This window comes from Colwellia sp. KS18-150 (genome assembly GCF_057551365.1).
In genome coordinates this window covers 57672-115342 of sequence record NZ_BAAJMC010000009.1, presented here as the reverse complement: position 1 = coordinate 115342, position 57671 = coordinate 57672, and the positions used below count along the sequence as shown (strand labels likewise).

The following is a 57671-nucleotide window of genomic DNA, read 5'->3' as shown; positions in this document are numbered from 1 at the left end:
TCATACTTTAAAAGATAACCTTTTACAGTTAACTAAAACTCATAATATTGAACAGTTCGCCTTGTTTGATCAATTTCCTTACACTGACCATATCGAAACAGGGGTTGTTTTAACACGAAAGTAGCTCTTTAATTAACTGCGCGGTTGACGTCGAGACTTATGCCCTGTTTTTCTTCTGTCACTCAAATCTGCTGCGCCTCTAGCAATAAAACGTAGTTGTTGGATCGTTTGTTTTGATAACTGTTCTCGTTCATGTTTATCGTCAATATCTAATGCATCTGAGCCGGCACTAAATACAATAGTGACGGCAGCATTCGCTTGCATATAAGCGACTTCTGCGTCTAGATCATTGGCTTGTAGTAAATAGTCACAAAGCTCCATAGTAAAATAACGAATTTCTCTTATAACAGCGGCTCTAAATGCTGCAGAAGTACCTGAGCGCTCACGTAATAATAAGCGGAATACATTGCCGTTACTTTCGATTAATTCCATAAAAGTTTCAACGGAAATCTGTATAACTGATCCCCCTTTAGCGATTCGTTGTCTAGCCTGACGCATTAACTGCCTTAACGTTAAACCCGCCTCATCTACTAAGGTAAGACCTAACTCATCCATATCAGTAAAATGTCGATAAAAAGATGTCGGCGCTAAGCCCGCCTCTTTAGCCACTTCTCGAAGACTTAAACTAGAAAAACTGCGCTCAGCACTTAATTGACTTAAAGCTGCATCAACTAAAAGTCTACGGGTTTTCTCTTTTTGCTGTGCTCTAACTCCACTCATGCTTAAAACTCATTTAATACTATAATGTCTATAATACTGGAATCCTTCATTAATGTCAGGATACTCAATTAAATTTAAAAAATAAAATTGAATTTCCTTGACTGGTCTGACGATCTAGCTAAACTATAATCATAGCGTACACGTGTAAGCTAAAATTATTTTGATAAAACTCTGAGATCTGAAATGAAAAAACCACCAATTATCTGGCTCAATGTAACTATTTTCATTGCCACATTTTTAGTCGCTATGGTTGCAGTACCATATCGCGCGTTCACTACTGGATTCGACAGCACTGAAATTATCTTTGCATTAATTTGCTTTATATATTGTGGTATGTCTATTACTGCTGGCTACCATAGATTATGGTCGCATAAAACTTATCAAGCCCATTGGAGTTTACGATTAATTTTTGCGCTAGGTGGTGCTTTTGCACTACAAAATAGTATCTTACATTGGTCATCAGATCACCGTATTCACCATAAGCATGTAGATGATAACGATGTAGATCCCTATTCTGCCAAAATGGGCTTTTGGTATTCACATATCGGTTGGATGTGCCGTGAATATCAAGCGCATAGATACCACGATTATAAAAATGTTCGAGATTTACAAAAAGACTCAATAGTGATGTGGCAACATAAACATTATTTATTGCTGTGTTTGATTATGAACTTTGGTATTCCAATCGCTTTCGGTCTTTGGCACGGCAACCTAATAAATAGCCTTTTATTGGTAGGCTTCTTCCGGTTAGTTGCCAGTCATCATACGACTTTCTTTATTAATTCATTAGCTCATATATGGGGTAAGCAGACCTATACCGATAAGAATACTGCTCGAGATAATGGCTTCTTAGCGTTTCTAACATTTGGAGAGGGCTATCATAATTATCATCATATTTTTGAAAATGATTACCGTAATGGTATTCGTTGGTGGCAATTTGATCCGACTAAATGGTTAATAAAGAGTTGTAACTGGTTAGGCTTAACGTCTAAGTTACGTACATCTCCAGAAGATAAAGTAGAGAAAATGCGCCTCGCTATGACGTTAAAACGTAGTAAAGATAAGGCTATAAAATTACCTAATGCGGAGCAGGCACTGCAACAACTACAGCAAGAATATGATTTATTAATCAGTAAGCTAAATGATTATTATCAACTACGTAAAACCTTGCTATTAGAAAAGCGCGGACAAGTCATGGCTGATGTAGAAAAGTCTGAATTAATGAAACAGTATAATGAATTGAAAACTAAAGTCATTGAACAACGGAAAAGCTGGCAAATTTTAACCGAAAAACTTGCATAAAAATCAAGGTAATAAAGCAAAGACTTATTACCTTTCTCCTCAAATCCTGCTAAAATTTTTTCATTAGTAGGAATTTGAGGCCACTCTTTTGAACAAATCTAAAAAACAGCACATTGAAAACTTCGATTTTGACGTCATCATATTAGGCACAGGCCCTGGTGGTGAGGGTGCTTCGATGGAATTAGCGAAAAAAGAAAAAAAGATAGCTATTATCGAACGCTATAAAGATGTTGGTGGAGGCTGTACACATTGGGGAACTATTCCTTCTAAAGCATTACGACAAAGTGTAAGTCGTTTAATTGAGTATAATTCGAACCCTTTATTTAGAGGTCACGATAAAGCTAAGCATTTAACTTGCTCAGATATTCTAAGCCACGCATCTTCAGTAATTCGCAAACAAGTACAACTTCGTAGCGGCTTCTATGATAGAAATCGTGTTCAGTTAATTACTGGTGAAGCCTCTTTCATTGACAGCAATACTATCCAAGTTTTAAAAAATGATGGCTCTATAGAGAAAATTACCGCAAAGAAGATTGTAATCGCGACTGGCTCACATCCTTATAGACCCGATGATATCGACTTTAACCACCCTCGAGTTTACGATTCCGATACCATATTATCTTTAAAACATGAGCCACGCTCCATCATAATATACGGTGCAGGTGTTATAGGTAGTGAATATGCGTGTATATTTAAGGGGCTTGGCGTTAAAGTAGATTTAATTAATACGCGTGATCGTCTGTTATCATTTTTAGATGACGAAATGTCAGACTCGTTAAGTTACCACTTATGGAACAATGGTGTGGTTATTAGACATGGAGAACAAATTGAGCGTGTTGAAACCAGTGACCAAGCGGTTGTTGTGCATTTAGAGTCAGGGAAAAAAATGCGTGCTGATTGCTTACTCTTTGCTAATGGCCGAACGGGTAATACCGTTGATTTAAACCTTGTTAATGCTGGCTTAGAAGCAGATGGCCGTGGCCAACTTAAAGTAAATGATCAGTATCAAACTGATGTAGAAAATATTTACGCGGTAGGTGATGTTATCGGCTATCCAAGTTTAGCAAGCGCTGCTTATGATCAAGGAAGACTTGCTGCATCAGCCATGATAGATCACAAGAGTAGTGCAAAACTCATTGCTGATATCCCTACTGGAATCTATACCATTCCTGAAATCAGCTCAGTAGGCAAAACAGAGCAAGAGTTAACAGAAGCCAAAATTCCTTATGAGGTAGGCCGAGCGCAGTTTAAACATTTAGCGAGAGCTCAAATATCTAACAGTTTAGTCGGCTCTTTAAAAATTCTTTTTCACCGTGAGAGTAAAGAGATTTTAGGGATTCACTGTTTTGGTGAAAATGCTGCTGAAATTATTCACATTGGGCAAGCGATAATGCAACAAACCAATGGCGGCAATACAATTGAATACTTTATCAATACTACATTTAATTATCCTACTATGGCGGAAGCATTTAGGGTTGCAGCATTAAATGGATTGAATAGATTATTTTAATAAAAACAGCAGAGGGTTGAATCGCGATGAAAAAATTGATAGTAATATTATTTAGTTTAACCTTCTCAGCTAACCTCTTTGCTGTTGAAAGTTATAGCATATATTTGGTAAGGCATGCTGAAAAGCAAAAAGAAGGTACTGATCCCAGTTTAACACCTTGCGGGAAAGCTAGAGCAAAACAACTCGCGGTATTATTGTCACAAGTAAATATTAGTCAAGTATATAGCACCAGTTATCAACGCACTCAACAAACTGCAAGCCCACTCGCTAAAGCTGAAAATATTGCTGTTCAAAACTATAACCCTAAATATTTAGAGCAATTGTCGATTCAATTACAACAAAGAAAGCAGAATAGTCTAGTTGTGGGGCATAGTAATACGACTCCGCAACTAGTGGAGCTATTATCTAAGCAACAAATGCCACCATTAACCGAGCAAGACTACCAACAGCTATATCAAATACAATTTACTGGTCAAGAATCAATAGTCACTATTATCACTCAACCACTGAGTTGTCTTTAATGCCTAATGTTCATTTGGTAATAACTTACTGCCTAATTTAATCAATTTAATATTAGAAATTTTAAACAGTGTCCCCCACTGTTTTGTTGTTGCCATATCTGTTACTTCCTGACCTTGGACTTCCAATATGGTATCAGCAATTTTATATTCTTTTGCTAGGTTCATTGGCAAAAGCTTTTTACCTTCATTGGTAATTAAGCCATAAAAACCTCCCTCAAAGTCGAGGTATACAACTTTTACCTGAATCATTTCAGATGCTTCTGTCTTCATATTATTCTGCTCCTGATGAGCACATGAACTTGTAATAACTAATAATGTCGACAACAAAGCAATACATGCTTTATTAATCAGATTGTTTAACATAATAAATCTCCACTGATATACCGCTAACGGCTACATTAGCCATTGCCTTACTCAGCTTACATTAATAAAAAAGGTCATAATAAATTAATATCATGACCTTATCATTAGTGCAAACTTGATGTATTTAACTTAACTTTGCATATAATTTTTTGGCATAGGCAAAGCGGCAACACCCGAGTCAATAGCAGCTTGGGCTACAGCTTGAGCTACGACAGCACACAAACGAGAATCCATAGGCTTTGGAATGATATAATCTTTACCAAAACTTAGACTCTTTTCACCACTAGCTAATAAAACCTCATTCGGTACTTCTTCCTTTGCTAGTGCTCTAATCGCATGAACTGCAGCCACTTTCATTTCATCATTAATGGTACGGGCTCTAACATCTAACGCTCCACGGAAAATAAATGGGAAACACAAAACATTATTAACTTGATTAGGGTAATCTGAACGACCTGTGGCCATAATTAGATCGTCTCGAGCAGCAAGAGCGATTTCCGGCTTGATCTCTGGATCAGGATTTGAACAAGCAAATATTACTGGGTTATCCGCCATTAGTTTTACTTGTTCTGCCGAAAGTAAATTTGGGCCAGAAACCCCAACGAAAACATCAGCACCAGCAATTGCATCGTCTAAAGTGCGTTTGTCGGTATTATTAGCAAATAACTTTTTATACTCATTTAGATCATCACGACGAGTATGCACAATCCCTTTTGAATCAAGCATATAGATTTTTTCACGTTGAGCACCACACTTGATTAGCAACTCCATACAAGCAATCGCCGCAGCTCCTGCACCTAAACAAACAATGTTCACCTGCTTTATATCTTTTCCTTGAATATCTAGGGCGTTCATCATACCTGCGGCTGTTACGATTGCCGTACCATGTTGATCATCATGAAATACCGGAATCTTACAACGTTCTATCAAAGCTTTTTCAATAGCGAAACATTCTGGAGCCTTAATATCCTCAAGGTTGATACCGCCAAAACTATCAGCAATATTAGCGACAGTATTAACAAATTCTTCAATAGTTTTATGTTTCACTTCAATATCAAACGAATCAATATTAGCAAAACGTTTGAATAATAATGACTTACCTTCCATCACTGGCTTTGAGGCCATAGGCCCTAAGTTTCCCAGACCTAGAATAGCTGTACCGTTGCTTATTACAGCGACAGTATTACCTTTAGCAGTATATTTATATACATCGTCAGGGTTGTTGGCGATTTCACGACAAGGCTCTGCGACACCTGGGCTATACGCAAGTGATAAGTCTTCGCTAGTTTCAGCTGCTGTAGTTAACGCTACACTTATCTTTCCTGGTGTAGGTTGAGCATGGTAATCAAGTGCTTGTTGACGAAAATCTGACATAGTTACTTCCTAAAGATCTAAAATGGGCTATACACAACTAATATTGATATAACAAATGATGAATATTGATGTTACCTATGGGTGTAGTGTATTTCATTGCTTATCATCATTTCAAGCCTGTTTGACTATATTAAATCGCTGTAAGCTATATTAAACATATACTTTTACATTTGCTAAATCACATTATTTCGCTAAATACTCACTATTTATCCAAGGTAATTCTTATAAAATAGTCATCTTATATACTTATTAGCCTATAACCAATCAAGGTACAATTATCTCGAAATTAATTTAATATCAATACAAATGTAGTCCAACTTGTATTATTTTACTAAAAATTACTAACAAAAAAGCCGCTCTATTAAAGCGGCTTTGAGTTATAAGTTTCTAATAAAGCAATCTCTATGAGACCATTTGAAAACTGTCAGATTGCTCAACAATATACTTTTGATGAAATTTTGCAGACAAAACCCCTTTACGTCGAGCTAGGGCTACCTGTAATTTTTTTGCCGCGCTTGCAATAGCTGCATAAAGTTTTTTATCTGAGGCCTTCACACTTATATTCGTACCTTCATAATTCGTCGTTATTTCTACTTTTTGCTGATTTGGCTCAACGGTAATAGTGGAGTTGAGTGCCATAATACTCGGATAATGCTTAGAAATTTTAGAGAATTTATTTTCTATAGACTTTTTAATGCCTTCAGTAATCTCAACATGGTGACCGGAAATAAGTATTTTCATAATGTACCTCTATAGTTACTTGCTACTTCGTTGTATTCATCTCTATATTGGTATTTAGTGGGATAACTAGCAAGATGATATTTGCAAAGCTTTGCAACTATTTGTAATTCATCATTTCAAAATATTTCAGGCTTAGAAAAACAAAAACCAACCCTAAGGTTGGTTTTTAATGACAATAATAATTGAGTAATTAAACGAAAGGATTCACTTTAATAATCGTTTCATTACGGTCTGGACCTGTTGAGATAATATCAACTGGGATTCCTGTCACTTCTTCAATGCGCTTTATATAAGCAAGTGCATTAGCTGGTAATGATTCTACTGACGTCGCACCAACAGTGTTTTCACTCCAACCTGGCAATGTTTCATATACAGGTGTTATTTTCTCATAACCCTCTGCAGCAGTTGGTGGTACAGTAATGATATCACCTGCTTCGGTTTTGTAACCCGTACAGATTTTCAGTATTTCTAACCCATCAAGTACATCAAGCTTCGTTAAACAAAAACCTGTAATGCTGTTAACTTGAATAGCGCGATGCATTGCAACAGCATCAAACCAACCACAACGACGCTCACGCCCTGTAGTTGCGCCAAATTCATGACCAACCGTACCTAAATGATTACCGATTTCATCATCTAATTCAGTAGGAAATGGACCCGAGCCAACACGTGTTGTATAAGCCTTAGTAATACCAAGAATATAATCTAAATGGCGAGGGCCTACACCACAACCTGTAGCAACGCCACCAGCTGTTGTATTTGAGGAAGTAACGTAAGGGTATGTGCCATGATCGATATCAAGTAAAGTACCTTGCGCGCCTTCAAACATGATTGAATCACCTTGCTTGCGTGCTTGGTCTAATATTTCTGAGATATCTGCAGTCATGTTCTTAATGATATCAGCAACTGCTAACGCATCAGCAAGTACTTCTTCATAGTTGACTGGCTCAGCTTTGTAATAGTTAACTAATGAGAAATTGTGGTATTCAACAATTTCTTTTAATTTTGCTGCAAAAGACTCTGCACAAAACAAATCACCCACACGTAAGCCACGACGAGCAACTTTATCTTCATAGGCTGGACCAATACCACGACCAGTTGTTCCAATTGCTTTTGAACCTCTAGCAATTTCACGCGCAGCATCTAAAGCGTTATGATAAGGAAGAATTAACGGACATGCGTCGCTGATTAATAAGCGTTCACGTACTGGAACATCTTTATCTTCAAGCATCTTGATTTCTGTCATCAAAGCTTTAGGGCATAGTACTACGCCATTACCAATGAGACATTTTACGTTGTCACGTAACACACCAGATGGAATTAGATGAAGAACGGTTTTCTCACCATCAATCACTAAAGTGTGGCCTGCATTGTGTCCGCCTTGATAACGAACTACATATTTTGCTTTATCGGTTAGTAAGTCAACGATCTTACCTTTACCTTCGTCACCCCATTGGGTTCCTAGAACAACTACGTTTTTGCCCATGTTTAGTTTACTGTTTCGTAAAAAAATTAGGCGGGGATTCTACCAAAAATACAAAATTAGTCCAAGTACTATATGGTGTTTTTTTATCCTTATAAGCTATTTATTATTAAGCTCTGCCACATACAATTACCTACACCATTAATAAAACAATACCTAACAACAACATAGTCAAACCAATAGTACGTAAATTTTGCACTGGCTCTTTAGCTACTCTTAATAAATAATTTCGCCATCGATTAGGAAATAGTGCTGGCCCTGCACCTTCAATGATTAGCACCAGCCCAAATACAGTTAACAATATCTCTATCAAAAGCAATTACCTTGGTTAAATTATAATGATGACATAACATAAAATATTTAGCAGAAAATAGTTGGCTAAGGCTTAAGGTTACATCGATATAAGTTTGAATTGAGAAATAGTGAGCTCAATAAAACAAAAAAGCCAGCATAAATGCTGGCTTTACTATGTCAAATATATGATAGATATTTCAACAAATGATTATTTTTTGTTTTTACTATCATCTTTCAAATATTGAAAGAAATCACTATCAGGCTTAATAACCATTATATCATTCTTGCTACTAAAGCTTTTTTCATACGCTTCTAAACTACGATAAAAACTATAAAACTCAGAGTCTTTCTCATAAGCATCAGCATAAACTTTAGCTGCGGTAGCATCACCTTCACCACGAACTTCATAAGCATTCTTTTGGGCTTCAGCTAACATAACAGTCACTTTAGCATCAATAGTCGCTCGGATAATCTCCGCTTGCTCTTGACCTTGTGATCTATGCTCTTTTGCTACAGCAGTACGCTCTGCGCGCATACGGTCATAAATAGAGTTACTTACCTCTGTTGGTAAGTTGATCGCTTTAATACGAACATCAACAACTTCAATACCTAGATCTTCACGACTACTTTCAGCGCTTTCTAATGCTTTTTGCATAATAGCATCACGATCACCAGAAACGATTTCTTTAATGGTTCTATTACCAAATTCGGTACGTAGGCCATTATTTACTTTTTGTTTCAATAATGCTCGAGCATTATCAACAGAGCCTGATGTACGTAAGTAATACGTTGAAAAATCAACAATACGCCACTTAACGAAAGAATCTACCATCAAATCTTTCTTCTCTGAAGTCACAAAACGATCTGGCGCTTCATCAAGTGTTTGAATACGTGCATCAAGTTTACGAACTGATTCAATAAAAGGAATCTTAAAGTGTAAACCAGGTTCAAAAACCATCATTTTATCTGTCGCAGAATCACGTTTTATTTTTGAAAACTGAAACACAATTCCACGCTGGCCTTCATAAATGACAAATACTGAAGAGACAACTAAAACGAACAATAAGGTTAATATTGCAATGGAAAAATTCTTCATAACTTAGTTTCTCCCACTGTTAAATCTGTCTGAACGACCAGAATTTGTTGGCGATGAATTAACTTCCGGCTTCTGTTGCGATGCTGGAGTATACCCTTGAGCAGGCGTACGATTACTCGTCGATTGCTGTTGTATAATTTTATCTAATGGTAAGTACATCATGTTATTACCACCTTCAACATCCACCATAACTTTACTGGTGTTGCTGTACACTTTTTCCATTGTCGCAAGATATAATCGTTGACGAGTAACTTCTGGTGCCGCTTGATATTCAGGAAGAATCTTTTCAAATCTAGCCACTTCACCCTGTGCATCTAACACTGTTTGCTCTTTGTAAGCAAAAGCTTCTTGCTCCATACGTTTCACACGACCACGAGCTCGAGGTTCAATACCTCTAGCATAGGCTTCTGCCTCTCGTAAAAAACGCACTTCATCTTCTTGTGCTGCAATAGCATCATCGAAAGCATCTTTTACTTCGTTAGGTGGGCGAGCATCTTTAAAGTTAACATCGACAATGATTAAACCAAGATTATAAGGTTCAATTATTTTATCAAGCTCTTGCCAAACTGATTGACGAATTTGCTCACGACCACTAGTTAGAATGTCATCCATTTTGGCATGACCAACAACGTAGCGTAAGGCACTGTCTAAAGACTGGTTTAAGCTATCAACCGCATCAGTAACACTAAAAACAAAGTTTCTAGAGTCCACGACACGGTATTGAATTTGCATTTCAACACGCACGACATTCTCATCTTGTGTCAACATGAAACCCGATGCTTGCATTTCACGAGTACTTTGCATGTCAATAGGAATGATACGGTCGATAAAAGTCCACTTCCAGCGAAGACCAGGCTCTACTGTGCCCGAGTATTGACCAAAGCGAAGTACTAGGCCTTTTTCAGCCTCTTTAATAGTATAAAAACCACTAAATGCATAAACAACTAATGCAATGATAAGTACTAAACTAATACCAATACTAGAAAAGCTTTTACCTGAAGATGATCCGCCTGATGTACCGCCACCATTTTTTCCACCGAAGATACCGGTCACTTTTTTACCTAAATCATTCAGTAATTCATCTAAATCTGGTGGACCTTGGTTTTTGCCACCTTTATTTTTCCAGGGGTCTTTATCATTATTCCCCGGTTCATTCCAAGCCATGCTTTTCTCCGCTAGGTTTACATTTAATGATTGTACTCTTCGAAAGCTGATTTCTTCATATTAATCACAAACCTTGATTTACTTGTTTGTATTAAACATTTAGAAGTACTATTCGAAGCATAATTTTAAAATTAACATTAGTTTATGCTAAAACTGTTGCTTTTATAAGACTCTATATAGGGTTAAACACATTAATTTACAATATATTGCTCTATTTCATTACTGCCGTGTTTGATTAATCTATGCCATTCTCTTTTAGGGAGTTTAATATCAAGGTGGCAATGTCCTAATTCATCGTAGTGTTCATCATTAATACAATTTAATTTGTATAAACTACCGCGGAGTTTCCCTTCACTCGGAGGTATAGACAATTTGTATTCAACAATTTGGTTATCTAAACGCTCTGATAAAGCAGTGAATAGTAATTCTACTCCAATGTTTGCCTGAGCTGATAACCAAACTCGAATAGGCATACCTTGTTCATCACGATCAATGCGCGGTTCTACTTCATCTAGATTATCAATCTTGTTGCAAATAACCAATTGCGGCACATCATCTGCTTCAATTTCTTTCAGAACATATTCAACTTGTTCAATATTTTCACTACGCCTATCGTCAGAAATATCCACAACGTGTAAAAGTAACTCTGCTTCACGGGTTTCAGTTAGAGTCGCCTTAAATGCAGCTACTAAATCATGAGGAAGATGACGAATAAAACCTACGGTATCAGCAAGTATAGCTCCACCAACCCCTTCAAGTTCAATTCGACGAAGTGTCGGGTCAAGGGTTGCAAAAAGTTGATCAGCAGCATAAACCTGAGATTCTGTCAGTAAATTAAACAAGGTTGATTTACCCGCATTGGTATAGCCAACTAATGATAATGTTGGTAATTCTGCACGCACTCTGGATCGTCGTCCTTGCTGTCTTTGTCTCTCAACTTTTTCTAAACGTTTACGAATATTCACCATTCGCTCACGCAATAAACGTCTATCTGTTTCTAATTGCGTCTCACCTGGACCACGTAAGCCAATACCACCTTTTTGTCGTTCAAGATGAGTCCAACCTCTAATAAGCCGGCTGCTGATATGGCGTAACTGTGCCAGCTCTACTTGTAACTTACCTTCATGAGTACGAGCTCGCTGAGCAAAAATATCTAGAATAAGTGTTGTTCTATCAACGACACGACACTCACATAAGGCTTCGATATTTTTTTCTTGCGAAGGTGACAGGCTATGATTAAACAAAATTACATTAGCCTCAAACAGCTTTACTGCTTCGGCTATTTCTTCTGCTTTACCTGAGCCAACAAAAAACTTTGGATGTGGTGTGCTACGCTTGCCTGAAACAACCGTTAATTCATTAACGCCTGCTGAAGAAACTAACATTTTAAATTCTGTTAAATCTTCTCGCGTACTTTCATCGGGAAAATCTAAGTGAACAAGCACTGCTTGTTCACCCGCTTGGTAACGATCAAACAACTGCGTTAACCCTTAATGATAAAAATTGTCGAAATAACAATCGACCTACAACTAAAATGTAGGTTATCGCAATTAAAACGAAACATAACAATATTAGCTAAGTATTACTCTTCAGAATCTGATTGATTCGGCATTGGAGCTGTGTTTACAGCTCTTGCAGGCACAACCGTAGAGATGGCATGCTTGTACACCATTTGGCTAACAGTATTCTTAAGTAAAATAACAAATTGATCGAAGGACTCGACTTGACCTTGAAGTTTTATACCGTTAACTAAATAAATTGCAACGGGAATGCGATCACGACGTAAAGCATTCAAAAATGGGTCCTGTAAAGATTGTCCTTTTGCCATCATATGGCTCCTTTTTTTTTATTATTAATAAAAAGTAATTAACCAAAAAATGGTTAATGAAAAATGATAAAAACTAAATTCTCTGCTCAATCCTAAGCGTCTAACCAACTAATTATACATCAATATTTCGATATTGCTTAATCATAAAAGATATTAATGTTATTTATAGCGTGCTTATTGGCATTTGCCAACTAAAGCGAGCACTTGTGCTAAATTAGTTTCATCCTCTGTGGTTAACCAGTGAAGGTTATCCCAATTTCTTAACCAGGTAAGTTGTCGCTTAGCTAGCTGTCTTGTGGCGCAAACACCACGAAATATCATTTCGTCACGATCAAATTCATCATTAAGATACTGCCACATTTGTCGGTACCCAACACAGCGTATTGATGGTAAATCTTCGTGTAAGTCGCCACGGTTTTTCAGTTTAACGACTTCTTGTTCAAAGCCCTGCGACATCATTTGCTCATACCGCAATGCTATTCTGTCATGTAACGTACTTCGCTCTTGAGGAGTAATAGCAAATTGTAATACATCCCCTTTAAGCTTATCACCTTTAACTTTTGTTAATTGTGACATAGTGTTTCCACTTAGCTTAAACACCTCTAATGCTCGCGTAATACGCTGTGGATCATTAGGATGTATCCGCTTCGCCGCTTCTGAATCAACTTCTGCAAGCTGATCATGCATAGCTTGCCAGCCACTTTCTTGTGCTTCTAACTCAATCTTAGCGCGAATATTAGCATCGGCCGCTGGTAACGGTGAGATTCCTTCAATTAAGCTCTTGAAGTACATCATAGTTCCGCCAACGAGTAACGGTATACGATTATTAGCTCTAATATTGGCAATTTCAGCCAAAGCATCCTGACAAAAGTCTGCAGCTGAATAACTTTGTGTTGCATCTCTTAAGTTAATTAATCGATGTGGGTATTGCGCTAACTCATCTTTTGTAGGTTTGGCAGTACCAATATCCATATCTCGATAGATGAGTGCTGAATCAACACTAACAATGTCACAAGGTAATGCATCATGCAGCGCCATTGCCAAAGCAGTTTTACCTGATGCTGTTGGTCCCATTAAACAAATAACAGGAGGTTGCTTTACTTGTGCATTTTCTGACACTGAATAACTCAATTTAATTAACGATTAATATGACTAAAAGACTCTAATTGCTTAATTTGAGATGTAAGGTCTATCGGTTCACATTTCAAGAGTAACGACTGAATTATTTCTTCAGATAAGTTGTTTTTAGCCTTTATCCACAATGCCTGCGCTTGCTCTTCGTTATAGTTTTGTTCCGCAAGTACCTGTGCAATAACTAAAATAATACTATCTTGGTTAATTTCGACCTTATCAATTGTATTTATCTGTATAAGCTTATCAATAATTAAACTAAAGCTACTATTAACATCGTTTTCTCTAAGTAAAGCTGGATACTGTCTTATTTGAATTTGTTTTTTACTTTTCATTTCAATAATAATGCCTGATTGTTGCAATAGTACTTGTTGCGAAATAGCCATATTCATTTGTGACTCTGACAGTGTTACTAATAAGGGGAGTAATAGCGGTTGACTAATCAAACCGATCTCTCCTTGTAGCCAATGCCGTTTCACTTTTCCACTTTCAACTTCGATTGCTAAACGTGTTAAAGACATTAAACATAAAGAATTTTCCCGCTTAAAAATTCCGTATCTATTTTGCTCTACGGCTAGAAAGAAATCATTGGATTTGAGGTTGTTTTGTAAGCCAGTATCTTGTGTTTTTTCCTCAGTACCTTGATGGCTTTGCAACGCAGGGGTCATTAGTTGCTGATAATTGTTCGCTGCCACAATACTTGGATATTGCTCATTTACTTGGTTAACTGAACTATTACTTGAGTAGCTTTTCTTAGGGGTATAATTTGTATCACTAACTTGTTGTAAGGGTTTAATATAATCTGGGCGTTCATTTACTTTATCCCCCACTGCATTGACAGATTGATCTACGGGGTAATTTGACTGTGGAATAAATGCATCAACATTATTATCCATTAATGCTTGATGACAAACAGAGTAAATAAAGTCATGTACATATCGACTTTGATGGAAACGTACTTCATGTTTAGCCGGATGAACGTTTACATCAACTTCACGATAATCAAGAGTTAAAAAGAGTACAAATGCTGGGTAAGTATCTGGAGGTAATAAGTCCGCATAAGCTTGTCGTATCGCATGATTAATTAACTTGTCACGCATCATTCGGCCATTAACATAGCTATAACAAAGATCGTTTTGATTACGTGAAAAGCTTGGTGTGGCTAGCCAACCAGAAAAATGCATATCATCATGTTGGCAATCAACGAGCACTGCATTATCAACAAATTTCTGACCACAAACCATAGCAACACGCTTTGCAGTTTGAGCCTGCGTATTAGCGGCGCGATATTGGCGGATCATTTTACCATTATGAGTAAGACTAAAGTTTACATCAAAGTGTGCTAACGCAATGCGCCTGATGACTTCATCAATATGGTTAAACTCGGTTTTTTCAGTCCGTAAAAATTTTCGTCTTGCTGGCGTATTAAAAAATAAATCTAATACTTCAATAGTCGTACCATCAGGGTGTGCTGCTGGTTTGACTGTCACAGCCATATCACGTCCCTCAGCCATGGCTTGCCATGCTGTTTCTTGTGATTTGGGTTTAGATGTTAAAGTGAGCCTTGCTACCGAACTGATACTCGCTAATGCTTCCCCACGAAAACCTAAGCTATCAATCGCTTCTAAATCACTTAACTCTTTAATTTTGCTCGTGGCATGGCGACTTAGTGCTAAAGTTAATTCATCTTTTGCAATACCACAGCCATTATCGCTAATACGAATTTTTTTGACACCACCTTTATCAACATCAAGGTGGATACTAGTAGCCCCTGCATCCAGCGAGTTTTCAACAAGCTCTTTAATCACAGAGGCAGGTCTTTCAACCACTTCGCCAGCCGCAATTTGGTTAGCTAAACGTGCCGGAAGAATTGAAATTGTCATAGTTTCTCTTATTTACTCACGCTAATACCTAATAAAGTATTAGCCAGCGCGAGGAATTTTTAAGGTTTGACCAATACGTAATTGATTGGTTTTTAGTTTATTCACAGATTTTATTTCTGCAATAGTGGTTTTGTATCGTTGCGCTAAAACGGATAAGGACTCACCACTGCGAACTTTGTGATTTTTCATCGTAATTGATGCTAACAAAGTCCCTTTTGGGGTGTTTTCAAGGAAATAATTATCTACTGCTTTAAAAATAGCATTCGCGAGTTTTTGTTGATGATTTCTGCTATTAAGGTTCTTTTCTTCTCTAGGATTAGAAATAAACCCTGTTTCAATAAGCACTGATGGTATGTCAGATGATTTTAACACTGCCAAGCTTAATCCTTCAGGTTTTTTCTTATGTAACTTGGTAACTTTTTTTAATTGACGGACGACATGTAAAGCAAATTCGTAGCTACTGGACATAGTATGTTCTTTTTTCATGTCAGCTAAGGTAAATGCTAAATTTTTATCTTTTGTTTTCTTGATTGTTTCACCAGCACCACCTAATAGCTCAGACTCATCCTGTCTATTGGCGATCCAGCGGGTAAATTCAGAATTTGCTCGACTTGAAGATTGTACCAATACAGAAGCACCGTAAGGTTTAGGCGACACGAAGGCATCTGCATGTATTGAAACCAGTAAATCTGCTTTGTGTTTACGCGCTAACTCAGTTTTTCTACTGTGTTTAACATAGTAATCACCCGTTCTGATCATGGCAGATTTAAAGCCTTTCTTCTGGTCAACTAATTTAGCTAGTTTTTTTGCAATAGCTAAGGTTACACGCTTTTCGTAGGTGCCTTGAGGGCCAATAGAGCCAGGGTCTTCACCACCATGACCTGCAACAATGGCAATAACTATATCTCGCTTAGTATCAGGCGCTGTTTTTTTAGTCGGTTGAACACTTTTCTTTTTGTCGTACAAATCAACAACGAGTCGATTTCCATATTGGCCTGCAGGCGCTAAAGGAAATACGGTCAATTGATACGATTGCTCTAACTCTAAGACGAGTCTGGTACTAGATTTGGATTTAGCTTTACTGGTGCGAAATAGCTTTATACGAGGATCATTTTTCGCTAACGTTTTCAACGCTGCATTATTTTTTGTATCTGTGAAGTCGATAACTAAACGATTAGGTTTAGCTAAGCTAAAGTATTTATAATCTGGTTTCTTTTTGAGATCGAAAACAATACGAGTATTTTCAGGTGCTGGCCAAACACGTATGCCTTCAATGCTATTAGTTGCTTGCGCGGCTAGGCTGTTTTTTACCGTCAGTGATGCTATAGCTATAATCAGCCACAACAAACCAGTAAAAAACAATGATAACAACCGCATAACTAACCTTTAGTACTACTTTGTACACATAAACTTAAGGGTGAATTACAGAAAACTGTGCTAAAACAGTCTCTCCTCTTGGTGAGCAAGCCTCTAAGTTAATCACCCTTTGCTCATCCTGATAAACTATATTAATGATTATATCGGCATTAGCCAAGAGACCATTGCCTTTTTCTGGCCATTCGATAAAACAACAGCAATTATTAGCAAAATAATCTCTAATTCCCATGTATTCTAATTCTTCAGCATCGGCTAGTCGATATAAGTCAAAATGATATACTTGCCATGGTGGTAGCTCGTACGGTTCAACCAAGGTATAGGTCGGACTTTTAACATTACCCTTGTGCCCCATACCACGAACAAACCCACGTGTTAACGTGGTTTTACCTGCCCCTAGATCACCGTGTAAATAGACCACTAACGCTTGTTTAGATTGATGCTGTTCATCTTGCCACTGCAATACTTTAGCTAAACCGTCACCTATCGCTACAGTCGCATCTTCATCAGCTAATAAATATTCTAATTGTTTCATGTACTCTCAAAGTGTTAATTAAACCTGATTAGTCAATTGCTGTAGCGGCTTAAATAAATCGCTCGCTAACATACCACGTTGACCTTGTTCATTAGCAATAATATCACCCGCCGCGCCATGAATATAGACAGCTAAACAAACTGCAGCAAAATAATGCTCTGCTTGTAATATATAAGCTGCGACTATGCCAGATAAAACATCCCCCATTCCGCCAGAAGCCATGCCTGCATTGCCAGTACTATTTATCATCACTTGCTCTCCATCGCTAATCAAACTGCCCGCACCTTTTAGCACGCAAATACCTCCATATTTATTAGCGATAGCTTTAACGGCGTTAAATCGATTTCTCTCAATATTTTCTACTGTGCAGTTTAACAATTTGGCAGCTTCTTTCGGATGTGGTGTTAAGACCCAGTGCTTATAATAGTGGGGGGCATTTGCCAATAGAGTCAGCGCATCGGCATCAATCACCATTGCCTTTGAATAGTCTGGTAACTCTGTTTGTGCCATCACTAAATTAAATAGTTTTTGTGACCATGGCCTCTGCCCTAGCCCAGGGCCCAATAAAAGTACTTTCGATTTATTCATACTCATTGAAGACTCTAACGTTTGAGCATTACTTGGCGCGAACATTAATTCCGGCCTGCCATGAAATACCAAACTATGATTTTCTGGATAACAGCACACAGCAACTAATCCGGCACCGGCTCTAAGTGCTGCTTCACTCGCTAAGCGTATAGCACCAGGGTAACCGAGATCGCCACCGATGGAGAGTATCTGACCGACACTACCCTTGTGGCATGTTTGCCATCGTTTTTTTAAAGGCGAGCTATGATTGAGAGATAAGATTTGCTTTTGGAGCAAGACATTACTGGTTATTTGTTGTTCAAAAGATAGTCCCAATGCTAAATCTGCCAATATAAGCGTACCAACAAAATTAGCCGCTTGACCGGTAAACCCTCCTTGCTTGTAAACAATAAAAGTTACTGTTACATCAGCAATAACAGCACTTTTATTAGTGACAAAACCTGTCGTTGCACATAGGCCCGAAGGGATATCCACACTTAATACGTCTGCCTTATTTTGGTTAATGCTATTAACCCAATTCTCTGCCTCATCAGCTAAATTGCCATGAAAGCCTATACCAAAGAGTGCATCAACAATAACATCACCTTTAAAGTCATTAATCTGCCCGACAATATTATCGATAAATACTGGTTTTAAGCCACAGGTAATCATGGCTTGGTAAGCCGTTTGTGCATCTTTTATGATAAGTTTTGCTGGGCAAGCAAGAATAACGCGTACTTTTAATCCAGCTTGATGTGCTAAACGAGCAATAATAAAGCCATCACCACCATTATTACCTTTACCAGATAAAATCAAGATTGACTGAGCTTTAGGCCAATGCGATTTCAGTTGTGTAAATGCTGCTGCGCCTGCACGCTCCATCAATTGATACATAGAAACACTGTTATTTATTGCAACCTTAGCTTCATTTGCTAAGACTTGTTGCGCATCATAAACCTGATGGCAATTATGTTTTGCCAAAGACAGATGTGATAAACTCATCGCTCAATGCTTTCCCTTTTGGTTAATGTTAACTGACGACTTAAATGACAACGACTATAAAAAACCAATCTACTATTAACTATCCTGACTTGGTTGAAAAAATCAAGTGCTGGGGCAAAGAATTAGGGTTTTCTCAGTTAGGGATAACAGACATAGATCTGTCTGCTTATGAAGGTGGCTTGAAATCTTGGTTAGCTAAAGGCTATCACGGCAATATGGATTATATGGCTAAGCACGGCATGATGCGTGCTCGACCAGCTGAGCTAGAGCCTGGTACGGTACGGGTAATTAGTGTCAGATTAGATTATTTGCCCACCGAAGCTAAATGCGCCACTATTTTAAAAGCAAAAGACCATGCCTATATTAGTCGTTATGCCCTAGGTCGTGATTATCACAAATTAATGCGTAAACGATTGCAACAATTAGGAAAAAAAATTGCAGAGCATTGTCAGCACTTTAATTTTCGCCCTTTTGTGGATTCTGCCCCTGTTTTAGAGCGCCCTCTTGCTGAAAAAGCGGGTTTGGGTTGGATAGGAAAACACAGTTTATTGTTAAATAAAGAGGCTGGTTCTTGGTTCTTTTTAGGGGAGTTATTAATTGATATTCCGCTGCCTGTAACAACTCAAGCTAACGAATCACCAACCAATCATTGCGGTAGTTGTGTGGCTTGCATTAAAATTTGCCCAACTAAAGCGATTGTCGAACCTTATGTGGTTGATGCTCGCCGCTGTATTTCTTACTTTACCATTGAATCTCCTGACCCTATTCCAGTAGAGCTTAGGCCACTAATGGGTAATAGAATTTATGGCTGTGATGACTGTCAGCTTATTTGCCCTTGGAATAAATACGCAAAATTAAGCCTTGAAGCCGATTTCCAACCTAGGTTAACACTTGATAACGTTTCACTCTTAGAGTTATTTAATTGGCAAGAGCAAGAATTCCTAGATAAATTGCAGGGTTCACCTATTCGTAGAATAGGCTTTCAAAGTTGGCAACGTAATATAGCCGTTGCCTTAGGCAATGCGCCTTATCATGTTGATGTAGTAGTGGCACTTAAAGATAAGCTTAATAGTGCCAGTGAATTAGTCGCTGAGCACATACACTGGGCACTTGAACAACAAATGCATAAACAAGAAAATGATCATCAGCAAAACAATGCCAGCGCTCGCTTAAATGCTCGGTTAATACGCGCTATTGAAAAAGGCCTACCCAGAGATGCATAACCAAAACTATATTGTTTCAGCGTAGCTATCTACTGCCTGTAAGACTTGCTCTGTTTCCTTCAGTAAAGCCTCTATTTGTTTTGTCTTATTAAAGGGCTTTTTCGTATTCAATAATTCAAACCATTTCAAGCAAACTACCTGCACGCCTTCGGCAGCCAATATTTGACCATTAAGCTGTAGCTTCTCTATTGATACCTTGGCATTAGCAAGGTTTTCACTATTAATAGCGCTTGATAAATTTGTCAGATGTAAGTGATTATCTTGAGTGTAATCATCGAGCATGAACAAGGCTAACTCTACTGTTCCTTGATGTTTTAAGTAGCGAGAAAAGTTAAAGCTGGCATTTACATTAGCCTCAGCACTTAAGCAAGCACTCACTTCATTAATGATAAATTTATACTCAAGTTTGTTCTCATCAGCTAAAATGCTTTCTGAAAATTGAGCTTCTTTTTGTGAAGCTTTCTCTTTACTCAACGCGTCTAATTGACGATCATTCGGCGCTAATACCAGCCAAGGAGACAGTTTATCCTCAAGCTCAGCTAGTGAGCTTGAAACCGTTAACTCACCACAATACCATTGGTTAAATAACTCTTTTTGTTTAGATGATTTTGAGGCTGGAAGCTTAATTGACGATGATAGACTAAACATGCCGACATTTTCAGCTGGCTGAAGTGACATATCTAACCACGACGTTTGAGTAAACTCACTAAAGAGTAAGCAGTAACGTCCCGTATCCCAATGCTTATTTTGGCTTTGCTCATCACAAACAAACTGAACCTGCAAACCTAACCATAACAACAAACGGTGCATATTTTGGTAATGCTGCGGTGAATTCACTGCCAATAAAACAGTGGCTTGGCTAGCGTGATAAGCTTGATGCTGAAACTGACTTGGCGGTAAATGTAAATTATTCTCTTGCTCTGACTTTAAGGTACTCTTAATATTTTCTATTAAGGAGCCCTTACATAATGGCTGCTCAAATTGCGTATATAAACCAAACTTCTGAACACTTAATGTTGTTGATTGCAAGATCATCAGTTTTGGTCGCATTGATTGAGGTAAACTAACAAGCAGTTGTTCAATAGCATTTAATTGTTTACATGCCACATCACTACCCACAATAACTAAATCTATTTTATGGCGACGCAAATTATTCACACTAAGCAGTTGCGAAAAACTATCCATTCTCGCAATGGCTTCAAATTTTCCGGCACAACTAAGTACTAGCTTTTCAATAATTGATGTGACAACTTTGTTACCCGTTAATAACATTGTTTTTGTATCAGCTAACACAGTGCTATCTTCTTGTTCTTGCTGTATTAATTGACTATTTTGATTCGCAATAGCTAATGGCAGTTCAAAACTTAATTGATAGCCATCATCAATAACATTACTGGCAATATTGTCCCCATGAAATTGCTTAAATAATGTATTAAAAACCTCAACATGTGTGGGTTTGATATTATTATGCTCCACCTGGGTAAGATCTGTAATCATACTCGGTAATTCGGTCAGGTTATCGCGGTTCACTTTAATGACGAAACTAACCACTTGCTGCCCAGCATTTTTATCTTGAAGTTGTAGATGTAAATGAAATATCGCGTCTTTGCATTGATACAAACTTATTTCTACAAGTAGTTTGAATAGGTGCTGAAATATTTGGTTGTCGATGTTTACTTGCTCGAAAATATGCTCATCATGGCTAATATACAGTTGATTATTATTTTTAAGCTGCTCTTGCTGCTTATTAAATATAATGCTGTATAAGGTTTCAACTAGGTTAACATCCTCTAAACTAAGTACCGCATTATCAGATTGTAAATAGCTTGCTAGTTCAAACTGCTCTATTGAGTCATAAAGCTTTAGCAGAGGGGTAGTTATTGACTGACCTTCATTATTTTTTTGAGTTAAGTGCCGCTGAGCTTGAACAATTTGTGATTTCAAAACTTTTTTCAAGTGACTATAGCGTGTTAATTCATGGCTATTTAATGTCGCAACTTGTTTAGATTGTTCTAGCTGCTCCTCATCAGAGTGCTCAGTAACTTGAATTAGTTTTTGTTTTTGCTCCTCGATAAAAATCTCTTTATCTTTAATTTTAGCTAATAAAGTCTGGTACTCTTGTTCGCTATGCTCCGGTTTTTCAAGCAGTTGTATTTGCTTTAATATTTCATCCGTTTCTAGGCAATTGGCTTGAAGCTTGTTCTCATCATCACCTTGTATTGATTGACTGATAATGGCGAGGCTTTGTTGACTGGCAAGTTTAATTTGTTGCTTCATTTTCCAAAGCAATGTGAAAAATATCGCTAAAGCAAGACTTATCAAACTCAACAACAATAAAGATATCTCATTGCTGCTCAGTGGGATGTTCAGTTGGGATAAGAATAACCCAATACTGCTGTGAGCTCTATTCCCCTGTAATGATTGCTTCTCTGATAGCAATTCAATAACTTGTTGCTGCTGTGCTTTTAAATCAAGCGTGTAGCTTTGCATAAGCCTTAAGTAGCCCTGCCACTTTGCTAATGCCATTTGATCAGTAAGTACTATGCCGATGAACGAGTCCACTTGGCTAATAAACTCACTAATCGATTTTGTATCTTGCCCTGATAATAATTTAGATTGCGCAATGAGCTGATCCATAGCTAAACGCATTAAATCAAAATCAATCTGAGATGTCCCAATAGATAAACTTTCAAAACTCGTTAAAAGCTCAGTTAATATCGTTTGCAATTGTTTTACTGTTTGTGATTGCTTTACTGCGTTCACATAAGCATTGGCACGACTTACTGTTACATTGTCATTACGATTATCAGTCTGTAACTGTTGATAAAGCATTTGCTCATGGCTGATATTTTGATCATGAATGCGAGTAATTGAAAAAAGCATTAACTGCAGCTGAATAACACTACTTTGCTTAAGTTGCTGATTCCTTGATTTGTTCGTTTCCGCTCGGCTGACCGTTTCACTAGCAAGTTTATTCTGATTTAACCATTGTCGATATAAGTTACTATGATTACTGTTTAACCTTAATAATTCTCGATTGAGCGCAGTTAATTCAGTATGTAAAGCAAGCCAGTTTTGTTCACTGTTGCCACTTAGCAGATCATCAACAATTATTTGAGTTTTATGTAAACTTTCTAATTGCTGGACTTGTTGTTGTAAGGGCTGAAGCTGTGTTTCTACGATTAATTGAGATTGTTGATTATGATGCCAAAATAATACAATGACTAAAAACAAAGCAAATGTGATGCTCACTGCTAGAGTGAACAACTTCACGGTAAATTGACGATGAAATGGCGAGAGAGTTGGACTATGTTTGTTTAGTTTGCTTTGATTACTAGACTCTTGCTCATCTATATTATCTAAGTCGACTAACGTTTCTTGCTCAGCGATTTTAGGTGTGCTCATTGCTTTATTATTAGTGGTTCCTTTATTCCCCTAGTTTATACTAAGTTCTTTTATCGGAACAAGCCTAGCTTTCACCTATTCACCACAAGGGGCTGTTGAACTTTCGTGGTTAAATTTTGTTCGAGATAAAAGCGTTTTAATCGCGGCGAGTAGTTTTTAGCCTAGTCATTCTAAGCAAATACTACTCAACAATGAGTAAAGCGCTTTTAGCCGAATCCTTCGGACAGCGTTTGTTGGACATTTTTACGGCGTTATCGCCTTTTTATGTGGAACAACCACATGACAAAGGCTCTGCCTTGTATAAATACCCAACAATTCGCTGCAAAAACAATCTCGAAAGATCAACAACCCCTAGCTTTTTTACTTACCCAAGCCCAATGCATAAAACATTCAATAGGACTTTCATTTGATTCGTCAGTGACCGTGACGTTAATGAGCATATCGCCTTTTTCTGTATTTTGTAATTGATTGATTTGTTCATCAGAGATGGTTGCAACAGCTTTCAGCGCACCTTGCATGCGGCGATTAAAGTCTACTTTCATCGATTTTAACAAAGGTAATTTACTGTCTTGAAGGTTAATACCAAACACGATACCTGTTGCCGATTCAACCATTAATGCCGCAGCAACAGCATGCACACCACCTATATGGTTTTGTACTTTTTTCTTATTGGCGATATCTATTTCAACACGGTTTGATTCAATAGCTCTAATGCTAATACCTGTGGTATTAGCATATTTAACTTGTGAGCAAAATAATTTAGTTAACAGCCAAGGTCGAATGCTGCTAGGTGCTTTGTTGATCTTTTTAACCATTTTGCTCAGTCGGTTTGGCATAATACTCTCAATAAATTATTTAGAATAAAACCATTGTGACCGAAACTGGTCAGACCTGCAAGTTTGAAATTAATTACAGTTTAAAAAAGTGTTCTTGGTAAACTTTTAGTTCAGCGATAGATTCTCTAATATCATCCAATGCTAAATGTGCACCTGTTTTTACTACCTTATCTAAAATTTCAGGTTTCCATCGACGTGCTAGTTCCTTAACGGTACTAACATCTAAATTACGATAGTGAAAAAAATCTTCAAACTCAGGCATATACTTGTTTATAAAACGACGATCTTGACCAATACTATTACCGCACATAGGTGATTTACCTTTTGGTGCGTACTTTTCTACAAATTCAATCGTTTGAGCGGTTGCTTGGGCTAAGTTAACTTGACTGTCTCGACAACGTTGAGTTAATCCTGATTTACCATGGTGCTCAATACACCACTCATTCATATTAGTTAATACGTCTTCACTTTGGTGAATAGCAAATACAGGTCCTTCAGCTAAAATATTTAATTGGCTATCGGTTACTATTGTCGCGATTTCTAGAATCACATCAACCTCAGGCTCTAAACCCGTCATCTCTAAATCAAGCCAAATTAAATTTGTGTCGCTACACGTCATAAACATCCCTTAAAAATTGCACAAGCAATAAACTCTGAATATAAGTATAATAGCTGACAAATACTTAGGATTAAATAAAATGATCAATTCTTGTGGCTAAGAAAAAACTCACCAAAGGTCAACAACGACGCATCAAAGCAAACCATGATAAAAAGTTACGCCCTAAAACTGATAAAGTTCAGTGGTTAGATGATGACTTAGGCGAAGCTCAACAAGGCGTAGTAATAAGCCGTTTTGGGCAGCATGCCGATGTAGAAAGTGAATGTGGACAAGTCTATCGTTGTAATTTACGTCGTTCCATTAGTTCTTTAGTCTGTGGAGACAAGGTACTTTGGCGCTTAGGCAAAGAAACTCAACACAGTATTCGCGGTATTATTGAAGCAGTACATGAGCGTGATTCGGTATTAAGCCGCCCTGACGTTTATGATGGTGTTAAACCCATCGCTGCAAATATTAGTCAGATACTCATTGTTTCTTCACTTCTCCCTGCTTTTAACAGTGATATTATTGATCGCTACCTAGTGGCGGCTGAGCAAACCGGTATCACACCTGTTATTGTACTAAATAAAACAGATTTACTTGCTGACTTACCACAAAATGAGCAAGATAATATTGAACAGCAATTAAAAATTTATGGTGATATCGGCTACCAAGTACTTTATGGCAGCAGCCATACTAATGACGGTATTAGTGAAATAAAACAACAATTAAGCCAGCACACCAGTATTTTTGTTGGTCAGTCTGGAGTAGGAAAATCAACCTTGGTTAATGCGTTGATGCCTGACTTAGGTGTAGTCACTCAGGAAGTTTCTCAAAACTCAGGGCTAGGGCAACACACAACAACGGTTGCGCGATTATATCATTTTGATGACGGTGGTGATTTAATAGATTCGCCAGGCATTAGAGAATTTGGTTTATGGCATTTAACACCTGAGCAAGTATATCAAGGCTTTATAGAATTCTCTCCCTTTAATGGCTTATGTAAGTTTCGAGATTGTAAACATCAAAGTGATCCGGGTTGTGCCTTGGTTGAAGCAAGTGCACAAGAAAAAATAAATCCAAAACGTCTGGCAAGTTTTCAGCGAATTATTGCCAGTTTAGACGACAACAAATTAACCTCACGGTTTAATGATTAGTTATTAATAGTATAAAGAAAGGAAAAGTACGTGTCCCCACAGAGCAAATCTTCAAATACAAAGTTAAGCGATAAAATTAAAATAACTCTGCAATATGCGATGCCTAAACATGCATTATCTCGCTTAGTAGGTAAATTGGCAGCGGCAAAAATGGGTTGGTTAACAACCAAATTGATTAACATGTTTATTAAAGCATATGACATCAATATGAATGAAGCTAAGTTAAAAAAAGCGAGTGACTTTAAAACATTTAACGACTTCTTTACTCGTGAACTAGAAGAAGGTGCTCGTACTATTGATACCGATTCAAACACTCTATGCTATCCCGTTGACGGTGCTATTTCTCAACAAGGTGATATTGTAGAAGGGAAATTAATCCAAGCAAAAGGCTTTGATTACAGCTTAACCTCATTATTAGGTGGAGATGCAAGAACCGCAGGACCGTTTCAGCAAGGTAAATTTTCATGTATTTATCTGGCTCCAAAAGACTACCATCGAATTCATATGCCAATGACAGCCACATTACGAGAAATGATTTATGTACCGGGTGAATTATTTTCGGTAAATCCATTAACTGCTAATAATGTGCCTGACTTATTTGCCCGTAATGAGCGTGTTGTTACTATCTTCGATACAGAGCATGGCGCCCTTGCTATGGTTTTAGTTGGTGCCACTATCGTCGCTAGTATTGAAACGACTTGGGCTGGCACTATTACCCCACCAGCTGGTAAAGACATTTTCAGATGGCAATATCCAGCAAAAGGGGTAGATGCAATCAACTTTAAGAAGGGTGATGAAATGGGCCGCTTTAAATTAGGCTCTACTGTCGTCAGTGCTTTTGCACCAAACATGGTGGAATTCAACCCTGAAGCGGGTCCAGAGACAGTAACACGCCTAGGTGAGCTCTATGCAAACCTAGTAAAAAATACATCATCAAATGAGTCAGAGTAAATAAACTCTTGCTCATTAAATCAACAACGTATAGGATGAATCTATATTTATTACGATTATATTCGTAAGTAATACAAACATATTTAGTAGTCTACTTGCCTTGATTAGTGAGGTAAGTCGTTAAAATAGTCCACGATAGGAACAAAACATGGCGCGTGATAAATCGGCAATAAAGCCAACGGAAGCTGAGTTAACTCTACTCAACATTCTTTGGAAAATGGGGCCAGCAACAGTAAGACAAATACATGAAGCAGTAAGCACAACTCAAAAAACGGGTTACACCACTGTTTTAAAGATTTTACAAATTATGCACGAAAAAGCATTAGTCATTCGAGATGAAACTAACAGAGCACATGTTTACGCTGCTGCAAACAGTGAAATGCATACTCAATCGTCTTTAATCAAAGATTTAATCAGTAAAGCATTCGGTGGCTCAACATCAAAGCTGGTTATGCGTGCCATTGATGAATCAACTTCTGCTGAAGAAATTAATGATATTCGTCAATTACTTAACTCAATAGAAAAATAAACTTAACTTTTATACTACTATTTGATGATGCTAGAACATATATTTAACAGTTCTTTTTTATACAGCCTATCGCTAACCTTAGTGCACTTTTTATGGCAAGGTTTGTTGGTGGCGCTTGTATTAAAATCTGCGTTACTCATTTTTAGTAATAAAAAACCGCAACTTCGTTACGGATTAGCAACATTAGCAATGCTAGTAAATTTACTGTTGCCAATCATCACCTTTGTTAAAATATACAGTGCCGAAGTGGCCTATAATGGCTCAACCATTGGTGTTTTAACGTTAACCGATTTGATATATGAGTTAAAACAGCCGGACGCTCTTTTTAGTTACCAAGAATTAAGCGAATTTCTCCCTTCATTTTTACCCTATATCGCTGTATTTTGGTTTGCTGCGGTTATTTTATTAGCAAGTAAAATGTTACTTGAAATATATAATGTTAATAAATTACCACATCAAGGTAGTGTTGAACCCAATGCGCAATTGTTGGCACGTTTTAACGAATTAGCTAACCAAATCAACCTAAGTATCCCGCCGAGATTACTAATTTCATTAAAAGTCGATGTACCAATGGCAATTGGTTGGTTAAAGCCTGTCGTTTTAATACCTGCCACCATGGTTAGCGGATTAAATTCTGCACAGTTAGAGATGCTTATCTTGCACGAACTGGCACATATCCGTCGCCATGATTATTTAGTAAATTTTTTGCAAACCTTCGTGGAAATATTACTGTTTTTCCATCCTGCTGTATTGTGGGTATCAAAACAAATGCGCAACGAGCGGGAATATTGTAGCGATGATATAGCCGTACAACATTGTGGTGATGCCGTAGCCTATGCTCATACATTGGCTGACACTGCTTCGTTATGCACTAAATCGCATCATAATCATACTATACCTAGCATGGCGATGGCCGCTTCAGGTGGAGACTTAAAGCAACGAGTAGTTCGTTTAGTTGATCACCATTGTGCACCTCAAAATAATATAAGTAAGTGGCTTGCAAGTGCGACCATTATCTTTTCTATTTTATTGTTATCAAGTAAACAATTGTTAACTATGCCGTTATTAGATATATGGCATAACGAAATTCCATTTAAAACAAGCAGTGATTTGCCGGCTGAACCCAGTAAAATAAATAACTTAATTGCCAATATCAATGACCGATTTAACGGCGATAAGTTACCAACTACCTCTATTGCTAAAGAGCTTTTAACGCCACCAACACTGATCAAAAATGAGCCTGTAGAGCAACAGGCCCATATAGAAACGAGCAAAACAACTAACTCAACATTAAATACAGCTAGCCAAGAAGCGACATTAATTACTCAAATTGAAAATGACTCAAAAGAAATCATCGCCAGTTATGATAACCAGTCTACAACTCAATTAGATAACTTTACGCCATCTAAACATCAACCGGTTTTAAAGAGTACTGATCTAGCAACAAACAATAGCAGCGCAATAAAATCAAACTCAATGGTTGAGCAAGCGTTTGAAAAAACAGATTCTAAAAAGCAATTCTCTACAAACGCCAACCCGTATGCGCAAGAGCTTGCTGATTTAGCAACATCAGAAGTTACAAACCAAGCAACGGCCGCACAAATAACACCGTTGCCAACACAAACGGCTCTCTTAAATACTTCTCCTCCGGCGGCTAGCAAAGTTGAGCAAAGCTTACCTTCACCACATGAAGCGTTATTTATAGCTCAACAAAATGAGCCAGAAATGCCAAGTTCGAATGCTAAGCTAAATAACTTAGGAGATTCACTAAAAGAATCTTCAGTGCCTGTTTGGCATGATGCTAAACAATTGAAATCAGTAAACCCTGTTTATCCAAATGCAGCTAAACGTAAAGGTATTGAAATAGAAATAAAAGTGAATTTTACTATTGATGCCAATGGCGACATAAAAGACATACAGTTTGCTCGTCATAATAAAATATATTATTTCAAAAGCTCTATCTTATCCGCAATAAAGCAATGGCGATTCTCACCCGCTAAATACAATAACAAAGCAGTAGAAAGCCAAATGTCTAAAGTCTTTGCTTTTAGCCTGCAAAGTTAGCGCTACTCTGGCTTTATTTTATTAGCTATTGGTTGCTTTACTCACTTAGATTTACGACCACTCGACCACGAACTTTCCCCGCAATTAACTCATGAGCAACTTCAACAGCCTCAGATAGTTTAATTTCGGTGGCAATGCTAGCGACAGTATCTGGCGTTAAGATATCAGCTAAACGCTGCCATGCAAGAAGACGATCTGCACGTGGACGCATAACACTATCTACTCCAGCTAAAGTAACACCTCGTAAAATAAATGGCGCAACTGTAGCTGGTAAATCCATTCCTTGCGCTAAGCCACATGCTGCGACAACACCACCATATTTAATACCAGCGCAAACATTTGCTAGTGTATGACTGCCGGCAGAATCAATTGCTGCTGCCCATCGTTCCTTAGTAAGCGGACGACCTGGTTTAGATAACTCTTCACGATCAATAATTTCATTAGCACCAAGCGATAATAAGTAGTTCTCTTGTTCAGTTCTGCCTGTTGATGCTATCACTCGATAACCAAGCTTAGCTAAAATAGCAATGGCAAAACTACCTACACCACCATTAGCGCCGGTTACTAAAATATCACCAGAATCAGGAGTGATACCGCTCTTTTCAAGTGCGATCACACATAGCATTGCTGTATAGCCTGCGGTTCCAATAGCCATCGCTTGGTAAGGAGAAATTGTTTTGGGTAATGGAATTAACCACTCACTCTTTAACCTAGCTTTTTCGGCTAAGCCACCCCAGTGGCCTTCACCCACACCATAACCATTTAACAGTACAGCATCACCCACGGCAAACAGCTCACTATCACTCTGCTCAACTGTACCGACTAAATCAATCCCTGGCACCATAGGAAAAGATCTTACTACTGGCCCTTTGCCTGTAATTGCTAAAGCGTCTTTATAATTCAAGGTGCTATGGGAAACCTTGATGCTAACATCACCCTCGGGTAAATCACTGTCCTCAATTTCCTTAATGGCAGCGCGATAACCTAGCTCATCTTTTTCAATTAAAATACCTTTAAACATGTCTTCTCCTCGTTTAGACCGATCGTCTATAAATAGTGAAAATTTTTTTATTTTGGTAAGCCCGCTATAAAATAATTTAAATAAATATCTAATGGTTTAGCATTTTGCTCTAACTTTGCTCTGCTCACAGCGCCTTCCCAGCCAATCCAAAAGAACTCAGCGAGTTGCTGACAATCAGCTGAAGCCGTGATTTCACCGATTGCTTGTGCTTCTTTTAGGCAAGTCGCTAAGCGGTTTTGCCAACTAGCAAAAATATCAATTAATTGTTGTCGATAGCTAGCCGGCAGTATGTCCACTTCTTGGCCAAGGTTACCCACCAAACATCCACGTTTAAATTGATGTCGACTCATGCCAATCTTGGCTTCTTCAACAAAATTAATAAGACGTTGCAGTGGTGTATAAGAAGTATTTAACAAACATGTATCTAATTTTTTTGCAAAATATGTTGCGTAACTATCGATAACTGCCTGCCCAAAAGCCTCTTTACTCGCAAAATAGTAATAGAAAGAGCCTTTCGGTACGCCAACTTTCTTTAATATCTGATCAATGCCAGATGAAGCAAAGCCATACTGAGTAAGTTGCTCTAAGCCACTTCGTATTAATTCGGCTTTAGTGTCTTGGTTTTCACGCAATACTTTAGGCGGTCTGCCACGGCGTGGTTTATTAATCGATACATTCATTTTACTATAATAGACCGATCACCTAGTAAAATACAAGTAATGAGTTTTACTAGGTGATTAGTGACTGTATTTAACCCAAATCAGATTACTTACTTTCGGATTTATTTTTGCGTTTTGCCATTATTTCATGCCACTTTTCTTTCTGCTCTGTGGTAAGAACGTTATAAATAGCATTTTTTGTCTTAGCTTTTGCTAAACCTGCTTGTTCAAAACTAGATTGATAAGAGCCTTGTAAATCACTATAAGCTTGTTCATCAAAACTTTCAGCCTGTACTAATGCTTTGGCTTCTTGTTTAAACTGCTTCTTTGATTCGTATAAGGTTTTATATTCAACCTTTGCTTGTTTTCTGATGTCTTTAATTTGATCTTGTTGCTGATCTGTTAGTGAAAGTGCTTTAACCATACGTTTCATCATGTGTTTTTTTTGTCCACTATGGTGGTGACGCATCTCTGAAGCATCTACGCTATCATGTCCTAAGGCATATACAGTAGGCATACTTGAAATTGCCATCACTGCACATAAGGTTGATGCAGTAGCCAACACTTTTATTGATTTAGTAATATTCATAATAAACTCCAAGGTTTTAAATTAATTGCTGAACTGGTATCCAGTATAAAGAGTTAAATGCAAAGAAACGCAAAGCTAATGTAAAGATTGCGTAAAGGCAGCCAATGCGATTTATATCCAAGCAGCTAATAAGGTATGATTAACCTATCTACTAGTACTTAAGAGGTTGATTTGAATAAACAGCATATTTTACTCATTGATGATGATCATGAGCTCGCAGAGTTGTTAGTAGATTATCTCTCTCAACAAGGCTTTATTATACATTGTTGCTATGACGGACAATCAGGGCTTGAACAAGCCTATAGTAATAAGTTCGACTTGATCTTGCTCGACGTAATGATGCCTAAGTTAAATGGCTTTGAAGTATTAAAAGCTTTAGGTCCTAGTCACAAAACTCCCATACTTATGCTTACTGCCAAAGGAGACAATAATGATAAGGTTCTGGGCTTAGAACTAGGAGCAGATGATTACCTTGCCAAACCTTTTCATCATCAAGAGTTGCTAGCGCGTATCAAAGCAATTTTGCGTCGCATAAGTCTAGTTAATCAGCTGAATCAACAATCATTGCAGCATGAACATGCTGCACTTAAGATCAATAACATCGAACTTAATCATGGTACTCGAGCTGTATCTTGCCATAAAAAACCAATAGAGCTTACCGGTACGGAATACGAGATATTAACCTTACTGATGGAGCAGCAAGGAAAAATAATATCTAAAGAGACTATTTCAGAGCAGGTATTAGGCCGTAAATTAAGCCCATTTGATCGTAGCATTGATGTACATATAGGTAATATAAGACGGAAGTTTCTGCCTTTTTGTAAAGAAGAAAAAATTAAAACGGTACGTGGTGCAGGTTATCTGCTGTTAACGGGTGAGCAAGTATGAAGGCTATAAAAGCATTTTTTTCATCTTTCACCATCAAACTTTTTATTTGTTTTTGGTTAATTGCCACTATCTCAATAATAAGCACTCGCTTTATTTCTCATCAATTATCAAACGACAGTAATAACGAAATTATTAAACAAAAATCTAAACCTGAAGAGCTGTACCAACTAGCTAAAGTTGCCAAGCGCATTAGGCGTAAAAACCTTAACGATTTAAATGAACTAACAACGGAGCAGCAACAATTTAACCTACCGGTTTTTAATATATGGTTTAAGGCTGTTGAAACACCTGAAAAAATCATCAGTTATTTGCCTATTCAATTAAAGCGCCAACGAGATATTAATGAATTTCTCAGTCAGACTTCGTTTGCTAAACCTCATACTTATAGAATTTCTCATATCGCACTTGTTGGTCCCAAGCTTATAAACATCAATAATGTTCGCTATCAATTATTCCTTTCTAAAAGGCTTCATAAACCAAGCTTTAGTCAGATAATCAAAGACCTCCCTTATTGGATTCGCATTGCCATTCCAACGGTAATTAGTTTACTGTTTTGTTTACTTTTAGCTCGATCGTTTAGTAAACCTGTTCGAATGATGAAGAAAGCTGCCACCAAATTAGGTCAAGGTGACCTTAGCACGAGAGTAGATGGTTTATCACGACGTAGTGATGAGTTAGGGCAACTTGCTGAAAGCTTTAATCAAATGGCTGAAAAATTAGAGCAACAGCAAAGTGCGCAAAAGCGATTACTAGGCGATGTATCACACGAATTACGCTCTCCAATGACCCGATTACAAATGGCTTTAGGCTTAGCACAGCAAGAAACAACAACAGCTAAAGCGCAAGAGCAATATCTACAACGCTGTCAAATTGAAATTGAGCGTTTAGATCAAATGGTTGCAAATGTGCTTTCGCTTTCACGGCTAGAAAACACCCTACAAACGCTAGACACTGAAAAAATAGCAGTTCATTCACTTCTTGAGGGTATTGTATGTGATGAGCAGTTTATTGCAGATGAAAAAGCAATCAAAATTATTACTGCTCATACCGAAGCAGCTTTCATTAATGGTGACAGAACATTGCTAACCAGTGCCATAAGTAATGTACTCAGTAATGCCGTTAAATATAGCGAAAATAATAGTTCGGTGATCATTAATGTCACCAAGCAACAACAATGGCTAAAATTAACCATTGAAGATGAAGGGCATGGTGTTCCCGAAGAAGAATTGTCACAATTATTTAATCCTTTTTATCGGGTAAACCTTGCTAGAGATAGAGAAACCGGTGGCACTGGCTTAGGGTTAGCGATAGCTAAACAAGCAATATTAGCCCACAAAGGCAAAATAACTGCACAGAATAGAACAGAAGATAATCAACTACATAATCAAGAAAATAGTCATGCAATAACAGGCTTATCTGTTACCATTGAGCTACCTTGTTTGTAAATATTCTGTTAAGTAGTTTAGTTCATCATGAATTTTTTCTTGTTTTTTAAAAAGCTGTCTGTGTTGCAAAAAATAGCAGTCGTTGTAATCAGTTTATACATCCTACTTTGGGCCGTATCATCCCCTTTAATAAAACACTTTGCTAAACCAATCTTACTCGAGCAAGGTTTAACCATTTCCTCTGACGCGAGTATTCGTTTCAACCCTTTTTTAACTCAAATAACGATAAGTGATTTAACCTTATTCAAAGGTGAAGAGAAGGTTTTAAGCGCTGAAGAGCTCAAACTCCGAGTGACGCTATTCTGGTTATTGTTTGATGAAATTGTTATTAGTAAATTCACCTTAAACAATGGTTATATTAGTATTATTCAAAATCAGGAGCAGTTACTTGTTGCTGGTATAGATTTAAATAAATCATCAGAACAACAACCGGCTACTAGTAATACTGAAAGTGCTCCTACTACAGCTTCTCCTTACCAAGTCATACTTCCTAAATTAACCTTTCATGATGTTAATTTTGATATCAATAATCGTGATAAACCTCACCACATTAATCTTAAAGAATTGTCAGTAGATAATTTAGTGGTAAGTGAGCAGTCACAGCAAGCAAGTATTATTATTCAAAGCGTTATTGATGAAACTGAAGTCAATTTAGCAGCTAATGCCAATATGTCTGAAGGTAGCGGTGATATTGATAGCCAAATATCCATCTCAGGTTATCCGATACAAAAGCTAACACGTTATGTAGATAAACTATCTGAACTTAGCGGACAGTTATCACTAACCAGTAAGCAAACCATTAATATTTCTCCAGAGCAAATGAAGGTACATATAACAGAAGCTTCAATCGTTAATGAAAATCTTGTTATTGGCTATGAAGAGCAATATTTCACTTTAGAAAAATTTAACAATAATATCTTAGATTTAGTGCTTACGCTCGAGCACGGTGTGATTGTGGGCTTAGATGGCAGCAGTGAACTTAGCATGGATAATGGGAATATTTACTTCCAAGAAGAACACCAAAAGCTCGGTCATTTTGATTTATTAGCATTAACCGACATTAGTTTTCATCTTGAAGACAAGCCCAGCATAAAAGTGGGGGAACTGTTGATCAATGATTTTTATGCTTCGAAAAACGAAACTTTAGACTTACCTGCAATAGTGACGCTAAGACAAATATACATTACCGATGTTTTATTAAGTGAATCAAAAGTAGCGATAGATAAAATCATCCTCGACTCCATCGCAGCCAATATAATAATCAGTAAAGATAAAGACGTTGCCAATTTAGTTGCCTTGCCTGTAACCGAAGAAGAGCAAGAAGCCATTACTCAAGTAGAAGATGAATTAGAGCAAGAAATCATTGCCCCAAAAGCGGAAATGCTAATTTCTCTCGGTGAGTTCTCTTTAGTCAACGATACCCAGATTACCTTACTTGATAACAGTGTTGAGCCTATAAAAGAGCGAAAACTCTTTATCGACACTTTACGCTTAGGCGCCATAAGTAACGAAGATGAGAAAAAAGAGCAACAAACACCGTTTGAATTGGTAGGTCGTAGTAATAAATATGCTCATTTTGATTTTAATGGCTACACCCAACCTTTTGCAGCACAGCCTAGTCATCACTTACAGGGTTTTTTAAAAGAGCTTTCATTACCTGCCTTATCTCGTTACATGAAACAAGCGATGCAAATGGAGCTCAAAAGTGGGCAACTTAACACAGATATCGATGTCACTTTAACGGGTGAGGAAATAGACGGTAATGTGGTATTACTACTACAAGGATTAGAAACAGCGATTGCCGATAGCGATGAAGCTGGCGCGTTAATTGACCAAGGGGCGCTACCTTTTAATATGGCACTTGGCATGCTCAAAGATGGCAATGGCGATGTAGAGCTAGACGTACCGTTAGCAGGCTCAACATCTGATCCAGAATTTGGGATGAGTAGTATTATTAGTTTGATTACCCAAAAAGCAATTTGGATGGCAACACAAGACTATTTAATGACGACCTTTGTACCGTACGCCAACATTGTATCTGCTGCGATGACAGTGGGAGAATTTGCCTTAAAACTTCGTTTTGACGATTTAATTTATCAAGTAAAACAAATTGAGCCTAATCAGGAGCAACAAGAGTATTTACAATCGTTTATTGCGTTAATGCAAGACAAAGAAGACACGCGAGTAAATATTTGTGCCATCAGTACTCCCGCTGATATTAACCTACCCGCTGGTAAGGAAGTGGTTGATAAAAAGCATGTTCGTCAGCTGAAGGATATGGCAGAGCAACGAGAAGAAGCTTTTAAAGAATATATTATCAAGCATGGTAATATTGCTTCATCAAGGTTATTGTTATGTGCACCGAAAATAGATAGCAGCGAAGATGCCGTACCTAGAGTAGAGCTTTCTGTTTAAAGACTTTATTCACTAAATTCAAATAATAAAAAATAGGGATAATGCTGTGAAACCAATGGATCGACAAGATAATTTTATCTACCTCACTTTTGCCTTGATCTTGTTATTGTTGGGCACAGCGTTAGCCCAACAATTTTTTGATGACTCAGTGCAAAGGTTGATGCAATCAACGACAGTAATCACTTTAATTGTCGCTGTTTGGGGCGTTGAATCTAAAAACTTCTTATTGCGAAGAAAACTCCTTTTCCCTGTGGCTATTTTTGCCGTAGCTTTTTCATCTAACTGGCTTGATAACGCCGGCTTCGACCAGTTCTATTTAATATTGTTGTTAAGTTTTTTTGTATCCACAGCTTATAAAACGGCAAAACAGGTGTTATTTACTGGCGAAATTGATGGCAATAAAATACTTGGTGCTATTTGCCTGTATTTACTCATGGGACTTATTTGGGCGGTTTTATACACACTACTACAACTTGATTTTCCAGGATCATTCCATGCTATGCAGCATAATAGCCAGTGGTTTATGCTCTTTCCTGATTTTGTCTATTTTTCATTTGTTACTATGACAACCTTAGGCTTCGGTGATATTTCACCGACCTTGCCTGTCGCAAGATTTTTAGTTTACTTAGAAGCCATTGTTGGACAATTTTACTTAGCCATTTTAGTGGCTAGCTTAGTCGGCTCTAGAATGTCGACTATTTCGCATAAACATTAATTAATAAAAACCAAAAACACATACTACGCAGGGAATAAATATGTCAAATCTACAAGAGTCCATCGAACCAACCGATAAACTGTTTAACCGCCGCGTTATTGATGTTGCTATCAAACTCAGTGCATTGGCCATCATCATATTTTGGTGTTTTCAAATCATAAAACCTTTTGTGCTTATTGTATTGTGGGGCGGCATTATGGCCGTTGCTCTGCACCCTTTGCATAAAAAACTAAGCAAACTACTAAAGGGTAATCAGAAGCTATCTTCAACGATTATTGCCTTAGTGGGGATTTCTTTAATAGCTTTACCTGCAATTAATCTTTCTTCTTCTTCAATTGATTCTGCGCAGCATATTTATCACGGCATAGAAGATGGAACTTTAAAAATTCCCCATGCGAATGAAAGCGTAAAAGAGTGGCCACTTATTGGCGAGCATACCTATCAATTATGGCAATCAGCTTCTGAAGATCTACAAAAATTTGCTGGCCAGTACTCAGAGCAAATAAAAAGCTTTTCAGCTAGTTTACTTGCTATGGCAGCGGGCATTGGCGGCAGTATTTTGCAATTTATTGTCTCATTAATTATCGCTGTGGTATTTATGGCTAAATCTCAATCCTGCCATCAAGGGATCAGTGCTTTAATGTCTCGCTTGATGAATGAAAGTGGCGAACGTACTATTACCACCACCATTGCGACGATCAGAAGTGTCGCTACCGGTGTACTTGGTGTCGCGGTAATTCAATCTTTATTATCTGGCATTGGTTTACTGATTGCAGATATACCCGCTGCTGGTCTTTGGGCACTGGTTGTACTGATGTTAGCTATCGCTCAATTACCACCCATTATTATTTTAGGTCCTATTGCCGCTTATTATTTTTCAGTAGCAGACACTACGCCTGCAGTAATATTTCTTATCTTTAGCATTCTAGTTAGTATGAGTGATGCTGTACTTAAGCCGTTATTTTTAGGCCGTGGCATGGATATTCCCATGTTAGTCATTTTACTTGGCGCAATTGGCGGCATGTTATTATCCGGTATCATCGGCTTATTTGTTGGTGCCGTAGTGCTAGCACTTGGCTATCAATTAATGATGGACTGGTTATCCCATAACAAATAACTGAGATAGGCAATGAATAGAGCTCATAGCCTATTAGACAAACTATAAAGATCATCGCGATACTAAACTAAAAGTCGAGAATATAATGTCTGAAGCTGCACCAAAAAACAAAGCTGATTTTACTCAAAAACTGACTAAAATTATTTTAAGCATATCGCTGCTATATTTTATTTGGTATATCGTTGGTGATCGTATTACACCAGCAACAGATCAAGCAAGAGTTCGCTCTGTTGTTACTCCTATTGTGCCGCAAGTCGCAGGAAAGATTTCCAAAATTCATATTGGCGGTGATAAAGTCGTTCAACAAGGCGACTTACTCTTTGAAATTGAAGCAACAGATTATCAACTTGCGGTAGATAAAGCTCAAACTGATTTCCACCTTGCTGGACAAAGTGTTGGCGCCGATACCGCTTCTGTTGCCGCTGCAAAAGCCAATTTAGAAAAAGCTAAAGCTAACCTAGTTGAAAAAACGGCGAATGCTAACCGAATATTTGAAGTTGAAGCACAAGGTGTAGTCTCTAAAGCACAGGGAGATCAAGCCAGAGGAGCGCTAGCAGCTGCCCAACAAAATGTCCTCAATGCCCAAGCATCTTACGAAAAAGCACAACAATTGCTAGGAAAAGAAGGCAGTGAAAACACTAAAATTCAAAGTGCATTAACTGCGCTTTCAGCAGCAGAGCTTGATTTAAGTAGAACCAAGATCACCGCACCAAGTAATGGCGTTATTTCCTATGCAAAAATGAACGCCGGTCATTACGCTGCTGTTGGTAGCAAGATCATGACTTTTATCGATACCGACTTCTTTTGGATTGAAGCTTCTTATCGAGAAAACAACTTAGGAAACATCAAGACAGGGGATCCGGTTGATATCGTTCTAGACTCAGCACCCGGTGAAATTGTAACTGGCACCATTGTCAGCATAGGTTATGGGGTAAGTTTTGATAATAGTGTTCCTGGCGAGTTGCCTACCCCAGAGAAAACTACTGGTTGGATGCGCGAAGCTCAACGTTTTACAGTAATTATTAGATTCAGTGATGATGTGAACAAGACATTACTCAGAGAAGGTGGCCAAGCAGATATCATTACTTATACTGGCGATAATTTTATTTTGAATGGCCTAGGTAAAATCTCCATTTGGTTAACAAGCAAATTAGCTTATTTATATTAATAAATACCAATATTATCCATGAGTTTACAACTAACTAATTTATTACCTGCCATGACTAAACTGTCGCAGCAAGAAACCTATATTGTTAGGTTTTTTGTTGGTGTGGTACTAGCAATAGCCATTTCACTCATTTTTAATTGGCCATTTGCTTTTATTACGCCAGTTTTTGTGGCTAAATTTTTAGGTGGAAAAAATAGTAAACTAGCCTTTAAAAAATTACTCGCTGTCTTTGTTATCATTTTCAGCGCCTTTATTTTAGGCGGCGTACTCACTCGGTTATTACTGCCCTTCCCTATTGTATTTATGCTGGTAATGACCTTACTGATATTCTGGATATCTTATTGGAATAATTCTGGTGGTAACGAACTAGTGATCACCATGTTGTTGGTTGGCTTTACTGTCATTCCCATGTTGGCACTACTGCATCAAGATGTGGCGCAAGTATTCACCGTTGGTTTTTTATTTTCTTGCCTAGTGTCACTAACGATTACCATGGTTATGCATGAATTAATACCTGACAAAGAGACTGGCGAAACAAAAGACTTATCAGATGAAGATGATACGCTTGAAGGGAACACACTTGCGAATAAACCCGCACGCGTTAAATTCGCATTATTGAGCACCTTGATGATCATGCCAGTGATGATTTTCTTCTTTTCTTTTAATTTAAGTAGCTCGGTACTTATTTTGGCTTTTATCGCCCTATTAGCACAAAAACCAGATTTGGTTGCTGGTGTTAAAGGTAGTAAAGCCTTACTAGTGGGCAATGCCATTGGAGGTATGGTTGCGATAGTCATGTACAACATACTGACCATCGCCCCTAATTTTACCTTTTTAATGTTATTATTTTCATTAATCGTCATCATTTTTGCCAGAATGATCTTTTCAGACAAAGCGATAGCACCATTATTTGCCATGGCTTTTTCTACTTTAATTATTTTGATATTCAGTTCAATATTAAGTACTGCCGATGCCGATGAGAAGTTTTATACTCGTATCGTCCAAATAGCTTGTGCATGTGGATATGTTATTTTTGCCACTATTGCTGCCAGTCCAATAATCAAAAAAATCACCTCCACTTAACTTTAAAACGTTACTAAAAAGTAAATTCATGAATATTGATTTACAAAGTATTTACGTAAAATTCAACCTTAAACCATTGTAATATTGCTGTAACAATACAGTCACACTACCGTCATATTCGCTTGCTATTTTGCCACTGTTCCAAAAATCAGCAGCAGTAGTTCCATGAAAAAATTAACCCGTGTTAGCAGTAAGCTAATTATCTTATCTATCATTCCTCTTGTGATTTTTAGTAGCCTTTTGTTTTTTAGTCTCAAGTTTACTAACGACCAAGCACAGCAATCTCAACAATCGATAGAGTTTAGATTAAATCAAACGCAAAAATTAAATCTGATCATCAAAAGCTTCACCTCAAATATAATTGATACTGCCCATAAAGTACGCACCGGGATGGTGTTATGGACAGATGCACAAGCACAAGTAGAACAGGGACAAAAAATTATTGTGGAGCAATGGAAAAGCTATCAAGCTGCTGCACTTTCACCGCAAGAAACAAAAATAATCAAAGAAACTCAGCCGCTGTTTGAACTAAGCCAAAAAGCGATAGAAAAGATGGAGAGTCTAATAGTAGATGCTTCATCTTACGGTATGGGTAACTACATTGATTTACGCATGTATGCTCGCCTAGAGCCTTTTCTAGCAAAATTAGATGAACTAGTAAAACTGCAAAAAGTGTTAGCCACTGAAAGCATTAACACTAATAAACAACTTACTAGCCAAACGAATCAACTTACACTTATCGCAGTTTGTGCCATTTCCATCATAGTATTATTACTGGGCTTATCTATTTATCACTCAATTAGAAATCCATTAAAGCACCTACATAAAGTTATTATAGATGTAGAAAAGCAGTCCAATTTATCCCTAAGAGTTGAGTTAAATAATGCCGATGAGTTTGGTGAAATAGGGCAAAGCTTTAATAGTATGATGGAGCGAATAGTTGTTTTTGTGAATGCCCTGTCAAAAATTGGCACGTCATTAGATTCCGCCACCAGTGAAACATTAGTCGCCTGTAAAGAATCAAAAGGCCAATTAAATGATACGCAAACAGAGCTATCAAACACCCGAGTTTCCATTGTTCAAATGGAAAAAGCAGTAGAAATCACACAAGTACATACCGAAGAAACAATTTCTGTGAGTAAAGATGCCGATCAACTCGCCGGAGATAATTTTCAGGTTGTAGAGCAGTCGGCTATTAAAATTAAGCAGCTTGCTGAAGCGATAAATCACTCCGCCGATCAAATGTTTGTTTTACGTGAACATGGTCAACAAATTAACTCGGTTTTAACCGTGATTAAAGCCGTTGCTGAGCAAACTAACTTACTTGCCCTTAATGCCGCCATTGAAGCAGCTAGAGCGGGAGAGCAAGGCCGAGGTTTTGCTGTGGTCGCAGACGAAGTGCGGCAACTTGCCAAACGCACTCAAGAGTCAACCATAGAAATTGAAAGTGTGATAGACAATATAAGAAAGGCCACTGACGAAGCGGCAGCAAAAATGCGAGAAAACTCAGAGTTTGCCAATGAAGGCGCACAGACGATTAAAGACACTGAAAGTAGTTTAGAAGTTATAACAGGGTCATTTGCCGATATCATTAACAAAAACGAACTTATTAACAGTAATCAACATGAGCAATTGCAAGCGGTTAGAGATGTTAATAACATGATGAGCCGAATTTCAGCCTTGTCTGAGCAAAACCAAGGAAATACCGATAAAGTATTAACCAATGCAAAATCTGTTGAACATTTAAGTACAGATTTAAAAGCAGCGCTAGGGCAATTTAGTTATTAATTAAAATCGAGAGGGTGATTATGAGTGTAACCTTCTCGAAATAGTTAACAAACTAAAACCTCTCTAATTTAACCCATTAAAATTCTCTTGACCTCAAAACCATTAGTTTGATAATATTTTTTATTGATTGTTACATAATATATATTAAGATCGAAGAACATCAATCGTGTGGTAATTTTGATGTGGTTTATTAACTTTCTCGTTAAAAAATTAATCCTAAGAGAAATTTATTTATGGGCTTTGTTTATTGGTTTATGTTTTTAAAGGTAGCAGTGCCATTGGCGTATGGTTAGATATTAATTCTCGGGATGTGCGTTTAGCGCTCACTGAGAATATAACGAATTAATATATTTTAAATACAATACAACATATCTAAAAAAGCAATATTGGTTGTCTTTGACTGCAAACTTTATTAGTAATCAACATTCATTTGAGAACTTGAAATATTTTAATTTTAACTCGCTGTTATAGCATCACTCTTTTAAACCTTTATGGCTCTTAATATTATGCAAAGGCGTTACGATATTGATGCACTGCGTGTTATCGCGATTTTTTTACTTATGTTTTACCACAGCGCTATTGTTTTTCAACCTTGGGCTGCTGCGTTGTTGTCTTTTCCACAAAGTAGCTCTTATTTGGAAAATTTATGGCTGTTAATGCAAGCTCTAAATATTTGGCGTATTCCATTATTATTTGTTGTGTCTGGAGTCGGATTTGCATTTGTTATGAAACGCAGAAATAGGAGACAACTATTGTCTGACCGTTTCGCTCGTATTTTATTACCAGCCACTTTTGGATCTTTACTGATCGTGCCTATTCATTATTGGCTTTTAGTAGCAGGAACTGAACAAGAGTATGTGTGGTTTTTTACTCCAGGCCACCTTTGGTTTTTGTTTAATATATTCTTTTATGTGCTCGTCGGCATATTTCCATTGTATGCTCTTCGAAATATGGAAATTAAAAATGTTTTGATAATGACTTATAGCTTGCCGTTATTACTTGGACTTGAAACGGTATTTGTTGCCATTATTGAATATTCTGGATTTGCAGTCAGCCTGCATGGGTTTGTAGTTGGTGGAATTTGCTTTTGTTATGGATTTTTCTTAGCCAAATCAGAAAGTTGGAAATATCTAAAAACAAGTTCATATTGGCATTTAGTTATCGCATTTGCTTTATTTATTCAGCGAATGTACGTTTGGGAAAACAACGCACCAATGTTTCTTGTAAGTACTGAAGCGAGCCTTTGGTTATTAGCTGCATTAGGCCTTGCGCATCGCTATCTCAATAAAGATATGACTTGGCTAAAACATCTTAGTCCAGCGGTGTATCCAATGTATATTTTACATATGATTGTGATGTATACCGTATGTAGGTTAGTTTTGCCTTTCACTATTCCTCCTGAGCTTCAGTTATTGTTAACTGTATTGTTGACCACTACAGTTAGCTATTTAGGTTATCGTTTAATAAAACCTGTACCCTATTTATGTAAGTTATTTGGCATTCCATAAAGGAGAGCTGCTAAAACTAAAATGAAGCTTTCATTAACACTTAAACTTTTGATTATAGATATATTGAGGTACTAGAGGAATGTCGTATGAAATATTAGTTGGTTTAAATGTACTAGATAACTTTAGGTATGATGAGTATCGTGCTGCCATGAAGCCAATTCTTTCTAATTATAAAGGACATTTTGGTTATGATTTTATAGTCTCAGATGTTCTTATTTCAGAAAGTAATACTGATATTAATCGAGTTTTTACTCTTAATTTTGCTAGTAAAAATAAAATGGAAAGTTTTTTCTCGGATTCAAATTACTTAGTAATCAAAGAAATGTACTTTGTAGGCTCTGTAGGTAGCACAACCATAATATCTAGCTACGAAAAAAATACCTAACAAATTAAAAAAGGGCAAATGTAATAGTTAGCTTTTGTTCTTTCGCCGCTTGTTTTAAGCAATTATTATTTGCCTCTAGATAGTCTGTTTTAGGTCTCAGGCAATTTTAAGTACACAATAGGATTTAATATAATGAAAACCATAAGTATAATTTTAATGTCAGGATTGTTTTTTCTTAGTTTGGCAGTTAATTCTAAGGACATTATAAAAAATAATGAGCACTTAGAAATTCCTTATGATCTGATAACTAAGGGATATGACTCGAAAATCACTATTAATGAGGAAAAAATCACTATTCTTGCGAAAAATGGAACGGATTTATACACTAACTCTGATGGTTCACATTCAAGTGATGATGCTCCTAGGGTATTTTTTGAGCCACAATCTGACTTTATTTTCTCGGCAAAAGTGACTGCAAACTTTACTAATCCTTATGACGGTGGTGCTTTATTTTTTTACGTTGACACAGATAATTGGGGGAAGCTGCTATTTGAAAGATTCAAAAATGGAAATAATGGAATTGCCTCCACAATAACTCGTTCAACAGGTGATGATGCTTACCACTATTCAATTGAAAATAATGAAATTCACCTCAAAATAACGAGAAAAAACAATACATTTACTTTTCTTTATTCAAAAGATGGAGAGCAATGGTCATACTTAAGATCATTTAGCATAGTGACGACCAAAGCAATCAAAGTTGGATTTATAGCCCAATCACCAATTAGTCAAAGTCATGAGGTTGTATACTCTAACATTCTGTTTGAGGAATAAAATGTTATTTTTGTATTAGCTAAGAGCTCTATTAAAAGCGAAAGATATCAAAATACTGTGAGCTATTTTTATTCAATCAATATTTACCATACTAACCACTTTAATAGCCTGATAATACCATTTTAACTCTTGACTCTATACTTGTCTCAATAGTCTCAAGACAAGCTCCAGCACGTGCTCTAAAAACTATTCCTTGTCTAATATCAAATATAAGCTGTGCTCGCTCAAGTGAAGGAAAGTCTTCCGGTAAGGTGCCTCTTGCTTTCTCTAACTCAAACCTTCTCACAAATCTAGCATCAATGTCCTTAATAACATTTTGAAGCAACTCTTCCGAGCCATCAACATGTTCAACACTTGTTGCAACACAAGAGCCCAAGAAACATCCTTTCGAGCCACTCTTATTGTTAGTACTATATTCAATAATAGCTTTGAAAAATGCAGCTATAGCAATTTCGATGTCTGGCTCAGTCTCAAATGCCATCATCGGAGAGCACTCTTCACTTTCTGTATAGTGCTTAATCGCCTCTAAATAGAGCTGATGCTTGTTACCGAATACGGCATAGAGGCTTGGACTGTTAATTCCCATCGCATCAGTTAAGTTTTTCATTGATGCGCCATCATAGCCTTTTCGCCAAAACACATACATAGCAGCCTCCAGAGCATTTTTCTCATCGAATACTCGAGGTCTACCTGCTTTTTTTCTCATAACTTACATACCAACCATTACAAATTAAGAGTAGATTTATCATCGACTCTATTTAATAGAGATAGCTCTTTTTTTTCAAAGAACTTATCAATAATCATTCACAATTATACTACCAAGCATTTTTTGTAACAATCATTACAAAAATTATTGATGCCTTATTTTTTTTATGATTAAATAACGATCATTACAAAATAAATAAGGTAAATATAGATGAAGGTTATGCCTATTCCAGATGACTGGCTTGATTACGTCGCTAGAGACGAAATGAAGAACAATAGACTTGGGGTCTTTGCTCATTGTTTTGTGAAAGATGGAGAGCAGGAGAATATAAAAGGGGCTTATAAAAAAATTGTCGATATAGCTATTGAAGAGGACACTTGTTCGGTTCTTTCGGCATCAAAATCCTTAGTCCTACCGAACCACCACCTGTTGTATGAAGAATGGTTGGATTATGATGAGTTCTTTAACGTACAGCTTAAAAGAACATACAGAAATGCATTCTATAGATGGTTAGATCCAATTAGGAATGGACCTATTAGCCCTGAGTTTACCCGTATCTTATGTTCATCGGGTGAGCATCCAATAAACACCGCTCCACATAATGCTTACTCTTTAATTACCAGTGTTCACATACCGTTAAGTAACCATGAAAAAGCTTATCAGTTATTGAAAGATTACATTCAAAAAACAGATAAAAATAACAAAAAAATATTTGCAAATGCTCATCAATCACTCAACGAGCCAAACCACTTTTTAATCTATGAAGTGTGGTTAGATTTTAATGAATTATTAAAAGCCGAGGGACAAACTAATACAAGCAATAGCATTCGTAAGGAATTAGATGGCATAGCTATCAAAGAACAAAAGGAATCAAAAGTAGAGCTTTTCCAGATTTACTATGATCCTAAAAAATATCATCAATAAATAAAAGGTACTGAAAATGAAATATTATCATCAAGAAAGTTGGCAAAATAAAGCTGTAATAATAACCGGTGGAAGTTCAGGCATTGGTAAAGCAACTGCACTTAAATTAGCTGAAATGGGGGCCAAAATAATGATAACTGGCCGCACAAAAGAAACGCTAGAAAGGGTAAGTTCTCTAAACAGCAATATAGAATACTTGGTTGCTGATAGTAGTGATCCAAGTAGTTCTGAAAAAATTGTATCCCATACGGTAGAAGCTTTTGGTCGAATTGATACATTAATAAATAACGCAGGTGCAGGTGGCTTACAGCCGATTGAACACTACAATGCTGACTTTATTGAAGGCATGTGTTCAGCAAACATTGTTAGTCCTTCATTATTATTGAGTTCCGCTCTACCTTTCTTAAAAGAAAGTAAAGGGACAGTTGTCAACATATGTACTGCCGTATCAAATAATGCAGGCCCTGCTATTGCTCACTATGGTGCAACTAAAATAGCATTGGAATATCTTACCCGCTCATGGGCTATTGAGCTCGCGCAACATGATATTAGGGTCAATGGAGTTGCTCCAGGGCCAGTTAAAACAGGTGCTCTAACAGGTATGATGGGATTAGATGCTGAGATGGCAAAATCTATTGAAGAGATGGAGGCTAGCCAAGTACCACTTGGACGACGAGGAGTGACTGATGACATTATTCCATGGATACTAGAGTTTGCTGATGCAGAAAATAAATGGACAACTGGACAAATACTTACTGTAGATGGAGGCTGGTCTCAGAGAAGTCGCTTATGAACACTGGCTCTTACTGCACCTTAAAGTAAATTTTAATTAACTGGGCACGAGACAGCTTATACATGGTTAAGTCAAAAAGTGATACAAACTGAACAACTTACTCTCGAGCCAAAAAAGCAGTAGCAACTATGTTGGTATACGTTTAAAACTATTTAATTACTAACAATATGAGCAATAAAAAAGCCATAGTTAAGATTTCTCTTAACTATGGCTGTCACTAATTTTATTCAGGTAAACTTATTCAATATTCGCGATCTGCTCACGCATCTGCTCTATTAAAACTTTTAACTCTACTGCACTAGCAGTAACATCTGTATTAATAGACTTTGAGCCTAGCGTATTCGCTTCACGATTAAACTCTTGCATCATAAAGTCTAAACGGCGCCCCTGAGCTCCACCTTTTTTCAGAATTTTTTGAGTTTCGCTTACGTGACTATTAAGTCGGTCAAGCTCTTCCGCCACATCCATTTTTTGCGCTAACAACACTAACTCTTGCTCTACACGGGTTGAGTCTAAATCAATGCTAGCATCGGCAAACTTATCGACAATACGCTTACGTTGCCATTCAATCACTTCTGGCATAAAAGCTTCTACTTTATTGGCTTCAGCACTGATTGCGTCTAAGCGCTGCTCAATCATGACTTTTAGGTTTTCACCTTCACTTGCACGAGCATTAATAAAGTCTTTTAAAGCGGTGTCAAAACCAGCGAGTAATTGTGCTTGGATAACCGACATATCTTCTTCTGCCGCTTCCATCACTCCTGGCCAGCGCATCACCTCTAAAGGATTAACTTGGCTATTTAATGTTTGTTCATTTACCCAATTAGCATGCTGTATCAATTGCAAAGCTAATTTTTCATTGATAGTTACTTCATTTTTAGCATTAGCGCTGGCATTGAAGCGTAAATGACATTCAACTTTTCCGCGATTAAGTTGCTTACGAAAGCGCTCGCGTAATACCGGCTCAATACTTCGAAACTGTTCAGGTAAACGAAAGTAAGTTTCTAAAAAGCGTTGATTTACACTGCGAATTTCCCAAACTGCATTACCCCAATCACCTTTTACTTCGTACCGAGAAAATGCTGTCATGCTGTGGATCATAATGAGTCTTCCAAAATAGCTAATCTATAAAATTATTTTGATTATACCCAAGCAGGCTGTAAATGCGAAGTTGGCAATACAGACTTTACTCATTGTTACTTTTTCGAACAAAATAGCATATCGTTAATGTGAAAATTCTAATTGGCCAAAGTTCGCGTCAAAATCAACGCACCATACGCTTAAACCGGTTAGATCATCTAAGCTTTTGTTGCTTGGTAATTTTAAAATAAAGGTCGCATTTTCATAAGACTGACCATTGATTTTCTGGCTAATTGCAAATGCATCAGCACTTGCATATTGATGATCTCTAGCGGCATAAAATGAAACATCAGGGCCACCACCATCATAATCAAACTGGGTAATTTCAATGGTACAATCATCTATTATTGTCGCTTTACCGGCAACATTATGGGCTATGGTACTAAAAAAACCACTTTGACCAACTTTACTATGTGTTTTATCACAACTGGCGATATCTTGATTTTGTAATGTCTGTTGGAAATGGTAAACAGCATCATCTGCGCTGATCAATTGTTGATTTAACGCGCCACTTATTTCAATGAGCATGGCCACTTGTTCATCAAACTCAGCTTCAGAAAAGTCGACTTCTAAAGATGAAGCTAATTCATGCGCTGCATCAGAAATTTCAATGCCATTACTCGCATCACCATCAAGATCTAAACTTTGTAGTAAGCGCAGCATATTAACTACTGAAGTATCATTAACATCTTGAGTATCAAAGAGTGTTAATGGGGTAACAATTGCGGCAACATCCACCTGAGGGAATTCAATATTACCAATAGAAAAGGTAATTTTTTCATCTAGTTGATAACTAAACTCACCTAATTCATTGGTGCTACCTGAACTACTCTCAGTTGAGTAGTTCAGATTTTCAACGGCAGAATCAAGAAATACACCGGTATAAACGGTTGGCTCAGGCGTTGAAACTGCAGGTAGAGAAGTCTCAATTTCTGTTTGTGCTGAATCGTTAGAGCCACCACCGCAGCCTGAAATAAATAATGTGACTAACCCATAGGCTAATAATCGCGTATTCATAATAATCCCGATGTTGTTTGTAATCCGTATATTGCTATTATGCTTCGTTAATTGGCATAATTCTTCACAGAAGTATCACAATTGACGAATTTCTACCTCTGATATTGTTTAGGTTAAGCTCTTTTGCCAACGTGACTTTATCTGTTCAGCCACTCTAAATGCATTAGCATAAATGGTGAAAGTATAAGGAACGCTGCCGCCGGTAGGCATAAACGAGCCATCTGTTACATATAAGTTGTCTACTTCATGCGCTTGGCAGTTTTTATTTAATACTGAGCTTTTAGGATCATCACCAAATCGGCAACCACCCGCCATTAAATTAGTCGCAGGGTAGCCACTAACCGATGAAGAAATATTTTTCGCGCCTATAGCCACTAATAATTTTTCTGCTTTTTCAGCAAGATATGCTCCTACTTCTAAATCGTGTTCATGATAGCCAATGCGGACTTTAGCAACAGGGTCTCCCCATTGATCAGTCACTTCTTCATCTAAACTAACAAAACAATCATCAGTAGGCAGCCAGTCATTAAATACTTCAAAGCGTAATGTCTTATACGAAGTAAATTCCTTCTTCATACTTTGCTTTAATGCTTCACCCCAAAGTAATTCATCATCTCCTTGTTCATCAGTTCCCCACTGTGTACCACGCGCTCTGGCAATTGGGTTTTGGTGGAATAGAAAATCGATTGTTCCGCCTTTCGCTTTACCGTTTTTATTGGTGCCCGTAAAAGCTTCATCATCAATTTTATACCAGTCTTGAAGTGCTCTATTTACAAATGGTCCCACTTGCTTTAATTCATTTACTTGTTTTTCATTTAAGTCATCGAAAATAAAGTCTCCGCTACCGGTACCGCCACCACTAAAGAGTAGGTTTCTGCCAACTTGACCATTATTATTTGCCAAACCATTAGGAAACTTCGCTCCCTTGGATGCCAATAACAAGCGTGACGTTTCTACTGCTTGGCAAGCCACCACATAAATTTTGGCACTGACACTTTTCGGCTTACCTTGACTGTTGTAATAGTGAACCCCGGTAATGTCGCCTTGTTCATCTGTAGCAATTTTATACACTTTAGAATTGGGTCTGATGGTACAATTTCCGCTAGCAACAGCATGATTTAATAAAGCTGCTCTACCGCTGCCTTTAGCGCCAGAAGAACAACCATAACTGCTACAGTAACCTGAATATTCACAGCTTCGTCGCCCCATTGCCGGTGTTGATAACACCGCTCTGGGAACAGGAATAGCATGATAACCAATTTTTTCTGCTGCCTTATCTATCCATGAAGATACTGGAACTTCTGCAATAGGTGGATAAGGGAAATTGCTAGATCTCGGCTCTTGATGCGGATGCTCAACTACTCGCCCTGAGACACCAACTTCTCGCTCAACTTGTGCATAATACGGCTCTAACTCATCATAGCTAATTGGCCAGTCAGCAATATTAGCGCCATCAATTGCACCAAACTCGGTTTTCAATCGAAAGTCTACTGGCTTTAATCGATGGAAATAACCACTCATAAAATTCGATGAGCCTCCAACTACAGTGCCATTCCACCAGCTCCATCCAGAGTCGCTAGTTTTCTCTCCTTGCCAGAAACTATTGCCACTCTCGTCTTCATACTCTTCTTCGATTACATGCTGTTCGTTATCTAATTTAGGGTTATAGGCGTCGTGAACACTTATGGCTAATTCATCTTTGTAAAAATCTTGCTCAGTTAACCATGGGCCTTTTTCTAATACTAAAACTTTCGCGCCAGCTTTGGCTAAGGTATAGGCAACCGGTGAAGCCCCTGCACCACTACCAACTATACAAACATCAAACTCAGGCTCTTTTATTTTATTCATGCTTTATTACTTTTCTTGATAGTTAGCTTTTCATCGTCAAGTTGACGAAAAGCAATTTTTTCACCGACCTGTGCTCTAGTTGGTAATTCAAAATAACGTTGACCCACTTTAGGTAATGGAAAACCGGCTTTATGCTCTAACCACTGCCAACCTATACCATTAGGATTACCACCGTAAGCAGGAGGCGTTAACATCGCTTCAAAAATATAACCAAGTAAAGTATTTAGCCAGTTACCACCAGCGCGAGAATGACTGATTTTTCGTAACAAACTCTCTTTCTCTACTAAGGTTAACGCCACAAATGCTTTGTTATATTCACTGTTAGCAAAGCCATTTAACCAACCCACGCCCTTTAAAATAAACTCCTTTTCATTTTGCTCGGTAGGTTGAACGGTCATGATTTGATATAAATAAGCTAGGGCATTGATATCAATTGCACTCGGACCTGTTTCAGATTCTGGTAATAGATGTTTTAACGTGACATCAAGTGTTAACCAGGGATCAGTCTTAACCAAATCATTTAAAGTATTTTGTTTGCTTGCTGACCATGAAACCATAGGCACGGTGGCAACTGCACTGGCCCCTGCAGCAGACTTTAACAAACTTCGGCGTGACAATTTTACTTTCAATTGTTTATCTTTAAACCAAAGGGGTGTTTGATAGTTTTTATCAAAAAATGAGTTCAAGTGATAATTCCCTACAATTGCTGTGCGACAGGTTTACTTTGCCATTTATTTAGAAAAGCTAACCAATAGTCTTTTGAATAGCCATTGTCATCTTGTAGTTCAGCCGTGTCTTTAGACAGCAACATTTTTCCCGTCGCCGCTGATATATACATATGAGGATAGCCCAGTACGGGTGGCAGCGACTTCATAAAGGCATCATTCTCATTACTGTCACTGACATTAACTTTTAACAGTACATATTTACTGTGAAGGGCTTGATAAACCTCTGGGTTGCTTAATAAAAACGCATCCATTTTATGACACCATGTACACCAGTTTCCGCCAATCTCAATTAATACATTACGATTGGTTTTTTTCGCTAATGCCAAGGCAGCATTAGCATCTTTAAAGGGATCTCGCTGATCATCATAGACTTTGCTGTAGGCTGGTAAATTATCTATTGCTGTGATGTTTTCTGCGCTTGCAGATACTTTGTTAATCGTAAAAATCCAAAGACTAACAAAAATGGTTAAAACTAACTTCATGCGTTACTCACTAATACTATTACTATTACTTCTGATAAATTTTATCTTACCGACAAGATGACCTTTATTGTCTTAACTATATTTCAAAAAAAGTGCTTAAGCATTATAATAGCCACAATTATTTTATTAGACCTTACTTAAGCAGGAATACACCATGCGTCCAAGCGGCAGAACATTAGGACAAATTCGTCCGGTAACCATCACTCGTCAATTTACAGCGCACGCTGAAGGTTCAGTATTAATTGAATTTGGTGACACTAAAGTAATTTGTACTGCCTCGGTTGAAGAGGGTGTACCACGATTTTTAAAAGGCCAAGGTAAAGGTTGGGTTACTGCTGAGTATGGCATGTTACCTCGTTCGACCCATACCCGTATGCGACGTGAAGCTGCTGCTGGCAAGCAAAGTGGCCGTACGTTAGAAATTTCACGATTAATTGCCCGTGCTTTGCGTGCCGCTGTTGATTTAAAAGCCCTAGGTGAGAATACTATTTCAGTAGATTGCGATGTTATTCAAGCCGATGGTGGTACACGTACCGCTTCTATCACTGGAGCTTGTGTTGCTTTAGTTGATGCACTTAATTATATGCGTGCCAAAGAGATCATCAAAACTAACCCGCTTAAACATATGATTGCAGCAATTTCTGTTGGCGTATACAAAGGCGAGCCTGTAGCAGATTTAGATTACGCTGAAGATTCAAACGCAGAAACTGATATGAATGTTGTTATGACAGATACAGGTAAGTTAATCGAAGTTCAAGGTACAGCTGAAGAAGAACCTTTCAGCTTTGAAGAAATGCAAGCTATGATGCAACTATCCAAAGATGCTATTAATGAGCTATTCGATCATCAAAAAGCGGCATTAAGCTAATTCAGCACAAAGCTTGGAGAGAAAAATGAAAGATTATCAACGTGAATTTATTGAATTTTCTTTATCGAAGCAAGTTCTTCGTTTTGGCGAATTTACCTTAAAATCAGGACGCACTAGCCCTTATTTCTTCAATGCCGGATTATTTAAAACCGGTGGTGATTTAGCTCGTTTAGGCCGATTTTATGCGGCAGCATTAGTTGATGCTAACATTGAGTTTGATTTGGTGTTTGGCCCAGCATACAAAGGTATTCCAATTGCGACCACCACTACGGTTGCATTATTTGATCAACACCAGCTTGATGTTCCTTATTGCTTTAACCGTAAAGAAGCTAAAACTCACGGCGAAGGTGGTAGTTTAGTTGGCGCAGAGCTTAATGGTAAAGTGATGTTAGTTGATGATGTTATTACCGCTGGTACGGCAATTCGCGAGTCAATGGAAATCATTAAAGCGCATAATGCTGAACTTTCTGGGGTGTTAATTGCACTTGATCGTCAAGAAAAAGGTCAAGGTGAATTATCAGCTATTCAAGAAGTAGAACGTGATTTTGCCACTAAGGTGATATCAATTGTTACCTTAAAAGACGTGGTGACTTACCTTGAAGAAAAACTCGCTAACGAGCAAGGTGAAAAGGCCGAGTTAACCTCGAGTTTAGCTAGCATTAACCAATACCGTCAAGATTACGGTATTTAATCACGGCTGTTATTAAACGCACAAAAAAGCCTGCTAAATTGCAGGCTTTTTTATTTCCGTGTCATGAGAATTATAGCTAAGCTGTTAATTCAAATTGATAGCTGGCGGGCTTCTCATAGGCCTGTGTAATATCGCTATAAAAACTCTCAATTCTTCCTGCCCGCTGTATAACTTCTTCAGAACGACTGGGAGAAATTTTCTCTTGAGCTTCAAGCGTTTGATTCACTAGTGTATCAAAATCTAGCTCATCGCTTGTGCTTTCACCTGCGGCTTGTCGCTCTTGTTCTAGCGTACTATTAGGGTTTAGATACGCCGAGTTTTCTGATTTTTCTCTTGCAAACTCATTACCTTGCATCACTAATAATTCTGATTGTGCCTGGAGAATGATTTGTGCAGCACTGGCGGCAACACGTGTATCTTGTACCGACGGATTGGCTGGCGCTAAAGCGGCAGCGTGGATTTTTTGCATTTTAGCAATGGTTGCCCGTGGATCCCCTTCAACAGTAGACATATCAACAGAAACTTCTCCTTCAATGGCATATTTTTTACCATCAGGGCCCGTTTCAAAAGAGTAATTAGGTGAGCCGGTAAAGGCTCCGCCCACAGAAGCATGCGCTAATTCATGAGACCGTACTGCTTGATCTGTACGTCGTAATTCACTTATCTCACGTGCGTGTTGAAATTCTTCGGTACTATTTTCGCTGTCATTTTCGTCTTGATTTGCTGCTATCGGGTTTTCTTGTTCTTCGTGTTCGTCGCTATCCTGACGGCTTTGTTGATTTTCTTGTTCACTATTTGGATCTTTCTCTTGTTCTGAAATAACGTTATTTGCTAATTCTGCTTTTTCTTTCAAACTAGCAAAATCAATATTTTCACTATTTTGAGCGGGTGTTCTGCCACGCTCTTTATCAGAAGCAACCCCTTTTTCTGCCGCTGACTGACTCAATGCCGCGGGTTGGGTAATAATTTCTCGTTGGCTATTTTCACGACGCAAGGTTTCGGTGTGCGGATTCAGCACAGTAGGAATTGATAGATTAGGCGCTTGCGGGATAATATTCATGGTACGACGAAGAGTTGTTTAAGCCGTAACGTCTAGTAAAGTGCCTAGACTATCATCAGCGCTCTGTATTACCTGAGCTGAAGCTTTAGCTTGGAACTCCGCCACTTTTAAATCAACGATGGATTGGTTTAAATCTGGAATATCAGTTTCGGTACTAACCGCAGTTTCAGTACTTGAAGATTCGAGGCTAGCTTCTTCATCTGCCACAGTAGTATTAGCAACAATATTCGCTGCTGCTTCATTAGCTTCTTGTGTGGCGTTTTGAAAGCCTTGTACACCACTGTTAAATGCTGATTGTATTTCCATCAGAGCTACCTCAATTTACGTCATTCACCTTGTCTAATTATTAACCAAAAATACAAAGAAGTAAACCTTAGCTCACGTTTTTACTAAGGGCTGTTGATTTTTCGCGGTTAAATTTTGTTCGAGATAAAAGCGCTTTAATCGCGGCGAGTAGTTTTTAGCCTAGTTATTCTAAGCAAATACTACTCAACAATGAGTAAAGCGCTTTTATCCGAATCCTTCAGACAGCGCTTGTTGGGAATTTTTACGGCGTTATCGCCTTTTTATGTGACGTCACATGGATGTGACTTATTAGATAATGCAGGAGCAATTATCCTGAACAACCACACGACAAAGGCTCTTCCTTGTATAAATACCCAACAATTCGCTGCAAAAACAATCTCGAAAGGTCAACAGCCCTAGGTATAAAGACAATTTAAAAAGTAAATAAAATACAGAAAGTTAACAGGTATATATAGATAATACGGTTAGAATGTCACTAATAAAGACCTACAAAAACTTAGTTGAGCATCAATTTGATCGCCATAATAGCGATCATTTTAGGGTTGTTGATACGGCTTTGCCGAAATACTTCCCCATAATAACCGCTAAGATACCGGTTAGAATTATCATTGATGCAATAACCAAGCGCATGGAGATAACTTCATTAGCAAAAATTACCCCACCAAGCGTGGCAATAACAGGTACCAACAATTGTACTACCGCTGCTTGAGTTGATGAAATGTCCTTCAGTGCAGCATACCAAATAGCATAGCCCACACCTGAAGTTACTCCACCAGATAATATCGCTAGCCAAATTCCCTGTTGAGAAAGCTCAGCGTATTGAATCGTTAGCGCCATTAAAATAATCACTAAAGGCAAGGTACGTACAAAGTTGTATGCAGTATCGCTTAATGGATTATTACTGCCCTTACCTGCTAGTGTGTAAAACCCCCACGCCACACCTGAAATAGCCATTAAAATAAACCCTGATAGAGACGGTGTTGTTAGACTGGGTAAAATCAGATAAACAAAGCCTGAAAACGCTAGTGCCATCCCTATCCATTCAATATAACGAAGCTTATTACCGGTGTAAATACCGATAATAATCATAGAGATTTGCACTGAACTAAATAAAATTAGTGCGCCAATACCTGTTTCTAAAGAGATGTATGCATACGAAAATGTTATCGCATAGATAAAGAGAAAAAAAGCCGCTTGCCAGCTTCCCTTTGCTGTAGTGCTTCGGTCTTTCTGTACTAAGGTTAAAATCAAAAACAATACAATGATGCCAGAGAATAATCGGATGCTAGTAAAACTGGCTGCATCTATCACTTCCTCTCCTAAAGCCAGCCTACATAAAACTGAATTACCGGCAAAAGCAATAAGGGCAAGCATTACATATATAATCGTTTTCATTATTTGCCCAAATGACTTTTTGGCATTACTTTACGCTTGAAAACTATCATGCTGTGAACTGTGTTTTTAACCAACGAGATAAAATCTCACTGAATTCATTTAGATGTGAAATAAACGGCGCATGAGAAGCATGCTCAAAGATGTGCTGCTCACTTTGTTTTGCTAAATTGGCAACGGGTGTTATAACACTTTTTGGCACTAAACTGTCATTACTGCCATACAAACGCAGAAATGGTTGTTTAATTTCAGTAAGTTTCTCTCTGTAATCACTACTTTCTAATAATGCTAATGACTCATCAAGCGTTGCTTTACTCGGCATGGCTTGTTTGAGCACTAACTCACTAATGGCTTTAATATCATTGCGAATATGTGGGCTGCCCATAGCTTGAATTTTTAAAAAGCCACTGATCGTTTTTTTAGTATCCACCTGTAATTGTTGATGGAATG

General features: G+C 37.7%; 56 protein-coding genes and 1 pseudogene (2 of these 57 cut by a window edge). 26 read left to right on the top strand and 31 right to left on the bottom strand.

Features of this window, described 5'->3' with window-relative positions:
* On the top strand, nucleotides 1–124 hold the 3' end of the coding sequence (trmA, locus tag AC27IF_RS12765; RefSeq protein ID WP_487054717.1) for a tRNA (uridine(54)-C5)-methyltransferase TrmA. It extends 971 nt beyond the left edge of the window; the window shows 124 of its 1095 coding nt (coding positions 972–1095); its start codon lies beyond the left edge, outside the window; its stop codon occupies nucleotides 122–124.
* A gap of 8 nt (nucleotides 125–132) precedes the next feature.
* Here the strand turns inward: trmA and fabR are convergent, their stop codons facing one another.
* Nucleotides 133–780 (bottom strand): HTH-type transcriptional repressor FabR, encoded by a 648-nt coding sequence (gene fabR, locus AC27IF_RS12760; RefSeq protein ID WP_487054716.1) that lies wholly within the window; start codon nucleotides 778–780, stop codon nucleotides 133–135.
* 183 nt (nucleotides 781–963) lie between these two features.
* Here fabR and AC27IF_RS12755 point away from each other — a divergent pair, with 183 nt between their 5' ends.
* From AC27IF_RS12755 to AC27IF_RS12745, 3 genes are all read left to right on the top strand, one after another.
* Nucleotides 964–2082, top strand: coding sequence for an acyl-CoA desaturase (locus AC27IF_RS12755; protein ID WP_487054715.1), 1119 nt, complete (start codon nucleotides 964–966; stop codon nucleotides 2080–2082).
* Between the two features lie 88 nt (nucleotides 2083–2170).
* The gene (gene sthA, locus AC27IF_RS12750) at nucleotides 2171–3592 is read left to right on the top strand and encodes a Si-specific NAD(P)(+) transhydrogenase (RefSeq protein ID WP_487054714.1); all 1422 of its coding nucleotides are present in this window, start codon (nucleotides 2171–2173) and stop codon (nucleotides 3590–3592) included.
* Nucleotides 3593–3618: 26 nt separating this feature from the next.
* Complete coding sequence (locus tag AC27IF_RS12745) at nucleotides 3619–4113, top strand: SixA phosphatase family protein (protein ID WP_487054713.1); 495 nt, start codon at nucleotides 3619–3621, stop codon at nucleotides 4111–4113.
* 3 nt (nucleotides 4114–4116) lie between these two features.
* Here the strand turns inward: AC27IF_RS12745 and AC27IF_RS12740 are convergent, their stop codons facing one another.
* The 14 genes from AC27IF_RS12740 to AC27IF_RS12675 all read right to left on the bottom strand — a co-directional run bounded on the left by AC27IF_RS12740 (nucleotide 4117) and on the right by AC27IF_RS12675 (nucleotide 18948).
* The gene (locus tag AC27IF_RS12740; RefSeq protein WP_487054712.1) at nucleotides 4117–4476 is read right to left on the bottom strand and encodes a hypothetical protein; all 360 of its coding nucleotides are present in this window, start codon (nucleotides 4474–4476) and stop codon (nucleotides 4117–4119) included.
* Nucleotides 4477–4605: 129 nt separating this feature from the next.
* A complete protein-coding gene (locus AC27IF_RS12735; RefSeq protein WP_487054711.1) occupies nucleotides 4606–5850 on the bottom strand; it encodes a malic enzyme-like NAD(P)-binding protein in 1245 nt (414 codons plus the stop codon).
* 402 nt (nucleotides 5851–6252) lie between these two features.
* Nucleotides 6253–6591 (bottom strand): ribosome hibernation-promoting factor, HPF/YfiA family, encoded by a 339-nt coding sequence (gene hpf / locus AC27IF_RS12730; RefSeq protein WP_487054710.1) that lies wholly within the window; start codon nucleotides 6589–6591, stop codon nucleotides 6253–6255.
* Nucleotides 6592–6781: 190 nt separating this feature from the next.
* A complete protein-coding gene (locus AC27IF_RS12725; protein ID WP_487054709.1) occupies nucleotides 6782–8077 on the bottom strand; it encodes an adenylosuccinate synthase in 1296 nt (431 codons plus the stop codon).
* 130 nt (nucleotides 8078–8207) lie between these two features.
* Complete coding sequence (locus AC27IF_RS12720; protein ID WP_487054708.1) at nucleotides 8208–8387, bottom strand: DUF2065 domain-containing protein; 180 nt, start codon at nucleotides 8385–8387, stop codon at nucleotides 8208–8210.
* A gap of 189 nt (nucleotides 8388–8576) precedes the next feature.
* On the bottom strand, nucleotides 8577–9464 hold the full coding sequence (gene hflC / locus AC27IF_RS12715; RefSeq protein ID WP_487054707.1) for a protease modulator HflC: 888 nt from the start codon (nucleotides 9462–9464) through the stop codon (nucleotides 8577–8579).
* A 3-nt stretch (nucleotides 9465–9467) separates the two neighbouring features.
* Nucleotides 9468–10628, bottom strand: a complete 1161-nt coding sequence (gene hflK / locus AC27IF_RS12710; protein ID WP_487054706.1) for an FtsH protease activity modulator HflK — start codon at nucleotides 10626–10628, stop codon at nucleotides 9468–9470.
* 191 nt (nucleotides 10629–10819) lie between these two features.
* Nucleotides 10820–12106 (bottom strand): ribosome rescue GTPase HflX, encoded by a 1287-nt coding sequence (hflX, locus tag AC27IF_RS12705; protein WP_487054705.1) that lies wholly within the window; start codon nucleotides 12104–12106, stop codon nucleotides 10820–10822.
* Nucleotides 12107–12210: 104 nt separating this feature from the next.
* The gene (gene hfq, locus AC27IF_RS12700) at nucleotides 12211–12456 is read right to left on the bottom strand and encodes an RNA chaperone Hfq (RefSeq protein WP_487054724.1); all 246 of its coding nucleotides are present in this window, start codon (nucleotides 12454–12456) and stop codon (nucleotides 12211–12213) included.
* A gap of 174 nt (nucleotides 12457–12630) precedes the next feature.
* Complete coding sequence (gene miaA, locus AC27IF_RS12695; RefSeq protein WP_487054723.1) at nucleotides 12631–13530, bottom strand: tRNA (adenosine(37)-N6)-dimethylallyltransferase MiaA; 900 nt, start codon at nucleotides 13528–13530, stop codon at nucleotides 12631–12633.
* 62 nt (nucleotides 13531–13592) lie between these two features.
* Entirely contained in the window at nucleotides 13593–15470 is a 1878-nt protein-coding gene (gene mutL, locus AC27IF_RS12690; protein WP_487054704.1) for a DNA mismatch repair endonuclease MutL, read from the bottom strand.
* A gap of 39 nt (nucleotides 15471–15509) precedes the next feature.
* Nucleotides 15510–16847 (bottom strand): N-acetylmuramoyl-L-alanine amidase, encoded by a 1338-nt coding sequence (locus AC27IF_RS12685; protein WP_487054703.1) that lies wholly within the window; start codon nucleotides 16845–16847, stop codon nucleotides 15510–15512.
* A gap of 34 nt (nucleotides 16848–16881) precedes the next feature.
* On the bottom strand, nucleotides 16882–17379 hold the full coding sequence (gene tsaE, locus AC27IF_RS12680; protein WP_487054702.1) for a tRNA (adenosine(37)-N6)-threonylcarbamoyltransferase complex ATPase subunit type 1 TsaE: 498 nt from the start codon (nucleotides 17377–17379) through the stop codon (nucleotides 16882–16884).
* Nucleotides 17380–17397: 18 nt separating this feature from the next.
* On the bottom strand, nucleotides 17398–18948 hold the full coding sequence (locus tag AC27IF_RS12675) for an NAD(P)H-hydrate dehydratase (RefSeq protein WP_487054701.1): 1551 nt from the start codon (nucleotides 18946–18948) through the stop codon (nucleotides 17398–17400).
* Nucleotides 18949–18992: 44 nt separating this feature from the next.
* Here AC27IF_RS12675 and queG point away from each other — a divergent pair, with 44 nt between their 5' ends.
* Complete coding sequence (gene queG / locus AC27IF_RS12670) at nucleotides 18993–20171, top strand: tRNA epoxyqueuosine(34) reductase QueG (protein ID WP_487054700.1); 1179 nt, start codon at nucleotides 18993–18995, stop codon at nucleotides 20169–20171.
* A 6-nt stretch (nucleotides 20172–20177) separates the two neighbouring features.
* On the opposite strand, the gene AC27IF_RS12665 is transcribed toward queG, so the two are convergent.
* Nucleotides 20178–23576 carry a hypothetical protein gene (locus AC27IF_RS12665; RefSeq protein WP_487054699.1) on the bottom strand — a complete coding sequence of 1133 codons (3399 nt, stop codon included), beginning with the start codon at nucleotides 23574–23576 and terminating at the stop codon, nucleotides 20178–20180.
* 191 nt (nucleotides 23577–23767) lie between these two features.
* Here AC27IF_RS12665 and AC27IF_RS12660 point away from each other — a divergent pair, with 191 nt between their 5' ends.
* On the top strand, nucleotides 23768–23986 hold the full coding sequence (locus AC27IF_RS12660) for a hypothetical protein (protein WP_487054698.1): 219 nt from the start codon (nucleotides 23768–23770) through the stop codon (nucleotides 23984–23986).
* Here the strand turns inward: AC27IF_RS12660 and AC27IF_RS12655 are convergent.
* On the bottom strand, nucleotides 23918–24412 hold the full coding sequence (locus AC27IF_RS12655; RefSeq protein ID WP_487054697.1) for a DUF4442 domain-containing protein: 495 nt from the start codon (nucleotides 24410–24412) through the stop codon (nucleotides 23918–23920). The two genes, AC27IF_RS12660 and AC27IF_RS12655, sit on opposite strands and share 69 nt — an antisense overlap.
* Before the next feature lie 73 nt (nucleotides 24413–24485).
* Entirely contained in the window at nucleotides 24486–25031 is a 546-nt protein-coding gene (gene orn, locus AC27IF_RS12650) for an oligoribonuclease (protein WP_487054696.1), read from the bottom strand.
* Between the two features lie 86 nt (nucleotides 25032–25117).
* Between orn and rsgA the strand changes: the two genes are divergently transcribed.
* The 4 genes from rsgA to AC27IF_RS12630 all read left to right on the top strand — a co-directional run bounded on the left by rsgA (nucleotide 25118) and on the right by AC27IF_RS12630 (nucleotide 29711).
* On the top strand, nucleotides 25118–26167 hold the full coding sequence (gene rsgA, locus AC27IF_RS12645; RefSeq protein ID WP_487054722.1) for a small ribosomal subunit biogenesis GTPase RsgA: 1050 nt from the start codon (nucleotides 25118–25120) through the stop codon (nucleotides 26165–26167).
* 99 nt (nucleotides 26168–26266) lie between these two features.
* Complete coding sequence (gene asd / locus AC27IF_RS12640; RefSeq protein ID WP_487054721.1) at nucleotides 26267–27118, top strand: archaetidylserine decarboxylase; 852 nt, start codon at nucleotides 26267–26269, stop codon at nucleotides 27116–27118.
* A 148-nt stretch (nucleotides 27119–27266) separates the two neighbouring features.
* Nucleotides 27267–27647 carry a BlaI/MecI/CopY family transcriptional regulator gene (locus AC27IF_RS12635; RefSeq protein ID WP_487054695.1) on the top strand — a complete coding sequence of 127 codons (381 nt, stop codon included), beginning with the start codon at nucleotides 27267–27269 and terminating at the stop codon, nucleotides 27645–27647.
* Between the two features lie 108 nt (nucleotides 27648–27755).
* Entirely contained in the window at nucleotides 27756–29711 is a 1956-nt protein-coding gene (locus AC27IF_RS12630; protein WP_487054694.1) for a M56 family metallopeptidase, read from the top strand.
* A gap of 37 nt (nucleotides 29712–29748) precedes the next feature.
* On the opposite strand, the gene acuI is transcribed toward AC27IF_RS12630, so the two are convergent.
* From acuI to AC27IF_RS12615, 3 genes are all read right to left on the bottom strand, one after another.
* Entirely contained in the window at nucleotides 29749–30732 is a 984-nt protein-coding gene (gene acuI, locus AC27IF_RS12625; protein WP_487054693.1) for an acrylyl-CoA reductase (NADPH), read from the bottom strand.
* Nucleotides 30733–30779: 47 nt separating this feature from the next.
* Complete coding sequence (acuR, locus tag AC27IF_RS12620) at nucleotides 30780–31412, bottom strand: acrylate utilization transcriptional regulator AcuR (protein WP_487054692.1); 633 nt, start codon at nucleotides 31410–31412, stop codon at nucleotides 30780–30782.
* A gap of 85 nt (nucleotides 31413–31497) precedes the next feature.
* Nucleotides 31498–31980: a Spy/CpxP family protein refolding chaperone gene (locus AC27IF_RS12615; RefSeq protein ID WP_487054691.1), complete on the bottom strand. Its 483-nt coding sequence runs from the start codon at nucleotides 31978–31980 to the stop codon at nucleotides 31498–31500.
* Between the two features lie 171 nt (nucleotides 31981–32151).
* Here AC27IF_RS12615 and AC27IF_RS12610 point away from each other — a divergent pair, with 171 nt between their 5' ends.
* The 11 genes from AC27IF_RS12610 (at nucleotide 32152) to AC27IF_RS12560 (ending at nucleotide 45266) form a co-directional block, all read left to right on the top strand.
* Complete coding sequence (locus tag AC27IF_RS12610) at nucleotides 32152–32868, top strand: response regulator (protein WP_487054690.1); 717 nt, start codon at nucleotides 32152–32154, stop codon at nucleotides 32866–32868.
* A complete protein-coding gene (locus AC27IF_RS12605; RefSeq protein WP_487054689.1) occupies nucleotides 32865–34313 on the top strand; it encodes an ATP-binding protein in 1449 nt (482 codons plus the stop codon). Before AC27IF_RS12610 ends, AC27IF_RS12605 begins: the two co-directional genes overlap by 4 nt.
* 63 nt (nucleotides 34314–34376) lie before the next feature.
* On the top strand, nucleotides 34377–36728 hold the full coding sequence (locus AC27IF_RS12600) for a DUF748 domain-containing protein (RefSeq protein ID WP_487054688.1): 2352 nt from the start codon (nucleotides 34377–34379) through the stop codon (nucleotides 36726–36728).
* 55 nt (nucleotides 36729–36783) lie between these two features.
* The gene (locus AC27IF_RS12595; RefSeq protein ID WP_487054720.1) at nucleotides 36784–37443 is read left to right on the top strand and encodes a potassium channel family protein; all 660 of its coding nucleotides are present in this window, start codon (nucleotides 36784–36786) and stop codon (nucleotides 37441–37443) included.
* A 40-nt stretch (nucleotides 37444–37483) separates the two neighbouring features.
* Complete coding sequence (locus AC27IF_RS12590) at nucleotides 37484–38560, top strand: AI-2E family transporter (protein ID WP_487054687.1); 1077 nt, start codon at nucleotides 37484–37486, stop codon at nucleotides 38558–38560.
* 85 nt (nucleotides 38561–38645) lie between these two features.
* Nucleotides 38646–39728, top strand: coding sequence for an HlyD family secretion protein (locus tag AC27IF_RS12585; protein WP_487054686.1), 1083 nt, complete (start codon nucleotides 38646–38648; stop codon nucleotides 39726–39728).
* A gap of 18 nt (nucleotides 39729–39746) precedes the next feature.
* Nucleotides 39747–40811, top strand: coding sequence for a DUF2955 domain-containing protein (locus AC27IF_RS12580; protein WP_487054685.1), 1065 nt, complete (start codon nucleotides 39747–39749; stop codon nucleotides 40809–40811).
* 165 nt (nucleotides 40812–40976) lie between these two features.
* Complete coding sequence (locus AC27IF_RS12575) at nucleotides 40977–42599, top strand: methyl-accepting chemotaxis protein (protein WP_487054684.1); 1623 nt, start codon at nucleotides 40977–40979, stop codon at nucleotides 42597–42599.
* 491 nt (nucleotides 42600–43090) lie between these two features.
* Nucleotides 43091–44107, top strand: a complete 1017-nt coding sequence (locus tag AC27IF_RS12570; protein WP_487054683.1) for an acyltransferase family protein — start codon at nucleotides 43091–43093, stop codon at nucleotides 44105–44107.
* A gap of 79 nt (nucleotides 44108–44186) precedes the next feature.
* Nucleotides 44187–44492, top strand: coding sequence for a DUF1330 domain-containing protein (locus AC27IF_RS12565; RefSeq protein ID WP_487054682.1), 306 nt, complete (start codon nucleotides 44187–44189; stop codon nucleotides 44490–44492).
* A 132-nt stretch (nucleotides 44493–44624) separates the two neighbouring features.
* On the top strand, nucleotides 44625–45266 hold the full coding sequence (locus AC27IF_RS12560; RefSeq protein WP_487054681.1) for a DUF1349 domain-containing protein: 642 nt from the start codon (nucleotides 44625–44627) through the stop codon (nucleotides 45264–45266).
* Nucleotides 45267–45366: 100 nt separating this feature from the next.
* Here AC27IF_RS12560 and AC27IF_RS12555 read toward each other — a convergent pair whose 3' ends face one another.
* Nucleotides 45367–45972: a TetR/AcrR family transcriptional regulator gene (locus AC27IF_RS12555; protein ID WP_487054680.1), complete on the bottom strand. Its 606-nt coding sequence runs from the start codon at nucleotides 45970–45972 to the stop codon at nucleotides 45367–45369.
* Between the two features lie 219 nt (nucleotides 45973–46191).
* Here AC27IF_RS12555 and AC27IF_RS12550 point away from each other — a divergent pair, with 219 nt between their 5' ends.
* Together AC27IF_RS12550 and AC27IF_RS12545 are read left to right on the top strand one after the other, a co-directional pair.
* Nucleotides 46192–46896 (top strand): hypothetical protein, encoded by a 705-nt coding sequence (locus AC27IF_RS12550; RefSeq protein ID WP_487054679.1) that lies wholly within the window; start codon nucleotides 46192–46194, stop codon nucleotides 46894–46896.
* A 16-nt stretch (nucleotides 46897–46912) separates the two neighbouring features.
* Nucleotides 46913–47689, top strand: coding sequence for an SDR family NAD(P)-dependent oxidoreductase (locus AC27IF_RS12545; protein ID WP_487054678.1), 777 nt, complete (start codon nucleotides 46913–46915; stop codon nucleotides 47687–47689).
* A 237-nt stretch (nucleotides 47690–47926) separates the two neighbouring features.
* Here the strand turns inward: AC27IF_RS12545 and AC27IF_RS12540 are convergent, their stop codons facing one another.
* The 5 genes from AC27IF_RS12540 to AC27IF_RS12520 all read right to left on the bottom strand — a co-directional run bounded on the left by AC27IF_RS12540 (nucleotide 47927) and on the right by AC27IF_RS12520 (nucleotide 52904).
* Entirely contained in the window at nucleotides 47927–48790 is an 864-nt protein-coding gene (locus tag AC27IF_RS12540) for a YicC/YloC family endoribonuclease (protein WP_487054677.1), read from the bottom strand.
* 123 nt (nucleotides 48791–48913) lie between these two features.
* Complete coding sequence (locus AC27IF_RS12535; RefSeq protein WP_487054676.1) at nucleotides 48914–49846, bottom strand: DM13 domain-containing protein; 933 nt, start codon at nucleotides 49844–49846, stop codon at nucleotides 48914–48916.
* 108 nt (nucleotides 49847–49954) lie between these two features.
* Nucleotides 49955–51694 (bottom strand): GMC family oxidoreductase, encoded by a 1740-nt coding sequence (locus tag AC27IF_RS12530; RefSeq protein WP_487054675.1) that lies wholly within the window; start codon nucleotides 51692–51694, stop codon nucleotides 49955–49957.
* Nucleotides 51691–52380 (bottom strand): gluconate 2-dehydrogenase subunit 3 family protein, encoded by a 690-nt coding sequence (locus AC27IF_RS12525; protein WP_487054674.1) that lies wholly within the window; start codon nucleotides 52378–52380, stop codon nucleotides 51691–51693. Before AC27IF_RS12525 ends, AC27IF_RS12530 begins: the two co-directional genes overlap by 4 nt.
* A gap of 11 nt (nucleotides 52381–52391) precedes the next feature.
* A complete protein-coding gene (locus AC27IF_RS12520) occupies nucleotides 52392–52904 on the bottom strand; it encodes a thioredoxin family protein (protein ID WP_487054673.1) in 513 nt (170 codons plus the stop codon).
* Nucleotides 52905–53058: 154 nt separating this feature from the next.
* Here AC27IF_RS12520 and rph point away from each other — a divergent pair, with 154 nt between their 5' ends.
* Nucleotides 53059–53772 carry a ribonuclease PH gene (rph, locus tag AC27IF_RS12515; protein ID WP_487054672.1) on the top strand — a complete coding sequence of 238 codons (714 nt, stop codon included), beginning with the start codon at nucleotides 53059–53061 and terminating at the stop codon, nucleotides 53770–53772.
* 25 nt (nucleotides 53773–53797) lie between these two features.
* Complete coding sequence (gene pyrE, locus AC27IF_RS12510) at nucleotides 53798–54463, top strand: orotate phosphoribosyltransferase (protein ID WP_487054671.1); 666 nt, start codon at nucleotides 53798–53800, stop codon at nucleotides 54461–54463.
* Between the two features lie 76 nt (nucleotides 54464–54539).
* Here pyrE and AC27IF_RS12505 read toward each other — a convergent pair whose 3' ends face one another.
* Nucleotides 54540–55523 (bottom strand): putative metalloprotease CJM1_0395 family protein, encoded by a 984-nt coding sequence (locus AC27IF_RS12505; RefSeq protein WP_487054670.1) that lies wholly within the window; start codon nucleotides 55521–55523, stop codon nucleotides 54540–54542.
* Nucleotides 55524–55541: 18 nt separating this feature from the next.
* Nucleotides 55542–55829, bottom strand: coding sequence for a hypothetical protein (locus AC27IF_RS12500; protein WP_487054669.1), 288 nt, complete (start codon nucleotides 55827–55829; stop codon nucleotides 55542–55544).
* 189 nt (nucleotides 55830–56018) lie between these two features.
* On the opposite strand from AC27IF_RS12500, the pseudogene AC27IF_RS12495 reads away from it, so the two are divergent.
* A pseudogene (locus AC27IF_RS12495) lies at nucleotides 56019–56245 on the top strand (hypothetical protein).
* A 115-nt stretch (nucleotides 56246–56360) separates the two neighbouring features.
* On the opposite strand, the gene AC27IF_RS12490 reads toward AC27IF_RS12495, so the two are convergent.
* Entirely contained in the window at nucleotides 56361–57224 is an 864-nt protein-coding gene (locus tag AC27IF_RS12490; RefSeq protein ID WP_487054668.1) for a DMT family transporter, read from the bottom strand.
* A gap of 46 nt (nucleotides 57225–57270) precedes the next feature.
* Nucleotides 57271–57671: the 3' end of a pimeloyl-ACP methyl ester esterase BioH gene (gene bioH / locus AC27IF_RS12485; protein ID WP_487054667.1), read on the bottom strand. It continues 451 nt past the right edge of the window; 401 of the gene's 852 nt are visible here — the last part of the coding sequence; the start codon falls outside the window, past its right edge — the gene reads right to left on this strand; its stop codon occupies nucleotides 57271–57273.

What these genes read in the sequence shown, in the direction of transcription:
- AC27IF_RS12565 (WP_487054682.1), top strand. Translation starts at nt 44,187, where the DNA reads ATGTCGTATGAAATATTAGTTGGTTTAAATGTACTAGATAACTTTAGG.
- AC27IF_RS12675 (WP_487054701.1), bottom strand. Translation starts at nt 18,948, where the DNA reads ATGAGTTTATCACATCTGTCTTTGGCAAAACATAATTGCCATCAGGTT.
- asd (WP_487054721.1), top strand. Translation starts at nt 26,267, where the DNA reads ATGCCTAAACATGCATTATCTCGCTTAGTAGGTAAATTGGCAGCGGCA.
- acuI (WP_487054693.1), bottom strand. Translation starts at nt 30,732, where the DNA reads ATGTTTAAAGGTATTTTAATTGAAAAAGATGAGCTAGGTTATCGCGCT.
- AC27IF_RS12665 (WP_487054699.1), bottom strand. Translation starts at nt 23,576, where the DNA reads ATGAGCACACCTAAAATCGCTGAGCAAGAAACGTTAGTCGACTTAGAT.
- AC27IF_RS12500 (WP_487054669.1), bottom strand. Translation starts at nt 55,829, where the DNA reads ATGGAAATACAATCAGCATTTAACAGTGGTGTACAAGGCTTTCAAAAC.
- AC27IF_RS12755 (WP_487054715.1), top strand. Translation starts at nt 964, where the DNA reads ATGAAAAAACCACCAATTATCTGGCTCAATGTAACTATTTTCATTGCC.
- mutL (WP_487054704.1), bottom strand. Translation starts at nt 15,470, where the DNA reads ATGACAATTTCAATTCTTCCGGCACGTTTAGCTAACCAAATTGCGGCT.
- AC27IF_RS12725 (WP_487054709.1), bottom strand. Translation starts at nt 8,077, where the DNA reads ATGGGCAAAAACGTAGTTGTTCTAGGAACCCAATGGGGTGACGAAGGT.
- AC27IF_RS12555 (WP_487054680.1), bottom strand. Translation starts at nt 45,972, where the DNA reads ATGAGAAAAAAAGCAGGTAGACCTCGAGTATTCGATGAGAAAAATGCT.
- fabR (WP_487054716.1), bottom strand. Translation starts at nt 780, where the DNA reads ATGAGTGGAGTTAGAGCACAGCAAAAAGAGAAAACCCGTAGACTTTTA.
- AC27IF_RS12520 (WP_487054673.1), bottom strand. Translation starts at nt 52,904, where the DNA reads ATGAAGTTAGTTTTAACCATTTTTGTTAGTCTTTGGATTTTTACGATT.
- AC27IF_RS12585 (WP_487054686.1), top strand. Translation starts at nt 38,646, where the DNA reads ATGTCTGAAGCTGCACCAAAAAACAAAGCTGATTTTACTCAAAAACTG.
- AC27IF_RS12490 (WP_487054668.1), bottom strand. Translation starts at nt 57,224, where the DNA reads ATGAAAACGATTATATATGTAATGCTTGCCCTTATTGCTTTTGCCGGT.
- miaA (WP_487054723.1), bottom strand. Translation starts at nt 13,530, where the DNA reads ATGGGACCAACAGCATCAGGTAAAACTGCTTTGGCAATGGCGCTGCAT.
- AC27IF_RS12590 (WP_487054687.1), top strand. Translation starts at nt 37,484, where the DNA reads ATGTCAAATCTACAAGAGTCCATCGAACCAACCGATAAACTGTTTAAC.
- AC27IF_RS12745 (WP_487054713.1), top strand. Translation starts at nt 3,619, where the DNA reads ATGAAAAAATTGATAGTAATATTATTTAGTTTAACCTTCTCAGCTAAC.
- AC27IF_RS12595 (WP_487054720.1), top strand. Translation starts at nt 36,784, where the DNA reads ATGGATCGACAAGATAATTTTATCTACCTCACTTTTGCCTTGATCTTG.
- AC27IF_RS12550 (WP_487054679.1), top strand. Translation starts at nt 46,192, where the DNA reads ATGCCTATTCCAGATGACTGGCTTGATTACGTCGCTAGAGACGAAATG.
- AC27IF_RS12540 (WP_487054677.1), bottom strand. Translation starts at nt 48,790, where the DNA reads ATGATCCACAGCATGACAGCATTTTCTCGGTACGAAGTAAAAGGTGAT.
- orn (WP_487054696.1), bottom strand. Translation starts at nt 25,031, where the DNA reads ATGACGTGTAGCGACACAAATTTAATTTGGCTTGATTTAGAGATGACG.
- hflK (WP_487054706.1), bottom strand. Translation starts at nt 10,628, where the DNA reads ATGGCTTGGAATGAACCGGGGAATAATGATAAAGACCCCTGGAAAAAT.
- queG (WP_487054700.1), top strand. Translation starts at nt 18,993, where the DNA reads ATGACAACGACTATAAAAAACCAATCTACTATTAACTATCCTGACTTG.
- AC27IF_RS12535 (WP_487054676.1), bottom strand. Translation starts at nt 49,846, where the DNA reads ATGAATACGCGATTATTAGCCTATGGGTTAGTCACATTATTTATTTCA.
- tsaE (WP_487054702.1), bottom strand. Translation starts at nt 17,379, where the DNA reads ATGAAACAATTAGAATATTTATTAGCTGATGAAGATGCGACTGTAGCG.
- AC27IF_RS12735 (WP_487054711.1), bottom strand. Translation starts at nt 5,850, where the DNA reads ATGTCAGATTTTCGTCAACAAGCACTTGATTACCATGCTCAACCTACA.
- AC27IF_RS12505 (WP_487054670.1), bottom strand. Translation starts at nt 55,523, where the DNA reads ATGAATATTATCCCGCAAGCGCCTAATCTATCAATTCCTACTGTGCTG.
- acuR (WP_487054692.1), bottom strand. Translation starts at nt 31,412, where the DNA reads ATGAATGTATCGATTAATAAACCACGCCGTGGCAGACCGCCTAAAGTA.
- AC27IF_RS12545 (WP_487054678.1), top strand. Translation starts at nt 46,913, where the DNA reads ATGAAATATTATCATCAAGAAAGTTGGCAAAATAAAGCTGTAATAATA.
- pyrE (WP_487054671.1), top strand. Translation starts at nt 53,798, where the DNA reads ATGAAAGATTATCAACGTGAATTTATTGAATTTTCTTTATCGAAGCAA.
- hfq (WP_487054724.1), bottom strand. Translation starts at nt 12,456, where the DNA reads ATGGCAAAAGGACAATCTTTACAGGACCCATTTTTGAATGCTTTACGT.
- AC27IF_RS12570 (WP_487054683.1), top strand. Translation starts at nt 43,091, where the DNA reads ATGGCTCTTAATATTATGCAAAGGCGTTACGATATTGATGCACTGCGT.
- AC27IF_RS12560 (WP_487054681.1), top strand. Translation starts at nt 44,625, where the DNA reads ATGAAAACCATAAGTATAATTTTAATGTCAGGATTGTTTTTTCTTAGT.
- AC27IF_RS12685 (WP_487054703.1), bottom strand. Translation starts at nt 16,847, where the DNA reads ATGCGGTTGTTATCATTGTTTTTTACTGGTTTGTTGTGGCTGATTATA.
- AC27IF_RS12615 (WP_487054691.1), bottom strand. Translation starts at nt 31,980, where the DNA reads ATGAATATTACTAAATCAATAAAAGTGTTGGCTACTGCATCAACCTTA.
- hpf (WP_487054710.1), bottom strand. Translation starts at nt 6,591, where the DNA reads ATGAAAATACTTATTTCCGGTCACCATGTTGAGATTACTGAAGGCATT.
- AC27IF_RS12660 (WP_487054698.1), top strand. Translation starts at nt 23,768, where the DNA reads ATGAGTAAAGCGCTTTTAGCCGAATCCTTCGGACAGCGTTTGTTGGAC.
- AC27IF_RS12575 (WP_487054684.1), top strand. Translation starts at nt 40,977, where the DNA reads ATGAAAAAATTAACCCGTGTTAGCAGTAAGCTAATTATCTTATCTATC.
- rph (WP_487054672.1), top strand. Translation starts at nt 53,059, where the DNA reads ATGCGTCCAAGCGGCAGAACATTAGGACAAATTCGTCCGGTAACCATC.
- AC27IF_RS12580 (WP_487054685.1), top strand. Translation starts at nt 39,747, where the DNA reads ATGAGTTTACAACTAACTAATTTATTACCTGCCATGACTAAACTGTCG.
- AC27IF_RS12740 (WP_487054712.1), bottom strand. Translation starts at nt 4,476, where the DNA reads ATGTTAAACAATCTGATTAATAAAGCATGTATTGCTTTGTTGTCGACA.
- AC27IF_RS12655 (WP_487054697.1), bottom strand. Translation starts at nt 24,412, where the DNA reads ATGCCAAACCGACTGAGCAAAATGGTTAAAAAGATCAACAAAGCACCT.
- AC27IF_RS12635 (WP_487054695.1), top strand. Translation starts at nt 27,267, where the DNA reads ATGGCGCGTGATAAATCGGCAATAAAGCCAACGGAAGCTGAGTTAACT.
- hflC (WP_487054707.1), bottom strand. Translation starts at nt 9,464, where the DNA reads ATGAAGAATTTTTCCATTGCAATATTAACCTTATTGTTCGTTTTAGTT.
- AC27IF_RS12605 (WP_487054689.1), top strand. Translation starts at nt 32,865, where the DNA reads ATGAAGGCTATAAAAGCATTTTTTTCATCTTTCACCATCAAACTTTTT.
- AC27IF_RS12530 (WP_487054675.1), bottom strand. Translation starts at nt 51,694, where the DNA reads ATGAATAAAATAAAAGAGCCTGAGTTTGATGTTTGTATAGTTGGTAGT.